Annotated in this window: 60 protein-coding genes, 4 tRNA genes, 2 rRNA genes and 1 pseudogene (2 of these 67 only partly in view); 2 read left to right on the top strand and 65 right to left on the bottom strand. The window is 59.2% G+C overall.

Features of this window, described 5'->3' with window-relative positions; translation table 11 throughout:
- Positions 1–3036, bottom strand: partial view of a formate dehydrogenase-N subunit alpha gene (gene fdnG, locus ACK3BK_RS02665; RefSeq protein ID WP_186670280.1) — the 5' portion only. 33 nt of this gene lie to the left of the window's left edge; only the first 3036 of its 3069 coding nucleotides appear in the window; its start codon is at positions 3034–3036; the stop codon falls past the left edge of the window.
- Between the two features lie 310 nt (positions 3037–3346).
- Here fdnG and ACK3BK_RS02660 point away from each other — a divergent pair, with 310 nt between their 5' ends.
- Positions 3347–3844 (top strand): GlcG/HbpS family heme-binding protein, encoded by a 498-nt coding sequence (locus ACK3BK_RS02660; protein ID WP_238348333.1) that lies wholly within the window; start codon positions 3347–3349, stop codon positions 3842–3844.
- A 68-nt stretch (positions 3845–3912) separates the two neighbouring features.
- On the opposite strand, the gene ACK3BK_RS02655 is transcribed toward ACK3BK_RS02660, so the two are convergent.
- The 12 genes and pseudogenes from ACK3BK_RS02655 to ACK3BK_RS02600 all read right to left on the bottom strand — a co-directional run bounded on the left by ACK3BK_RS02655 (position 3913) and on the right by ACK3BK_RS02600 (position 14182).
- Entirely contained in the window at positions 3913–4734 is an 822-nt protein-coding gene (locus ACK3BK_RS02655) for a hypothetical protein (protein ID WP_288377821.1), read from the bottom strand.
- Positions 4735–4922: 188 nt separating this feature from the next.
- A pseudogene (locus ACK3BK_RS02650) lies at positions 4923–5072 on the bottom strand (D-aminoacylase); the annotation flags it as partial.
- 255 nt (positions 5073–5327) lie between these two features.
- Positions 5328–6263, bottom strand: coding sequence for a sugar kinase (locus ACK3BK_RS02645; RefSeq protein ID WP_411383675.1), 936 nt, complete (start codon positions 6261–6263; stop codon positions 5328–5330).
- A 62-nt stretch (positions 6264–6325) separates the two neighbouring features.
- Positions 6326–7543, bottom strand: a complete 1218-nt coding sequence (locus ACK3BK_RS02640; protein WP_186709496.1) for an amino acid deaminase — start codon at positions 7541–7543, stop codon at positions 6326–6328.
- 37 nt (positions 7544–7580) lie between these two features.
- Complete coding sequence (locus tag ACK3BK_RS02635; RefSeq protein ID WP_186709495.1) at positions 7581–8345, bottom strand: IclR family transcriptional regulator; 765 nt, start codon at positions 8343–8345, stop codon at positions 7581–7583.
- 104 nt (positions 8346–8449) lie between these two features.
- On the bottom strand, positions 8450–8839 hold the full coding sequence (locus ACK3BK_RS02630) for a RidA family protein (RefSeq protein ID WP_186709494.1): 390 nt from the start codon (positions 8837–8839) through the stop codon (positions 8450–8452).
- 29 nt (positions 8840–8868) lie between these two features.
- Entirely contained in the window at positions 8869–9666 is a 798-nt protein-coding gene (locus tag ACK3BK_RS02625; protein WP_186670268.1) for an amino acid ABC transporter ATP-binding protein, read from the bottom strand.
- Positions 9663–10325 (bottom strand): amino acid ABC transporter permease, encoded by a 663-nt coding sequence (locus ACK3BK_RS02620; protein ID WP_186670266.1) that lies wholly within the window; start codon positions 10323–10325, stop codon positions 9663–9665. Before ACK3BK_RS02620 ends, ACK3BK_RS02625 begins: the two co-directional genes overlap by 4 nt.
- Before the next feature lie 10 nt (positions 10326–10335).
- Positions 10336–10998: an amino acid ABC transporter permease gene (locus tag ACK3BK_RS02615; protein WP_288377824.1), complete on the bottom strand. Its 663-nt coding sequence runs from the start codon at positions 10996–10998 to the stop codon at positions 10336–10338.
- Between the two features lie 52 nt (positions 10999–11050).
- Complete coding sequence (locus ACK3BK_RS02610) at positions 11051–11899, bottom strand: transporter substrate-binding domain-containing protein (protein ID WP_186670262.1); 849 nt, start codon at positions 11897–11899, stop codon at positions 11051–11053.
- A gap of 336 nt (positions 11900–12235) precedes the next feature.
- The gene (locus ACK3BK_RS02605; RefSeq protein WP_186670260.1) at positions 12236–12778 is read right to left on the bottom strand and encodes a single-stranded DNA-binding protein; all 543 of its coding nucleotides are present in this window, start codon (positions 12776–12778) and stop codon (positions 12236–12238) included.
- Between the two features lie 9 nt (positions 12779–12787).
- Positions 12788–14182, bottom strand: coding sequence for an MFS transporter (locus tag ACK3BK_RS02600; protein ID WP_186709491.1), 1395 nt, complete (start codon positions 14180–14182; stop codon positions 12788–12790).
- 129 nt (positions 14183–14311) lie between these two features.
- Between ACK3BK_RS02600 and uvrA the strand changes: the two genes are divergently transcribed.
- On the top strand, positions 14312–17146 hold the full coding sequence (gene uvrA, locus ACK3BK_RS02595; RefSeq protein WP_186670256.1) for an excinuclease ABC subunit UvrA: 2835 nt from the start codon (positions 14312–14314) through the stop codon (positions 17144–17146).
- A 66-nt stretch (positions 17147–17212) separates the two neighbouring features.
- On the opposite strand, the gene bfr is transcribed toward uvrA, so the two are convergent.
- From bfr to ACK3BK_RS02335, 52 genes are all read right to left on the bottom strand, one after another.
- Positions 17213–17677: a bacterioferritin gene (bfr, locus tag ACK3BK_RS02590; RefSeq protein ID WP_063542481.1), complete on the bottom strand. Its 465-nt coding sequence runs from the start codon at positions 17675–17677 to the stop codon at positions 17213–17215.
- 165 nt (positions 17678–17842) lie between these two features.
- Positions 17843–19282 carry a catalase gene (locus tag ACK3BK_RS02585; RefSeq protein WP_411383674.1) on the bottom strand — a complete coding sequence of 480 codons (1440 nt, stop codon included), beginning with the start codon at positions 19280–19282 and terminating at the stop codon, positions 17843–17845.
- Positions 19283–19454: 172 nt separating this feature from the next.
- Positions 19455–19841, bottom strand: a complete 387-nt coding sequence (rplQ, locus tag ACK3BK_RS02580) for a 50S ribosomal protein L17 (protein ID WP_003255451.1) — start codon at positions 19839–19841, stop codon at positions 19455–19457.
- Between the two features lie 42 nt (positions 19842–19883).
- On the bottom strand, positions 19884–20885 hold the full coding sequence (locus ACK3BK_RS02575; protein ID WP_196178294.1) for a DNA-directed RNA polymerase subunit alpha: 1002 nt from the start codon (positions 20883–20885) through the stop codon (positions 19884–19886).
- A gap of 22 nt (positions 20886–20907) precedes the next feature.
- Positions 20908–21528: a 30S ribosomal protein S4 gene (rpsD, locus tag ACK3BK_RS02570; protein ID WP_054893564.1), complete on the bottom strand. Its 621-nt coding sequence runs from the start codon at positions 21526–21528 to the stop codon at positions 20908–20910.
- A 15-nt stretch (positions 21529–21543) separates the two neighbouring features.
- Positions 21544–21933 carry a 30S ribosomal protein S11 gene (gene rpsK / locus ACK3BK_RS02565; protein ID WP_003255454.1) on the bottom strand — a complete coding sequence of 130 codons (390 nt, stop codon included), beginning with the start codon at positions 21931–21933 and terminating at the stop codon, positions 21544–21546.
- An 18-nt stretch (positions 21934–21951) separates the two neighbouring features.
- Positions 21952–22308, bottom strand: coding sequence for a 30S ribosomal protein S13 (gene rpsM / locus ACK3BK_RS02560; protein WP_003255457.1), 357 nt, complete (start codon positions 22306–22308; stop codon positions 21952–21954).
- 131 nt (positions 22309–22439) lie between these two features.
- Positions 22440–22556, bottom strand: a complete 117-nt coding sequence (gene rpmJ / locus ACK3BK_RS02555; RefSeq protein WP_011531897.1) for a 50S ribosomal protein L36 — start codon at positions 22554–22556, stop codon at positions 22440–22442.
- 28 nt (positions 22557–22584) lie between these two features.
- The gene (secY, locus tag ACK3BK_RS02550) at positions 22585–23916 is read right to left on the bottom strand and encodes a preprotein translocase subunit SecY (protein WP_003255459.1); all 1332 of its coding nucleotides are present in this window, start codon (positions 23914–23916) and stop codon (positions 22585–22587) included.
- Positions 23917–24351, bottom strand: a complete 435-nt coding sequence (gene rplO, locus ACK3BK_RS02545; RefSeq protein ID WP_054893563.1) for a 50S ribosomal protein L15 — start codon at positions 24349–24351, stop codon at positions 23917–23919.
- Positions 24352–24354: 3 nt separating this feature from the next.
- Positions 24355–24531, bottom strand: a complete 177-nt coding sequence (gene rpmD, locus ACK3BK_RS02540; RefSeq protein ID WP_029614570.1) for a 50S ribosomal protein L30 — start codon at positions 24529–24531, stop codon at positions 24355–24357.
- Between the two features lie 2 nt (positions 24532–24533).
- On the bottom strand, positions 24534–25034 hold the full coding sequence (rpsE, locus tag ACK3BK_RS02535; protein ID WP_003255465.1) for a 30S ribosomal protein S5: 501 nt from the start codon (positions 25032–25034) through the stop codon (positions 24534–24536).
- Positions 25035–25037: 3 nt separating this feature from the next.
- Positions 25038–25388, bottom strand: a complete 351-nt coding sequence (gene rplR / locus ACK3BK_RS02530; RefSeq protein WP_023629183.1) for a 50S ribosomal protein L18 — start codon at positions 25386–25388, stop codon at positions 25038–25040.
- Positions 25389–25398: 10 nt separating this feature from the next.
- A complete protein-coding gene (gene rplF, locus ACK3BK_RS02525; protein WP_027594874.1) occupies positions 25399–25932 on the bottom strand; it encodes a 50S ribosomal protein L6 in 534 nt (177 codons plus the stop codon).
- Between the two features lie 12 nt (positions 25933–25944).
- The gene (gene rpsH, locus ACK3BK_RS02520; RefSeq protein WP_023382627.1) at positions 25945–26337 is read right to left on the bottom strand and encodes a 30S ribosomal protein S8; all 393 of its coding nucleotides are present in this window, start codon (positions 26335–26337) and stop codon (positions 25945–25947) included.
- 209 nt (positions 26338–26546) lie between these two features.
- The gene (gene rpsN / locus ACK3BK_RS02515) at positions 26547–26852 is read right to left on the bottom strand and encodes a 30S ribosomal protein S14 (RefSeq protein WP_013970638.1); all 306 of its coding nucleotides are present in this window, start codon (positions 26850–26852) and stop codon (positions 26547–26549) included.
- Positions 26853–26865: 13 nt separating this feature from the next.
- A complete protein-coding gene (rplE, locus tag ACK3BK_RS02510; protein ID WP_400615751.1) occupies positions 26866–27387 on the bottom strand; it encodes a 50S ribosomal protein L5 in 522 nt (173 codons plus the stop codon).
- Between the two features lie 38 nt (positions 27388–27425).
- Complete coding sequence (gene rplX / locus ACK3BK_RS02505) at positions 27426–27740, bottom strand: 50S ribosomal protein L24 (RefSeq protein WP_003255476.1); 315 nt, start codon at positions 27738–27740, stop codon at positions 27426–27428.
- A gap of 11 nt (positions 27741–27751) precedes the next feature.
- Positions 27752–28120: a 50S ribosomal protein L14 gene (rplN, locus tag ACK3BK_RS02500; RefSeq protein ID WP_011063774.1), complete on the bottom strand. Its 369-nt coding sequence runs from the start codon at positions 28118–28120 to the stop codon at positions 27752–27754.
- A gap of 23 nt (positions 28121–28143) precedes the next feature.
- Positions 28144–28410, bottom strand: coding sequence for a 30S ribosomal protein S17 (gene rpsQ, locus ACK3BK_RS02495; RefSeq protein ID WP_023534981.1), 267 nt, complete (start codon positions 28408–28410; stop codon positions 28144–28146).
- Between the two features lie 2 nt (positions 28411–28412).
- A complete protein-coding gene (gene rpmC, locus ACK3BK_RS02490) occupies positions 28413–28604 on the bottom strand; it encodes a 50S ribosomal protein L29 (RefSeq protein ID WP_002555481.1) in 192 nt (63 codons plus the stop codon).
- Positions 28604–29017 carry a 50S ribosomal protein L16 gene (rplP, locus tag ACK3BK_RS02485; protein ID WP_009397508.1) on the bottom strand — a complete coding sequence of 138 codons (414 nt, stop codon included), beginning with the start codon at positions 29015–29017 and terminating at the stop codon, positions 28604–28606. Before rplP ends, rpmC begins: the two co-directional genes overlap by 1 nt.
- 12 nt (positions 29018–29029) lie before the next feature.
- Entirely contained in the window at positions 29030–29716 is a 687-nt protein-coding gene (gene rpsC, locus ACK3BK_RS02480) for a 30S ribosomal protein S3 (RefSeq protein ID WP_003255481.1), read from the bottom strand.
- Positions 29717–29729: 13 nt separating this feature from the next.
- Positions 29730–30062 (bottom strand): 50S ribosomal protein L22, encoded by a 333-nt coding sequence (gene rplV / locus ACK3BK_RS02475; RefSeq protein WP_003103908.1) that lies wholly within the window; start codon positions 30060–30062, stop codon positions 29730–29732.
- Positions 30063–30073: 11 nt separating this feature from the next.
- Positions 30074–30349 carry a 30S ribosomal protein S19 gene (gene rpsS, locus ACK3BK_RS02470; protein WP_003255482.1) on the bottom strand — a complete coding sequence of 92 codons (276 nt, stop codon included), beginning with the start codon at positions 30347–30349 and terminating at the stop codon, positions 30074–30076.
- 16 nt (positions 30350–30365) lie between these two features.
- Complete coding sequence (rplB, locus tag ACK3BK_RS02465) at positions 30366–31190, bottom strand: 50S ribosomal protein L2 (protein WP_186670248.1); 825 nt, start codon at positions 31188–31190, stop codon at positions 30366–30368.
- 14 nt (positions 31191–31204) lie between these two features.
- Entirely contained in the window at positions 31205–31504 is a 300-nt protein-coding gene (gene rplW, locus ACK3BK_RS02460; protein ID WP_003255484.1) for a 50S ribosomal protein L23, read from the bottom strand.
- The gene (gene rplD, locus ACK3BK_RS02455; protein WP_008089819.1) at positions 31501–32103 is read right to left on the bottom strand and encodes a 50S ribosomal protein L4; all 603 of its coding nucleotides are present in this window, start codon (positions 32101–32103) and stop codon (positions 31501–31503) included. Before rplD ends, rplW begins: the two co-directional genes overlap by 4 nt.
- 12 nt (positions 32104–32115) lie before the next feature.
- A complete protein-coding gene (gene rplC, locus ACK3BK_RS02450) occupies positions 32116–32751 on the bottom strand; it encodes a 50S ribosomal protein L3 (RefSeq protein ID WP_054893562.1) in 636 nt (211 codons plus the stop codon).
- A gap of 81 nt (positions 32752–32832) precedes the next feature.
- Positions 32833–33144 (bottom strand): 30S ribosomal protein S10, encoded by a 312-nt coding sequence (gene rpsJ, locus ACK3BK_RS02445; protein WP_003186070.1) that lies wholly within the window; start codon positions 33142–33144, stop codon positions 32833–32835.
- Between the two features lie 141 nt (positions 33145–33285).
- Positions 33286–34479: an elongation factor Tu gene (gene tuf / locus ACK3BK_RS02440; RefSeq protein WP_013970626.1), complete on the bottom strand. Its 1194-nt coding sequence runs from the start codon at positions 34477–34479 to the stop codon at positions 33286–33288.
- Positions 34480–34506: 27 nt separating this feature from the next.
- Positions 34507–36654, bottom strand: coding sequence for an elongation factor G (fusA, locus tag ACK3BK_RS02435; RefSeq protein ID WP_186670246.1), 2148 nt, complete (start codon positions 36652–36654; stop codon positions 34507–34509).
- A 30-nt stretch (positions 36655–36684) separates the two neighbouring features.
- Positions 36685–37155, bottom strand: coding sequence for a 30S ribosomal protein S7 (gene rpsG / locus ACK3BK_RS02430; protein WP_003246741.1), 471 nt, complete (start codon positions 37153–37155; stop codon positions 36685–36687).
- Positions 37156–37261: 106 nt separating this feature from the next.
- Entirely contained in the window at positions 37262–37633 is a 372-nt protein-coding gene (rpsL, locus tag ACK3BK_RS02425; RefSeq protein ID WP_003255492.1) for a 30S ribosomal protein S12, read from the bottom strand.
- Positions 37634–37843: 210 nt separating this feature from the next.
- Positions 37844–42043 carry a DNA-directed RNA polymerase subunit beta' gene (rpoC, locus tag ACK3BK_RS02420; RefSeq protein WP_065864810.1) on the bottom strand — a complete coding sequence of 1400 codons (4200 nt, stop codon included), beginning with the start codon at positions 42041–42043 and terminating at the stop codon, positions 37844–37846.
- 64 nt (positions 42044–42107) lie between these two features.
- Positions 42108–46181 carry a DNA-directed RNA polymerase subunit beta gene (gene rpoB / locus ACK3BK_RS02415; RefSeq protein ID WP_186670242.1) on the bottom strand — a complete coding sequence of 1358 codons (4074 nt, stop codon included), beginning with the start codon at positions 46179–46181 and terminating at the stop codon, positions 42108–42110.
- A 220-nt stretch (positions 46182–46401) separates the two neighbouring features.
- Positions 46402–46770: a 50S ribosomal protein L7/L12 gene (gene rplL / locus ACK3BK_RS02410; protein ID WP_054893558.1), complete on the bottom strand. Its 369-nt coding sequence runs from the start codon at positions 46768–46770 to the stop codon at positions 46402–46404.
- 80 nt (positions 46771–46850) lie between these two features.
- A complete protein-coding gene (gene rplJ, locus ACK3BK_RS02405; protein ID WP_411383673.1) occupies positions 46851–47351 on the bottom strand; it encodes a 50S ribosomal protein L10 in 501 nt (166 codons plus the stop codon).
- A gap of 203 nt (positions 47352–47554) precedes the next feature.
- Positions 47555–48250: a 50S ribosomal protein L1 gene (gene rplA / locus ACK3BK_RS02400; protein ID WP_028692260.1), complete on the bottom strand. Its 696-nt coding sequence runs from the start codon at positions 48248–48250 to the stop codon at positions 47555–47557.
- On the bottom strand, positions 48250–48681 hold the full coding sequence (gene rplK / locus ACK3BK_RS02395; protein ID WP_003255500.1) for a 50S ribosomal protein L11: 432 nt from the start codon (positions 48679–48681) through the stop codon (positions 48250–48252). The genes rplA and rplK overlap by 1 nt, the downstream gene beginning before the upstream one ends.
- Before the next feature lie 119 nt (positions 48682–48800).
- Positions 48801–49334: a transcription termination/antitermination protein NusG gene (gene nusG, locus ACK3BK_RS02390; protein WP_003255501.1), complete on the bottom strand. Its 534-nt coding sequence runs from the start codon at positions 49332–49334 to the stop codon at positions 48801–48803.
- A 9-nt stretch (positions 49335–49343) separates the two neighbouring features.
- Positions 49344–49712 carry a preprotein translocase subunit SecE gene (gene secE / locus ACK3BK_RS02385; RefSeq protein ID WP_186670240.1) on the bottom strand — a complete coding sequence of 123 codons (369 nt, stop codon included), beginning with the start codon at positions 49710–49712 and terminating at the stop codon, positions 49344–49346.
- Positions 49713–49756: 44 nt separating this feature from the next.
- Positions 49757–49832: transfer RNA gene (locus ACK3BK_RS02380), tRNA-Trp, on the bottom strand.
- Positions 49833–49887: 55 nt separating this feature from the next.
- Complete coding sequence (gene tuf / locus ACK3BK_RS02375) at positions 49888–51081, bottom strand: elongation factor Tu (protein ID WP_013970626.1); 1194 nt, start codon at positions 51079–51081, stop codon at positions 49888–49890.
- Between the two features lie 79 nt (positions 51082–51160).
- Positions 51161–51236: transfer RNA gene (locus tag ACK3BK_RS02370), tRNA-Thr, on the bottom strand.
- Positions 51237–51264: 28 nt separating this feature from the next.
- Positions 51265–51338 (bottom strand) — tRNA-Gly (locus ACK3BK_RS02365).
- Between the two features lie 24 nt (positions 51339–51362).
- Positions 51363–51446 (bottom strand) — tRNA-Tyr (locus ACK3BK_RS02360).
- A gap of 142 nt (positions 51447–51588) precedes the next feature.
- Positions 51589–52014, bottom strand: coding sequence for a hypothetical protein (locus ACK3BK_RS02355; RefSeq protein ID WP_411383672.1), 426 nt, complete (start codon positions 52012–52014; stop codon positions 51589–51591).
- Between the two features lie 7 nt (positions 52015–52021).
- Complete coding sequence (locus ACK3BK_RS02350; RefSeq protein ID WP_186670236.1) at positions 52022–52771, bottom strand: pantothenate kinase; 750 nt, start codon at positions 52769–52771, stop codon at positions 52022–52024.
- A complete protein-coding gene (gene birA, locus ACK3BK_RS02345) occupies positions 52761–53720 on the bottom strand; it encodes a bifunctional biotin--[acetyl-CoA-carboxylase] ligase/biotin operon repressor BirA (RefSeq protein WP_411384436.1) in 960 nt (319 codons plus the stop codon). The genes ACK3BK_RS02350 and birA overlap by 11 nt, the downstream gene beginning before the upstream one ends.
- 243 nt (positions 53721–53963) lie before the next feature.
- A 5S ribosomal RNA gene (gene rrf / locus ACK3BK_RS02340) occupies positions 53964–54079 on the bottom strand.
- Between the two features lie 133 nt (positions 54080–54212).
- Positions 54213–55520, bottom strand: a 23S ribosomal RNA gene (locus ACK3BK_RS02335); it runs 1585 nt beyond the window's last position.

The raw sequence follows: 55520 nt of genomic DNA, 5'->3' as shown, positions 1-55520 counted from the left end.
GGACTCCGGCGTCTGGGTGTTGCCATCACCGAGGAACGGCACCAGAGTGTTGGTCAGGTAGCCATGCCGGGTCGAACCGGTGAAACCCCAGTGCAGCGGGATGCCGATCTGGTGCACGGTCTGATTGTTGACCTGCAGCGGACGGATCCGCTTGGTCACCACCGCCACCGCCTCGATATGCCCGCGCTTGCTCGACACCCGTACCCGATCCCCCGCCTTGATGCCCTTCTCGCCGGCCAGCACTTCGCCGATCTCGACGAACTGCTCGGGTTGGATGATCGCGTTCAGGCGGCAGTGCTTGCTCCAGAAGTGGAAGTGCTCGGTCAGCCGGTAGGTGGTCGCTGCGTAGGGGAACTCCTCGTGCTTGCCGAGGGTGTCCCACACCGAATCGAAGATCCGGCCTGCCGGGTTGCTGGTTGCCTTCTTGTTGTTCGGGTGCAGCGGGTTGATCCCGATCGGCGTCTCGAACGGCTCGTAGTGCTCGGGGAACGGCCCTTCGGCCATCTTGTCGATGGCGAAGAAGCGCGCCACGCCCTCGGGGTTCATGATGAACGGGTTCATCCCCGCTTCAGGCGGTGAATCGACCTTGAAGTCCGGCACGTCGGTGCCGCCCCAGGCCTTGCCGTTCCACCACACCAGGCGCTTCTTGTGCGGATCCCAGGGCTTGCCCTGCGGGTCACTGGAGGCGCGGTTGTAGAGGATGCGGCGGTTGGCCGGCCAGGCCCAGGCCCAGTTCTGCACCTGATGCATGCCGTAGGGGTCGCTGTTGTCGCGCCGGGCCATCTGGTTGCCCTGCTCGGTCCAGCAACCGGCGAAGATCCAGCAGCCGGATGCTGTGCTGCCGTCATCTTTCAACTGACCGAAGCCCGACAACTGCTGGCCGCCCTTGATGGCCAGCCCACTGGCGTCGGTCATGTCGCTCACCGCCCAGCCGTTCATCTCCTTGGCGAGCTCTTCGGGGGAAGGCTCGTCGGGGATCTTGTACGGCCAGCTGATGTTGAGCATCGGGTCGGGGTAAGCGCCGCCTTCCGACTTGTAGCGCTCACGCAGACGCAGGAACAGCTCGCTCATGATCTGCACGTCGGTACGCGTCTCGCCGGGGCCGTCAGCGCCCTTCCAGTGCCACTGCAGCCAGCGGCTGCTGTTGACCAGCGAGCCGTCCTCCTCGGCAAAGCAGGTGGTGGGCAGGCGAATCACCTCGGTCTGGATATTGGCCGTGTCGACATCGTTGTAAGGCCCGGCGTTGCGCCAGAACTCGGATGTCTCGGTGGCCAGCGGGTCCATGACCACCAGCCACTTGAGCTTGCCCAGCGCCGCGGTGACGCGGTTCTTGTCCGGCAGCGCGGCGATCGGGTTGAAACCCTGGCACATGTAGCCGTTGACCTTGCCCTGCCCCATCATCTCGAACATGCGCAGCACGTCGTAGGCCGCCACATCGAGCTTGGGCAGCCAGTCGTAGCCCCAGTTGTTCTCGGCGGTGGCGTTGGCGCCATACCAGGCCTTCATCAGGCTGACATGGAACTTGCCATAGTTCTGCCAATACGAGAGCTGGCCCGGACGCAGCGGCTTGGAGGCGCGCTTGTCGATGAACGCGGCGTAGTCCTGCTCGGCGTCGCCGGCCAGCGTCAGGTAGCCTGGCAGCGAGTTCGACAGCAGCCCCAGGTCGGTCAGACCCTGGATGTTGGAATGCCCGCGCAGGGCGTTGACCCCACCGCCGGGCATGCCGACGTTGCCCAGCAACAACTGGACCATGGCCGCACTGCGGATGATCTGCGCACCGATCGAATGCTGGGTCCAGCCCAGGGCGTAGAGGATCGTCATGGTCTTGCCCGGCACGGCGCAGGTGGCGATCTCTTTCCAGACCTTCATCATCTGGTCCTGGGGCATGCCGCAGGTCATGCTGGCGATTTCCGGCGTGTAGCGGCTGTAGTGCTGCTTCATCAACTGGAACACGCAGCGCGGGTGCTGCAGCGTCGGGTCGACCTTGGCGAAACCGTCCTCGCCCAGCTCGTAGCCCCAGCCGGACTTGTCGGCATAGATCCGCTTGGCCGCGTCATAGCCACTGAACAGGCCGTCTTCGAAGCCATAGTTCTCTTTGACGATGAACGACACGTCGGTGTAGTTGCGCACGTATTCGTGCTGGATCTGGTCGGTCGTCAGCAGGTAGTTGATCAGCCCGCCCATGAAGGCGATGTCGCTGCCGGTGCGAATCGGCGCGTAGTAGTCGGCCACCGAAGCGGTCCGGGTGAAACGCGGATCGACCACGATCAGGCGCGCCTTGTTGTGCGCCTTGGCCTCGGTCACCCATTTGAACCCGCAGGGGTGAGCCTCGGCTGCGTTGCCGCCCATGACCAGCACCAGGTTTGCGTTGGCGATGTCAGACCAGTGATTGGTCATCGCGCCACGGCCGTACGTCGGGGCAAGACTTGCCACCGTCGGGCCGTGTCAGACACGCGCCTGGTTGTCGAACCCCAGCATGCCGAGTGAACGGATGACTTTATGAGTCAGGTAGCCTGCTTCGCTGGACGCTGCCGACGCCGCGAGGAAGCCCGTGGTCAGCCAGCGGTTGACCGTCTGGCCCTGGGCGTTCTTCTCGATGAAGTTGGCATCGCGGTCCTGCTTCATCAGCGTGGCGACGCGGTCGAGCGCCTCGTCCCAGCTGACCCGCACCCACTCCTGGCTGCCCGGCTTGCGCATCTCGGGGTATTGCAGGCGGCTGGGGCTGTGGATGAAGTCGAGCAGCCCGGCGCCTTTAGGGCACAGGGTGCCGCGGTTGACCGGATGATCAGCGTCGCCTTCGATGTGGATGATGTTCTGTTTGACGTTCTTGCCCGCATCGCCCTGGCTGTACAGGATCAGGCCGCAGCCGACCGAGCAGTAGGGACAGGTGTTGCGGGTTTCCTTGGTGTGCGCCAGCTTGAAGTGGCGCACCTGCTCGGCGAACGCGGCTGTCGGGGCCATGCCCAACGCCGCGAGACTCGAGCCTCCAAGGCCGACGGCGGCGACCTTGAAGAACTGCCGACGGTTCAGGTCCATCGTGCACTCCTGATCAGGTTTGGACGCACGGGACGTTGCCGGCGTCTCTCGGATATCACGGGCGGCGGTTTGTTGGCCGCCAACATGTAAGACTAGCCAAGAAACGAAAAGGTGCGATGACACATGTCAAACTTGCCCCAGGTTTTGGCCGCTGGCGCTACGAGCGGCACTCCGCACGCTCGCGCTTTGCGGTCAAGGCAAGGTCCCCTCGTAGCCCCGCTGTCCGTCCAGCGCTTTCGGAAATGGGCTACACCAAAGCCACTGAAAAGCCGCTAACTTGCCGGGTTTTCCGAAAAACGGATCACTCGCAATGGGTATCAAAAATCTGCTTCTCGCCATGCTCATCGCCAGCTCAGGCGCTGCTCTCCCAAGCTTCGCGGCGGCCTCGGAGGCGACACCTGGCCAAGACGCGCCCCTGCCTCTCACTTCACAACAGGCACGAGAAATAACGGCGGCCGCTGAACGTGCAGCCATCGCCCGAGGCTACGCGATCGTGATCAGCATCATCGACAACCACGGTAACCTGAAGCACTTCCACCGCATGGACGGCACCAGCAGCGGCAGCATCCAGGTGGCACAACTCAAAGCGGCGACATCTGCCCGCTTTCCCTTGTCGACACGCGCGTTGAGCGAGCGCAGCAGCGCACACCCGGCCAACCCCTACGCATCCTTGCCGGGTTTCACCTTGCTGGAGGGCGGGCTGCCGATCCTGGACAGGAACGGCAAGCATATCGGCGGTATCGGCATCAGCGGTGCAACCCCAGAACTGGATGCGTACTTTGCCCAGGCCGCGCTCGACGGGCTGTAGCGATAAAGCGCCGGTGTAGTGCAGCGCAGGAAGATGCCCGCGCCACCTGCGCGGGCATCGGCGATGCATCAGCGGCTGAGCTGCTTGAGCCGCCGGGTCCAGCTGTAATCGGTAGGTTGCAGGTTATCGTCGCCCTCCGTGACGCCATCACGGTCGACGGCGTAGGAGAAAATCCCTGCCTTGTTACCTTGGGTCGGAACCCACTCCGCGTACTGGCGCGCCCTGCTGCCGTCGAAATCAGCAGCGGTATCGCCCCAGCGGGTTCCACGCTCCTCGTAGAACGAGAAGCCGACCATGAATTTCTCCGGTGCGAGGAAGCCGCAGAACAGTCTGTCGAAGTGTGCTTGCACTCGCTCCGGGCTCTGTCCGTAAGCCTGGAAAAGCAGGTAGTCCAACGACGGCGCCAAGGCGCTCAGCAGCTCCATGTCACCCAATTCACTGGTGTCGTAGATGAACAGTTTGCCGCTCTGCTTCAAGCGCTCGGCCAGCAGCAGCGAGACGGCCTGCGCCTTGGCACGCTGGGTGGGCGTCAGTTTTTTTTCAAGGTCGATGTCCAGTCCGTCCAGTCCGGGGACGCAGAGGAAACGTTGCTGCAGATGGTTCGCGAGGTCCTGGTAACCTTGCGGCGAATCCGCAAAGTCCGGGTTGATCAGTTCATCGATGAACAACGTGCGCACGACCTTGATCTGCTTGGCGTGCAGGGCGGGAATCAAGTCGCTCTCCAGCTTTTCCCAGAACAGCGGCGACTCTTCGCCATTGGGAAACACGAAGGCGATATCCACCTCCTCGGGTAGATCCGCCATGGAACAGCAGTTGCCCTCCACCCCATTTACAGTGTCGCGCCAGGATCGGAAGTAGCAGCCCATCAAAGGTTGGTGATTTTGCGTCATGACCAGCTCCGTTCAGTACGGGTAAAGAGCCGCCATTCAAACGACCCCGCACGCGCCTGACAAAACTGAAGGGTTTCCACATTCATCCATGCCCCTTTCCAGGAGCACCCCGCGACAAAAGATGGATCACGTATGAATGAGTGCCTCCAGGCACCTGGCAACCTCAACGCATTGCGCTGGTCTGCGCGTTACCTGAAGCCCTCGCGCAAATCGCCCTCGCGCGCGAGGAAGCGCCCTTCCCTTCTGCCGTTGGCCTGGCCGTCGCGGTAACTCAACACACCGTTGACCCACACCCCGTCGATCCCTTCCGCCGCGCGCTGCGGGATCGCCACGTCGGCCGGATAGCCGGGGGACAGGGTCATGCGGTACTCCTCGAAAGGGTCACGTCGAATGTTTTGTGAAAGTCATAAAACATTTCCGCTAAGCCTTTTCAAATGACGTGAAACTAATTTTCGTCATGAGGTAAGGGTTGTCGCACAGAGACATGGCGGGTCGTTATTTTTGAAATTAGCCCTGGCGGATTTTCATCCTCGACGCGTTGCGCGCGGCCATGGCAGGTTCAAACCGGGCCAGTCATCTGGCCCGGAGGCCATTCAGCCTCGGGGAATCAGCGCCCCCGGTTGTTGAATCACCCGGCTCGCCAGGCGGTGCCCCGCTTCTGCCGCTTGTTCCGGGCTGGCGCCACGCAGCCGACTGGCCAGATACGCCGCGCTGAACGAATCCCCGGCCGCCGTGGTGTCCACGACGCGCTCGACGCGCTGCGCCGGGACCTCGAACGAGGCACCGTCACAGCGAATCAGGCACGGCTCAGCGCCGCGCTTGAGGACCACTTCAGGCGTGCCGATTTGCGCATAGGCCGCGAACACCGCTGCGCAATCGGCAAACCCGAACAGGGCCTGCTCATCGTCCACCGTCAACAGTGCCAAATCGACATAGGGCAGCACCTCGCGGTACGCCGCCCGGGCCTGCTCCACCGTGCTCCACAAGCGCGGCCGGTAGTTGTTGTCGAAGACCACCCGCGCGCCCCGTTGTCGCGCCGCGATCAGCGTTTCAATGAGTTTGGTGCGCCCTGCCTCACCCAGCACCGCCAGGGTGATGCCGCTGAAATACAGCACGTCGTAAGCCACCAGTTCCGCCAGAATCGGGGCCGCCGCTGGCGTGGTGAAGCAATCGCGCACGGCGGCTTCGTTACGCCAATAGAGAAAACGACGCTCTCCCGATGCATCGGTCTGGATGCAGTACAAACCGGGCAAGCGACCCGGTAAGCGCTGGACCATGCCCAGGCCGATGCCTTCGTCGGACCAGCGCTGGCACATGGCATCGCTGAAACTGTCATCGCCCAGAGCGGTGACGTAATCCACTCTGGCGCCATCGCCTATTTCCCGCGACAGATAGACGGCCGTGTTCAGGGTATCGCCGCCAAAGCCCTGTTGCAGGCTGCCGTCAGCGCGCTGCTGCAACTCGATCATGCACTCGCCGATCAACGCGATACGCGCGGTACCGGGGCCGAGCCTGCTGATGCTGTTCATGGTTGTGGATTCTCGATGGTTCTGCTGTTTCACAGGTGATGGACGGGCTGCGGCCTCAGACCTCAGAAGCAGGTTTCCAGGCTTTCGATGACGTTCAACTGCTCATCCACCAGGCACCCTGTGCGCCACTTGTCGAAGGTCAGGCACGGGTGGGAGGTGCCGAACGAGATGATGTCGCCGACCCGTAATTGCACCCCGGGCGCTACCGTCATGAATGCGTGCTGATCCATCACGGCCGTTACCGTGCAGGCACTGACATCGTCGCCAACCGCCGGCACCACACCGGCCCGGTAGCGCAGCAATGGCATCGGCAGCCCGGCGTCATACGCCACGTCGCGCTTGCCCAGGGCGATCACCGCGAAGCCCGGCTCCGGCAAGGACTGCACATGGGCCCAGACCTCCAGCGCCGGACGCAGGCCCTCGTGCAGGTCGCTGCGGCGATCGAGCACACAGCATTGTGCTTGCTTGTAGATACCATGGTCATGCGCCACGTAGCTGCCAGGGCGCAGCACACTGAGGAAGCGCCCCGTGGCGTTCTGCGCTTCGAAGGACTCGGCGATCAGGTCATACCAGGCCGACCCCGACGCCGTGATGATCGGCTGGTCGAGGGCGAACGCCGCGCTGTCCTGCAGTTGCACGGCCAACTGCACCAGCGACGCGGCGAACGCACGAATGCCGCTGACCGCGTGGTCGCCGTGAATCACCCCTTCGTAGCCTTCGATGCCGGTCAAGGCCAGGCCCGGCTGGGCCTTGATCGCCTCGGCCAGCGCCAGCACTTCGGCTTCGCTGCGGCAACCGCAACGGCCACCGACCACGCCATACTCGATCATGACGTTCAAGCGCAGGCCGCGTGCGGCGAAGAATGCCCCAAGGTCGGCGACGTTGTCAGGGTGATCGACCATGCAGTGGAAGTCGAATGCAGGGTCGGCCAGCAACTCGGCGATCAGCGCCATGTTCGGCGCCCCCACCAATTGGTTGGCCATCAACACCCGGCGCACGCCATGGGCGTAGGCGGCGCGAGTCTGTACCGCGGTGGCCAGGGTGATGCCCCAGGCACCGGCGTCCAGTTGGCGACGGAACAACGCTGGCGTCATGCTGGTTTTGCCATGCGGCGCCAGCTCTGCGCCGCTGTCGCTGACGAACGACTGCATCCAACGGATATTGTGCTCCAGCGCTTCGCGGTGCAGCACCAGCGCCGGCAGGCTTACGTCGCGCACCAGGCTGGCGCCGGGTTGGCCTGCACCCTTTTCCACGGCGGCGATGTTCAAGGCAGAAGACATGCTCTCACTCCTCACGCGCAGCCGCTAACGGCCACGGTCATTCATTGATGCGACGGGCCAGGCTGTTGGCGCTTTCGATCAACACCCGGCGATAGTCGTTGTAGTTGTTCTTGGCATCAGCCCGCGGGGCGACGATGCACAGGGTCGCGATGGCCACGCCGTCACGGTCTTTGACCGGCGCGGCAAAGCAATGGGTAAAGGTGTCGGCAACACTGTCGAAGGAAAAGAAGCCGTCGATGCCAGCCTGGCGGATCTCCTTGAGGAATTGCTCCAGCGGCAGGCGCTCGCCATCGGGCAGGATGAAGTCGTCGTGGTCGATCAGGTCGACGATCGCCTGGTCGCTCAGGTGCGCCAGCAACAGCCGCCCGGAGGCGGTCCAGGGGATGGGGGCGTCTTCACCGATGTCCGAGGAAATGCGGAAGTGCCGCTCCCCTTCGCGCATCAGCGCAACGGTGTATTTGCGCCCGTTGAGCAGGCACATCTGTGCGGTTTCACGGGTTTGGCTGACGATTTCCTGCAGCGCGTGATCGGCCTCGCGCGTCAGGTCGAAATGCCGCAGGTGGGCCTGCCCGAGAAAATACAGCTGACGACCGAGGTAGACATGGCCGTCCTTGCCCACTTGCTCCAGGATCCGGCGCTCGAGCAACGAGGCGACCAGTTCGTAGACCGTGGACTTCGGGCTGCCGATACCATTGGCGATGTCATTCGGCCGCAGGGGCTGGCCGACTTCCTTGAGGTAATCGAGGATATCGAACGCCCGGTCCAAGCCACGAGCCCGGCGTTTGATAGTGTCTTCGGTCATTTCAGTGTTCCCATGCTAGTTCGTAGGCGCTGGCGCAGGCTGCGCGTGCTTGCGATCGGCAAAAGATTGCAGCCTTCGACGGCGCCTACAAGCGCCGCCGCGCGTCAGCCCTTTTTCTTGTAGGCGATGCAATCGATCTCGACCTTGCAGTCGACCATCATGCTTGCCTGCACACAGGCCCGGGCCGGTGCATGCTCGGGCTTGAAGTACTCGGAAAAGACTTTGTTGAAGCTCCAGAAGTCCCGCGGATCTTCCAGCCATACGCCGGCGCGCACCACATCTTCGAGGCCATAGCCAGCTTCTTCGAGGATGGCGATCAAGTTGCGCATGGTCTGGTGGGTCTGCTCGACGATGCCGCCGACGATGATTTCGCCATCCACTGCAGGCACCTGGCCTGACACGTGCAGCCAGCCATCGGCCTCGACCGCGCGGGCGAAAGGACGGGGCTGGCCGCCACCGGCGGTGCTACCCGTGCCATAACGAGTAATGCTCATGGGTGTTTCTCCTGGTTGCAAATTGACTGTTAAAAGCGGGTGCTTTTGAGAAATTCCGCCAAGCGCGGAGACTGCGGGCGCTCGAAAAGGTCTTTGGGAGGCCCCTGCTCTTCGATACGCCCCTGGTTCATGAAAACGATGGTGTCCGAGACTTCAAAGGCAAAGCGCATCTCGTGGGTCACCAGCAACATGGTCATGCCGTCCTCGGCCAGCCCTTTGATGACGCTCAACACTTCGCCCACCAGCTCCGGGTCGAGGGCCGAGGTGACTTCGTCGAACAGCATCAGGCTCGGCTTCATCGCAATCGCCCGGGCGATCGCCACGCGCTGTTGCTGCCCGCCAGAGAGCTGGCCGGGAAAATGATCGCGGCGCGCCAGCAGGCCTACGCGCTCCAGCCATTTTTCCGCCAGCACCACGGCCTCGTCCTTGTGCAGCTTTTTCACCTTGAGCAGCCCCAGGGTGACGTTCTGCAAAGCGGTCAGGTGCGGAAACAGGTTGAACTGCTGGAACGCCATGCCGGTCATGGCCCGATGCCGGGCGATGACGTTTTCCGAGTGGCGCACGCGCTTGCCGTTGACCTCGTGGTATCCGATGGACTCACCCTCGAGCAGGATCCGCCCGCCCTGGAACTCTTCGAGCATGTTCACGCAGCGCAACAGCGTGGTCTTGCCCGAGCCGCTGGAGCCAATCAGCGTGACCACGTTGCCGCGCTGCATCGTCAGGTCGACGCCCTTGAGCACTTCGAGCTGACCGTACTGTTTGTGCAGGCCGCGAATCTCGAGCAGGGCCTGGCTGGTGTTCTGGGTAGAAGCTGCAACGTGAGTCATGGCAAGGCCACCCGCTTTTCAATATGCCGGCCGAGTAATTCGATGGCGTAGTTGATGATGAAAAAGAGAAAACCGGCGAACAGGTAGAACTCCAGGGTCATGAAGGTCCGGGCGATGATCTGCTGGGTACTCAGCAGCAACTCGGCCACACCGATCACCGAGAGCAAGGTCGAGGCCTTGACGATTTCGGTCGATGAGTTGACCCAGGTCGGCAACATCTGCCGCATGGCCTGAGGCAACAACACGTAGCCCAGCGCCTGATAGAACGTCAGACCGATGGCCTTGCTCGCTTCCATCTGCCCACGTGGCAGCGCTTGCAACGCACCGCGCACGATCTCGGCGACGTGAGAGCCGCAGAACAGCGTCAGCCCCAGCACCCCGGCCTGGAACGCGTTGATCTGCCAACCCAGCGCCGGCGCCATGTAGAAACAGGCCAGCACCAGCACGAACACTGGCGTGCCGCGAATCAGGTCGACGTAGAAACGAAACGGCGCGCGTGCCCAGAACCTGCCGTAGGTCAGCACCAGCCCGGCAACGACACCGATCAGGGTGCCGAGCAAAATCGCCAGGATGGAACACTGCACACTGGTCAGAAAGCCTGACCACAGGGCTTCGCGGGCGCTCCACAATTCATGCAACCAGCTTGGGGACTCGTACATGAGGGCCCTCCTATCGACGAATCGCCAGACGCTGCTCGAGGTAACGCAGCAGCAGGGCGATGAGGTAGCAGGCCGCGACATAGAGCGCTGTGGTCACCAGCCAGGTTTCAATCACCCGGTAGCTCTCGACATTGATCTTGCGCGCGTAATAGGTCAGCTCAGGCACGGCGATCGCCGCCGCCAGCGAGGTGTCCTTGAACAGCGAAATGAAGTTGTTCGACAAGGCGGGCAGCACGTTGCGCAACATCACCGGCACCGTGATGTACGCCTTGATCTGCCACTCGCCGAGGCCAATGGCCAACCCCGCCTCGCGCAGGCCCTTGGGAATGCTCAGCAGACCGCCACGAAACACTTCGGTCAGGTACGCCCCGGCATACAGCGACAGGGTGATGATGAACGAGGGAATCTTGTCCAGGCGGATCCCCAACCCTGGCAGCGCAAAGTAGATCAACAGGATCAGCACGAGAATCGGCGTGTTGCGGATCACCGTCACGTACACCGATGCCAACACCCGCAATGCGCGGTGCTTCGAGAGCAAGGCAAACGCCATCAACAGGCCGATCACGCAGCCGATGGCGATCGACACCAGCGCCAGCTCGAGCCCCAGACCGAGCCCCGCCAGCAAGGTGTCGAAATCGCGCCACACGGCAGCAAAGTTCAACTGATAGTTCATGGTCAGCAGTACCTGGAGCGGGGTGCAACAGAGGCGCCCCGCTCTTGCGGAGTCATTTGAATTCGACGGGGAAACCAATGGCCGGGCTAGGCAGCTCGACACCAAACCACTGCTTGAACGACGCTGCGTAGGTCGGGAATTCGACACCGGTCATGGCTTCGTGCAGGACGGTATTGACGAAATTCAGCCAGTCCTGGTCGCCGCGCTTGACTGCACAGGCGTAGGTCTGCGGGCTCCAGGCATAGGCCGGGCTGCGATAGCGACCGGGGTTCTGCACCATCAGGTACTTGACCGACGACTGGTCGGTGGCAGCGGTGTCGGCCCGACCGGAGTTCACGGCCTGGTACATCAGGTCAACGCTGTCGTATTGGTCGACCTTGGCCTTGGGCAGCGCCTGGTGCACCAGCTCCTCGGCGTAGACGTTCTGCAGCACCGCCACGGTGACGCTGTCACCCGCCGCCTTCAGATCTTCGATCTCCTTGTACTTGCTGTTGGCCGGCAGCAGCAGGCCGACGCCTTCGCGGTAGTACGGCAGGGTGAATGCCACTTGCTGCGCGCGGCTGGCGGTGACGGTGATGAACTGGCAGCTCATGTCGACCTTGTCGGTCAACAGATTGGGAATCCGGGCGTCAGACGACTGCACCACGAACTCGACCTTCTCCGGGTCATTGAACAGCCCCTTGGCGACCATCCGCCCGATGTCGATATCGAAACCCTGCAACTTGCCATCCGCGCCCTGGAAGTGCCATGGCGCGTTGGTGCTGCCTGTGCCCACGATGAGGTGGCCACGCTTCAACACGCTGTCGAGCTTGCTGTCCGCCGCCTGGGCAATGCCCGCGAGCGAAGCTGAAGCCGCAAAGAGAAAAGCACACGCTGTAAACAAGGAAAGTCGACGCTGCATGACGGGCACTCCCAGATATTGTTTATTCCGCTATACCGGAACGTTGTTTGCAACAACGGAATAGACGGCAGAAAGTGTGCCACAGCCGAGAAGGGAAATCCCACAGCCATTCGAATATGAGTTGAATCAACAGGATGCGTGCTGGCGCGAGCGCAGCATCAAGACGAGCACAGCGAGGGCAGTGCTACCAATGACCACATTGGGTGCGTAACGCCCCACATGAGGGCAGCAGAAGAGTGGGCAAAGGAAACCAGGCGCATGCCGCGCGAAAATGAAAAACCCCCGCAAGGCGGGGGTTTCAGGTGACAGCTTTACACGTAAAGGCTCAGGTAACTCCTAGAACGGAATATCGTCATCGAAGCTGTCGAAATCAGCGGCAGGCTGCGGAGCTGGCTGCTGCGGCGCTGGACGCTGTTGCGCCTGCTGCGGACGCGGCGCCTGCTGGCGTGGTGCCTGGTTGTACTGTTGCTGCTGGCCACCACCCTGGTTGTAGTTGCCGCCACCCTGGTTGTACTGATCACCGCCCTGCCCCTGCGGACGACCGCCGAGCAGCTGCATGGTGCCCTGCATGTCGACGATGATCTCGGTGGTGTAGCGCTTGATGCCGTCCTTTTCCCACTCGCGGGTCTGCAGCTTGCCCTCGATGTAGCACTGCGAACCCTTGCGCAGGTACTCGCCAGCGATCTCGGCAACCTTGCCGAACAGCGAGACACGGTGCCATTCGGTGCGCTCGACCTTTTGCCCCGACTGCTTGTCGGTCCACTGCTCGCTGGTGGCCAGGCTCAGGTTGGTCACGGCGTTACCGTTGGGCAGGTAGCGGACTTCGGGATCCTGGCCGCAAGTACCAACCAGAATGACTTTGTTAACCCCACGGGCCATAACGTTCTCCTAGGCTTCGCACGCCGTCGGGGCTGGGTTCACCAGACGCTCGAGGGTCGCACGGTCCAAAATTTTCGTATCCAGTTTGATATAGATGGCGGCTTCTTCTGCCACCACCACGGCGTCGGTCACACCCGGCACAGCCATCAGGCGCTCGGTCAATCCGGCTTCCCGAACCGCCTCCGGTGTCAGCGGCATGCGCAGGCTGGTGACGTACGGCGGTTCGTTCATGCCCAGGGCAGATACCAGCCAGATACCACACAGTACAGCACATCCCAGGAACACCATGCCCAGGCCACCGTGCTGGTACAACCAGCCACCGATGATTCCTCCCAGCGCGGCACCCAGGAACTGGCTCGTGGAGTAGACCCCCATGGCCGTTCCCTTGCCGCCGGCGGGCGACACCTTGCTGACCAGCGAAGGCAAGGATGCCTCCAGCAGGTTGAAGGCAGTAAAGAATATCACGGTGCCGGTCACCAGTCCGCGCAAGTTGTCAGCCCATTGCCAGAAGAACACCTCGATCAGCAGCAGCACAATGACCGCACCAACCAACACGCGTTTCATCTTGCGCTTCTTTTCGCCGTAGATGATGAACGGCACCATTGCAAAAAATGAGATGAGCAACGCGGTCAGGTATACCCACCAGTGCTCTTCCTTGGGCAGGCCGCCACGCTCGACGAACGCCAGCGGCAATGCCACGAAGCTCGCCATGAGGATCGCATGGAGGATGAAAATGCTCAGGTCCAGGCGCAGAAGGTCCGGATTACGCAGGGTCGGGCCGAGCGCCTGGCGTGCGACACCAGACTCGCGGTGCTGCAGCGCACTGTGCGCACTGGGCACGACGAAGGCGATCAGGGCGATGCCGACCACGGCAAGTCCTGCAGTGGCGAGGAACAATCCCGACAACCCGAAGGCGCTTGTCAGCAGCGGCCCTATCACCATCGCCACCGCGAACGACAGGCCGATGCTCATGCCGATCATGGCCATGGCCTTGGTGCGATGCTGCTCACGGGTGAGGTCGGAGAGCAAGGCCATGACCGCTGCGGAAATCGCCCCCGCGCCCTGCAGGATGCGTCCGGCGATCACGCCCCAGATCGAATCGGCCTGGGCCGCCAGCAAGCTGCCAAGGGCGAAGATCACCAGGCCCAGGTAGATCACCGGACGGCGACCGATGCGGTCGGAAATCACCCCGAACGGAATCTGCAGCACGGCTTGCGTCAGGCCGTAGGCGCCGATGGCCAGGCCGATCAGCGCGGGCGTGGCACCGGCGAGGTCCATGCCATAGGTGGCCAGCACGGGCAGGACCATGAACATGCCCAGCATACGAAAGGCAAAGACCAGGGCAAGGCCGCCTGCGGCGCGGGTTTCGCTGCCACTCATGCGCTCGTTGTGGGTGTCGTGCATGGATAAACCTCGTGTGAACCGGCGGCGATTCTATCAGTCCGACGGCTAGACGGCATCTACGCGACGCTTTGCCGCGTAGTGGCAGCGCGCCGTATACTTCCTTGTTTATGCCCGCCAAGCGAGGCCGTAGTGGACAAGATCCTGATCCGTGGGGCACGTACCCACAACCTGAAGAACATCGACCTGACCCTGCCCCGGGACAAACTGATCGTGATCACCGGTCTGTCCGGTTCCGGCAAGTCGTCCCTGGCCTTCGACACACTCTACGCCGAAGGCCAACGCCGCTATGTGGAGTCGCTGTCGGCCTATGCCCGGCAATTTTTGTCGATGATGGAAAAGCCCGATGTCGACACCATCGAAGGCCTGTCACCGGCGATCTCCATCGAGCAGAAGTCGACCTCGCACAACCCGCGTTCGACCGTTGGCACCATCACCGAAATCTACGATTACCTGCGCCTGCTCTATGCCCGCGTCGGTACGCCACGCTGCCCGGACCACGACATTCCGCTGGAAGCGCAAACGATCAGCCAGATGGTCGACCTGGTGCTCGAGCAACCCGAAGGCAGCAAGCTGATGCTGCTGGCACCCGTGGTGCGCGAGCGCAAGGGTGAGCACCTGGCGGTGTTCGATGAGCTGCGCGCCCAGGGCTTCGTTCGTGCGCGGGTCAACGGCAAGTTGTACGAACTCGACGAGTTGCCCAAGCTCGACAAGCAGAAGAAGCACAGCATCGATGTGGTGGTCGACCGCTTCAAGGTGCGCAACGACCTGCAGCAGCGCCTGGCCGAGTCCTTCGAGACCGCCCTCAAGCTGGCCGACGGTATCGCCCTGGTGGCGCAGATGGATGACGAAAGCGCCGAGGACATGATCTTCTCCGCGCGCTTCGCCTGCCCAGTCTGCGGCCATGCGATCAGCGAGCTCGAACCCAAGCTGTTCTCCTTCAACAACCCGGCTGGCGCCTGTCCGACCTGCGACGGCCTGGGCGTGAAGCAGTACTTCGACACCAAGCGCCTGGTCAACAACGAGCTGACCCTGGCCGAAGGCGCGATCCGTGGCTGGGACCGACGCAACGTCTACTACTTCCAGATGCTCGGCTCGCTGGCGGCGCATTACGGCTTCAGCCTCGACGAGCCGTTCGGCCAGCTCTCGGCCGATCACCAGAAGGTGATCCTGCAGGGCAGCGGCAAGCAAAGCGTCGACTTCAAGTACCTCAACGACCGCGGCGACATCGTCAAGCGCTCGCACCCCTTCGAAGGCATCGTGCCGAACCTGGAGCGGCGCTACCGCGAGACGGAGTCGGCGACTGTGCGCGAGGAGCTGGCCAAGTTCCTTGGCACCCAGCCGTGCCCGGACTGCCGCGGCACCCGCCTGCGCCGCGAAGCACGCCATGTATGGGTGGGCGAAAAAACCCTGCCGGCCGTGACCAACCTGCCGATCGGCGATGCCAGCGAGTACTTTGCCACCCTGACGCTGAGCGGTCGGCGCGGAGAGATTGCAGCGAAGATCCTCAAGGAAATCTGCGAGCGCCTGCAGTTCCTGGTCAACGTCGGCCTGGACTACCTCACCCTCGACCGCAGCGCCGAAACCCTTTCGGGCGGCGAGGCCCAGCGGATCCGTCTGGCCAGCCAGATTGGCGCCGGCCTGGTGGGGGTGATGTACATCCTCGACGAGCCGTCGATCGGCCTGCACCAACGTGACAACGACCGCCTGCTGGCCACCCTCAACCACCTGCGCGACCTGGGCAACACGGTGATCGTGGTAGAGCACGACGAGGATGCCATTCGCCTGGCCGACTATGTCGTCGACATCGGCCCGGGCGCCGGGGTGCATGGCGGACAGATCGTCGCCGAAGGCTCGCCGCAGGAAGTCATGGCGCACCCCGACTCGGTGACCGGCATGTACCTGTCAGGCCGCAAGAAGATCGCCGTGCCGGCCAAACGCACGCCTCGCAACAAGAAGCTGTCGCTCAAGCTCAAGGGCGCGCGCGGCAACAACCTGCAGAACGTCGACCTTGAAGTGCCGATCGGCCTGCTGACCTGCGTCACCGGTGTGTCCGGCTCGGGCAAATCGACACTGATCAACAACACCCTGTTCCCCTTGGCCGCCACCGCGCTCAATGGTGCCAGCAGCCTGGAAGCAGCAGCGCACACCAGCATGGACGGCCTGCAACACCTGGACAAGGTAGTCGACATCGACCAGAGCCCGATCGGCCGCACACCGCGCTCGAACCCGGCCACCTATACCGGGATCTTCACTCCGATCCGCGAACTGTTCGCTGGCGTGCCCGAGTCGCGCTCGCGAGGTTATGGCCCGGGGCGCTTCTCGTTCAACGTCAAGGGCGGGCGCTGCGAAGCGTGCCAGGGCGATGGCCTGATCAAGGTGGAAATGCACTTCCTGCCGGATATCTACGTGCCGTGTGATGTGTGCAAGAGCAAGCGCTACAACCGCGAAACCCTGGAGATCAAGTACAAGGGCAAGAACATCCACGAGGTCCTGGAAATGACCATCGAGGACGCCCGCGAGTTCTTCGACGCGGTCCCGGCGTTGGCGCGCAAGCTGCAGACGCTGATGGACGTGGGCCTTTCGTACATCAAGCTGGGGCAATCGGCGACGACGCTTTCGGGCGGCGAGGCGCAGCGGGTGAAGCTGTCGCGCGAGCTGTCCAAGCGCGATACCGGCAAGACCCTCTACATCCTGGATGAGCCAACCACCGGCCTGCACTTCGCCGACATCCAGCAACTGCTGGACGTGCTGCATCGCCTGCGCGACCACGGCAACACGGTGGTGGTGATCGAGCACAACCTGGACGTGATCAAGACCGCCGACTGGCTGGTGGACCTGGGGCCGGAAGGTGGCTCGAAGGGAGGCCAGATCATTGCCAGCGGCACGCCCGAGGAACTGGCCAAGATGAAGCAGTCGTATACCGGGCATTACCTCAAGCCCTTGCTGGAACGCGATCGGGCCTGACGAAAAAAGCCCCTGACATGCAAATGCCAGGGGCTTTTCTCTATATGCGTGCCCTCTGCAGGGACGTTACATCTGCGATTGCAGGTAGTTCTGCAGCCCGATGGATTTGATCAGGCCCTGCTGCTTCTCCAGCCAGTAGGTGTGATCTTCCTCGGTGTCGGCCAGTTGCGCGCGCAGGATATCGCGGCTGATGTAGTCCTTGTGCAGCTCGCACAACTCGATGCCTTTGCACAATGCGGCGCGGACCTTGTACTCAAGGCGCAGGTCGGCAGCGATCATGTCCGGCACGGTGGTGCCCACGTCGAGGTCATCCGGGCGCATGCGCGGGGTGCCTTCGAGCATGAGAATGCGGCGAATCAGGGCATCGGCGTGCTGCGCCTCTTCTTCCATCTCGTGGTTGATACGTTCGTAGAGCTTGGCCAGGCCCCAGTCTTCGTACATGCGCGAGTGGATGAAGTATTGGTCACGTGCCGCCAGTTCGCCCGTCAGCAACGTGTTGAGGTAATCGATTACGTCCGGGTGACCTTGCATCGCCCTGATTCTCCCTGAGTGAAAGCTTGATAGGGATATAGTGTGAACCATGATTTCTTCAAGGTCACTGAAAAATGCGCAATTTGTGTGAAAAAAGCGGGCAAACCGTAGTGATTTTCATTGAAAAACCGCCCAAATGAGGGCGGTTCTCCTTATCACTTCGACTTAGGCGAGCTTGATGCCCAAGGCCTTGGCAATCCCCTCGCCGTAAGCGGGATCTGCCTTGAAGAAGTGCTGCAACTGACGCTGCACTACATCGTCGCTGACGCCTTTCAGGGTGCCGGCAATGTTGTCGATCAACAGCGCTTGCTGCTCGGCGTTCATCAGGCGGAACAGCGCACCAGCGTGGCTGTAGTAGTCATTGTCTTCGCGGTGGTCGTAACGATCCGCCGCCCCCTTGAGGGCCAGCGCAGGCTCGGCGTGACGGGGCGACTGCTTGGGCGCATCGGCGTAGCTGTTCGGCTCGTAGTTCGGAGCGCTGCCGTAGCTGCCCATGGTCATCGCACCATCGCGTTGGTAGCTGTGCACCGGGCTACGTGGCGCGTTCACCGGCAAATGCTGGTGGTTGGTGCCAATGCGGTAGCGGTGAGCATCGGCGTAGGCAAATACGCGCCCCTGCAGCATGCGGTCTGGAGACAGGCCAACACCTGGCACCATATTGCTCGGCCCGAACGCGGCCTGCTCGACTTCGGCGAAGTAGTTGAGCGGGTTGCGATTGAGTTCAAGCACACCCACCTCGATCAGCGGGTAGTCCTTCTGCGACCAGGTCTTGGTGACGTCGAAGGGGTTTTCGGCGCGGGTGGCTGCCTCTTCTTCACTCATCACCTGGATGCAGACGGTCCAGCGTGGGTAGTCGCCGCGATCGATCGCTTCGAACAGGTCACGTTGTGCGTAATCCGGATCGGTACCGGCGATACGTGCCGCATCGGCCGGGGCCAGGTTCTTGATGCCTTGCTGGGTCTTGAAGTGCCACTTGACCCAGGTACGCCGGCCATCCGCACTCAGCAGACTGTAGGTATGGCTGCCGAAACCGTGCATGTGGCGGTAGCCGTCCGGAATACCACGGTCAGAGAACAGGATGGTGACCTGGTGCAGCGCCTCGGGCGAATGCGACCAGAAGTCCCACATCATCTGGGCGTTCTTCAGGTTGGTCTGCGGGTGACGCTTCTGGGTATGGATAAAGTCCGGGAATTTCAGCGGATCGCGAATGAAGAACACGGGGGTATTGTTGCCGACGATGTCCCAGTTACCTTCCTCGGTGTAAAACTTGACGGCAAAACCGCGCGGGTCACGCTCGGTGTCGGCCGAACCACGCTCGCCGCCGACCGTGGAGAAGCGCAGGAAGGTTTCGGTCTGCTTGCCAATGCTCTCGAACAGGCGGGCGCTGGTGTATTGGGTGATGTCTCGAGTAACGGTGAAGGTGCCGTAAGCGCCCGAACCCTTGGCGTGCACGCGGCGCTCAGGGATGTTCTCGCGGTTGAAGTGGGCCAGCTTCTCGATCAGATGGAAGTCGTCGAGCAGCAACGGGCCGCGCGGGCCTGCCGAACGGGAATTCTGGTTATCGGCTACAGGTGCACCGCTGGCGGTAGTAAGAATCTTGCTCATGGGCTCTCCTTATCGGTCTCGAAACGCCGGCTAATCGGCTTGAGAGCAAGTATGGATGGGCAACATGACAAGATCTAATTTATAGATATGCTTATATCGATAGTTTTTTACAATTCATGTAAACACAAAAAACCGGGCACTAGGCCCGGTTTCTTGCAGCAGACGGAACGTCTTACTCGGCAGCTTCTACAGCACCACCGACCGGACGATCAACCAGCTCGACGTACGCCATAGGCGCGTTGTCGCCAGCGCGGAAACCGCACTTCAGGATGCGCAGGTAGCCGCCCTGACGGGTGGCGTAACGCTTGCCCAGGTCGTTGAACAGCTTGCCAACAGCGGATTTCGAACGGGTACGGTCGAAAGCCAGACGACGGTTGGCGACGCTATCTTCCTTGGCCAGGGTGATCAGCGGCTCGGCAACGCGGCGCAGTTCCTTGGCTTTCGGCAGGGTGGTTTTGATCAGCTCGTGCTCGATCAACGACACTGCCATGTTCTGGAACATAGCCTTGCGGTGAGAGCTGGTACGGCTCAGGTGACGTCCACTTTTACGATGACGCATGATTCATTCCTTACCAAACACTACGTTCGGTGATTACGACGATCAGGCAGTCGCCTTGTCGTCTTTCTTAAGACTTGCAGGCGGCCAGTTGTCGAGGCGCATGCCGAGAGACAGACCACGGGAGGCCAGGACGTCCTTGATTTCAGTCAGGGACTTCTTGCCCAGGTTAGGAGTCTTCAACAGCTCTACTTCGGTACGCTGAATCAGGTCGCCGATGTAGTAGATGTTCTCCGCCTTGAGGCAGTTGGCCGAACGTACAGTCAGTTCCAGGTCGTCAACCGGGCGCAGCAGGATCGGATCGATCTCGTCTTCCTGCTCGACCACGACCGGCTCGCTGTCACCTTTGAGGTCGACGAACGCGGCCAGCTGCTGTTGCAGGATGGTCGCGGCACGACGAATGGCCTCTTCAGGGTCCAGGGTGCCGTTGGTTTCCAGATCGAGGACCAGCTTGTCCAGGTTGGTACGCTGTTCAACACGGGCGTTCTCGACCACGTAGGCGATACGACGCACCGGGCTGAACGAAGCGTCCAGCTGAAGACGGCCAATGCTGCGGCTTTCATCTTCGTCAGTCTGACGGGAATCGGCCGGCTCGTAACCGCGACCACGAGCTACGGTGAGCTTCATGTTCAGGGCGCCGTTGGACGCCAGGTTCGCGATTACGTGATCGGGATTGACGATCTCGACATCGTGATCCAGCTGAATATCGGCAGCGGTAACCACCCCCGAACCCTTTTTCGACAAGGTCAGCGTAACTTCGTCACGACCGTGCAGCTTGATCGCCAGGCCTTTGAGGTTCAACAGGATTTCAATGACGTCTTCCTGTACACCTTCGATCGCGGAGTACTCATGGAGTACGCCATCGATCTCGGCCTCGACTACTGCACAGCCAGGCATGGAGGACAACAGGATGCGACGCAGCGCGTTGCCCAGGGTATGGCCGAAACCACGCTCGAGAGGCTCGAGCGTGATCTTGGCGCGGGTTGGACTGACTACCTGCACGTCGATGTGACGGGGAGTCAGGAACTCATTTACCGAAATCTGCATGGATGCACCTATTTTCTAGCCCTTACTTGGAGTAGAGCTCGACAATCAGGTTTTCGTTGATGTCGGCGGACAGATCGCTGCGAGCAGGAACGTTCTTGAAAACGCCCGACTTTTTAGCGGAATCAACGTCTACCCACTCAACGCGGCCACGCTGGGCGCACAGTTCAAGGGCTTGAACAATGCGCAGCTGGTTCAGCGACTTCTCACGAACCGCGACCACGTCACCCGGACGAACTTGGTAGGATGGAATGTTTACGGTCTTGCCGTTGACGCTGATCGCTTTGTGCGAAACCAGCTGACGGGATTCGGAACGAGTCGAACCGAAGCCCATACGGTAAACGACGTTGTCCAGGCGGCATTCCAGCAGTTGCAGCAGGTTCTCACCAGTAGCGCCTTTTTTCGAGGCTGCGACTTGGTAGTAACCGCGGAACTGGCGCTCCAGGACACCGTAGATACGGCGGACTTTTTGTTTCTCGCGCAGCTGGGTACCGTAGTCGGACTGACGGCCACGGCGCTGGCCGTGGATACCTGGGGCTGCTTCGATGTTGCACTTCGATTCCAGAGCGCGAACGCCGCTCTTCAGGAACAGGTCAGTGCCTTCACGGCGAGACAGTTTGCATTTTGGACCAATGTAACGTGCCATTTATCTGTCTCCTGATTACACGCGACGCTTCTTCGGCGGACGGCACCCGTTATGCGGGATTGGCGTCACGTCGGTGATGCTGGCGATCTTGTAGCCGCAGCTGTTCAGTGCACGAACGGCGGACTCACGACCTGGACCTGGACCCTTGACGTTGACGTCGAGGTTCTTCAGACCGTATTCCAGCGCAGCTTGACCAGCACGCTCAGCAGCGATCTGGGCTGCGAACGGGGTGGATTTGCGCGAACCACGGAAACCCGAACCACCGGAGGTCGCCCAGGACAAAGCATTGCCCTGACGGTCGGTGATGGTCACGATGGTGTTGTTGAAAGACGCATGGATGTGGGCGATGCCATCAACCACTGTCTTTTTGACTTTTTTACGAGGACGAGCAGCAGGTTTTGCCATGTCTATATTCCTGGGCGATTACTTGCGGATCGGCTTACGCGGGCCCTTACGGGTGCGTGCGTTGGTCTTGGTGCGCTGACCGCGAACCGGCAGACCTTTACGATGACGCAGGCCGCGGTAGCAACCCAGGTCCATCAAGCGCTTGATCTTCATGTTGATGTCACGACGCAGGTCACCTTCGGTGGTGAACTTCGCAACTTCGCCACGCAGGGTTTCGATTTGCTCGTCGCTCAGATCCTTGATCTTAGCGGCTGGATTTACACCAGCGTCTGCACAGATTTTCTGTGCAGTTGTGCGACCGACACCATAGATGTAGGTCAGCGAGATAACAGTATGCTTGTTATCTGGAATGTTGACGCCTGCAATACGGGCCATTCAGTGGGACTCCAATTGACAGCTACCTACGCCCCGGAAGCCAAGAAATAGGGCGCGAGATAATATCGCTGTAGAAACGAATAATCAACCCAGCAGCACACTAGCTGCTGGGTTTGAAGCGCAGATCACACTCAGCCTTGGCGCTGCTTGTGACGCGGTTCCGCGCTGCAGATCACGCGCACGATACCTTCGCGACGAATGATCTTGCAGTTGCGGCACAGCTTTTTCACCGATGCACGAACTTTCATTACCGACTCCTCGAACCTTAGGGGTCTATCAGCGCAGCAGGCCGCTGCCACCGTAGCCTTTCAGGTTGGCTTTCTTCATCAGGGATTCGTACTGGTGCGAAACGAGGTGCGATTGTACTTGGGACATGAAGTCCATCACAACCACTACCACAATCAGCAACGAGGTCCCGCCAAGGTAGAACGGCACGTTTGCTGCCACCACCAGGAACTGGGGCAGAAGGCAGACGGCCATCATGTAAAGAGCACCGAACATGGTCAGACGAGTCAGAACGCCATCAATGTAGCGCGCCGACTGCTCACCAGGACGGATACCCGGAATAAAGGCACCGGACTTCTTCAGGTTTTCCGCTACGTCTTTCGGGTTGAACATCAACGCTGTGTAGAAGAAGCAGAAGAAGATGATCCCTGCACTAAACAGCAGAATGTTCAACGGCTGACCAGGAGCGATCGACTGCGAGATGTCCTGCAGCCAGCCCATACCTTCGGACTGACCGAACCAGGCACCCAGCGAAGCCGGGAACAGCAAGATGCTGCTCGCGAAAATGGCAGGAATGACGCCCGCCATGTTCACTTTCAGCGGCAAGTGGCTGGTCTGCGCAGCGAAGACCTTGCGGCCCTGCTGACGCTTGGCGTAGTGAACGGCGATACGACGCTGACCACGCTCAATGAACACCACGAAACCGATAATCGCTACTGCAAGCAAACCGATAGCGACCAGGGCGAAGATGTTGATATCGCCTGTGCGCGCAGACTCGAAAGACTGCCCGATTGCTCTCGGAAGACCGGCAACGATACCTGCGAAGATCAACATCGAGATACCGTTGCCCACACCGCGCTCGGTGATCTGCTCGCCGAGCCACATCATGAACATTGCGCCAGCCACGAAAGTGGAGACGGCAACGACATGGAAGCCCAGGCCTGCAGAAAACGCCACGCCCTGGTTGGCCAGGCCAATGGACATGCCAATGGCTTGAACCAGCGCCAGGATAACGGTGCCGTAGCGGGTGTACTGGCTGATCTTGCGACGGCCAGCTTCACCTTCCTTCTTCAACTGCTCCAGTTGAGGGCTGACTGCGGTCATGAGCTGCATGATGATCGATGCCGAGATGTACGGCATGATCCCCAGTGCAAAGATGCTCATGCGCTCCAGCGCACCACCGGAAAACATGTTGAACAAGCTAAGAATGGTCCCCTCATTCTGTCGAAACAGATCCGCCAGACGGTCTGGATTGATGCCAGGCACCGGGATATGTGCGCCGATCCGATAGACGATGATCGCCATGAACAGAAAGCGCAGACGAGCCCAGAGTTCCGACATCCCGCCCTTACCGAGCGAAGAGAGAGCACCTTGCTTAGCCATTTATTCCTCGAACTTGCCGCCAGCTGCTTCGATAGCCGCACGCGCACCTTTGGTGACGGCGATGCCCTTGATAGTGACTGCGCGAGTGACTTCGCCGGACAGCATGATTTTCACACGCTGTACATGCTGGCCAATCACGTTGGCGTCTTTCAGGGACTGTACGGAGATCACGTCGCCTTCCACCTTGGCCAGCTCGGACAGACGCACTTCAGCGCGGTCCATGGCTTTCAGGGAAACGAAGCCGAACTTCGGCAGACGACGGTGCAGCGGCTGTTGACCGCCTTCGAAGCCCGGAGCGATGGTGCCACCGGAACGGGAGGTCTGACCTTTGTGACCGCGGCCACCAGTCTTGCCCAAACCGCTACCGATACCACGACCCGGACGATGCTTCTCGCGACGGGAACCCGGCGCTGGACTCAGATCATTGAGTTTCATCGATTAACCCTCGACGCGCAGCATGTAGTAAGCCTTGTTGATCATCCCGCGATTCTCGGGAGTATCCTGGACTTCTACAGTGTGACCGATGCGACGCAGACCCAGGCCTTTAACGCACAGGATGTGGTTAGGCAGACGGCCGGCGGTGCTCTTGATCAGCGTTACTTTTACGGTTGCCATGATCAGAAGATCTCCTCAACACTCTTGCCGCGCTTGGCAGCAATGGACTCAGGAGATTGCATGGCTTTCAGACCCTTGAAGGTGGCGTAAACCACGTTCACTGGGTTGGTCGAACCGTAGCACTTGGCCAGAACGTTCTGGACACCAGCAACTTCCAGGACAGCACGCATTGCGCCGCCGGCGATGATACCGGTACCTTCCGAAGCAGGCTGCATGTAAACCTTCGAGGCGCCGTGGGCAGCCTTGGTGGCGTACTGCAGGGTGGTGCCCTTCAGGTCAACCTGGATCATGTTGCGACGGGCAGCTTCCATGGCTTTCTGGATCGCGGCAGGTACTTCGCGCGATTTGCCACGGCCGAAGCCGACGCGACCTTTGCCATCACCTACCACGGTCAGCGCGGTGAAGGTGAAGATACGGCCGCCTTTAACGGTTTTAGCAACGCGGTTAACTTGAACCAGCTTCTCGATGTAGCCTTCGTCGCGCTTTTGATCGTTATTTGCCATAACTTAGAACTCCAGTCCGCCTTCACGAGCAGCATCGGCCAGCGCCTTGACGCGACCATGGTACTTGAAGCCGGAACGGTCAAAGGCAACTTGAGATACACCGGCGGCTTTCGCACGCTCAGCTACCAGCTTGCCAACCTTAGTGGCCGCGTCGATGTTGCCGGTGGCGCCATCACGCAGTTCTTTGTCCAAGGTCGAGGCGCTTGCCAGAACCTTGCTGCCGTCGGCCGAAATGACCTGGGCATAGATGTGCTGCGAGGAGCGGAACACGCACAGACGCACGGCTTCGAGCTCGTGCATTTTCAGGCGTGCTTTGCGAGCGCGACGCAGTCGAATAACTTTTTTGTCGGTCATTTGCTAGGCCCTACTTCTTCTTGGCTTCTTTACGACGGACTACTTCGTCCGCGTAACGCACACCCTTGCCTTTGTAAGGCTCTGGCGGACGGAAATCGCGGATTTCAGCGGCCACCTGACCCACCAGCTGCTTGTCGATACCCTTGATCAGGATGTCGGTCTGGCTTGGGGTTTCAGCGGTGATACCGGCTGGCAGTTCGTAGTCCACTGGATGCGAGAAGCCCAGAGCCAGGTTCAGGATGGTGCCCTTGGCCTGTGCCTTGTAACCAACACCGACCAGCTGGAGCTTGCGCTCGAAGCCTTGGCTTACGCCCTGGACCATGTTGTTCACCAGAGCACGGGTGGTACCGGCCATGGCGCGAGCTTGCTGGTCACCGTTGCGAGCGACGAAGCGCAGCTCGCCAGACTCTTCGGTAACTTCAACAGACGAGTGAACGTTCAGTTCGAGAGTGCCCTTGGCACCCTTCACCGAAAGCTGCTGGCCGGCGAATTTGACTTCGACACCGGATGGCAGCTTAACGGGGTTCTTAGCGACGCGAGACATGCCTATCTCCCCTTAGAACACTGTGCACAGAACTTCGCCACCGACACCGGCAGCGCGCGCAGCGCGATCAGTCATCACACCTTTGTTGGTGGAGACGATAGACACGCCCAGACCGCCACGTACTTTCGGCAGGTCAGAGACGGACTTGTACTGGCGCAGGCCTGGACGGCTGGAGCGCTTCAGTTCTTCGATGACCGGACGGCCTTCGAAGTACTTCAGTTCGATCGACAGGGAAGGCTTGGCTTCGCCACTGACCTGGTAGCCAGCGATGTAACCTTCGTCCTTCAGAACTTTGGCAACCGCGACCTTCAGAGTGGAGGAAGGCATGCTTACGACGGACTTTTCAGCCATCTGGGCATTACGGATGCGAGTTAGCATGTCCGCTAACGGGTCCTGCATACTCATGGGCTAGATGCTCCTGATACAAGAATTATTAGCCTTGCGGCTATCACAACCACCTGACCGCCCCGGGCAAAAAACCCAGGCTCAGGTGAGCCGGTCATTCTAGACACAAGACAGAAACGAAACAAGCCCCACGAGGGGGCTTGTTTGTTGGCGATGTCACCGGCGGTCGGAAGATTGCTCCCCCTACGCCGGGATCACACCTGCAGCTATTACCAGGAGGCCTTGACCAGACCTGGTACGTCACCGCGCATTGCAGCTTGACGCAGCATGTTACGGCCCAGGCCGAACTTACGGTAAACACCGTGAGGACGACCGGTCAGGCGGCAACGGTTGCGCAGGCGCGAGGCGCTGGCATCACGAGGCTGCTTCTGCAGAGCGACAACGGCAGCGAAACGCTCTTCTGGAGAGGCGTTCAGGTTGACGATGGTCGCTTTCAGCTCGGCACGCTTTTTGGCGTACTTGGCTACCGTGAGCTGACGCTTCAGCTCGCGGTTTTTCATGCTCTTCTTGGCCATTTTCCTACTCCAATCAGTTGCGGAACGGGAACTTGAATGCACGCAGCAGAGCGCGGCCTTCGTCGTCCGAACGAGCAGTGGTGGTCAGGGTGATGTCCAAACCGCGCAGAGCATCGATCTTGTCGTAGTCGATTTCCGGGAAGATGATCTGCTCTTTCACGCCCATGCTGTAGTTGCCACGGCCATCGAAGGACTTGGCATTCAGGCCGCGGAAGTCGCGAACCCGAGGCAGGGAGATCGCCAGCAGGCGGTCCAGGAATTCGTACATCTTGTCGCTACGCAGGGTCACCTTGACGCCGATCGGCCAGCCTTCACGGACTTTGAAGCCCGCGATGGATTTACGAGCGAAAGTCACGACCGGCTTTTGACCGGTGATCTTTTCCAGGTCGGCAACTGCGTGCTCGATGACTTTCTTGTCGCCGATCGCTTCGCCCAGACCCATGTTCAGGGTGATCTTGGTAACGCGCGGAACTTCCATCACGTTCGACAGCTTAAGTTCTTCCTTAAGCTTGGGAGCGATTTCGTTCCGGTACATCTCTTTCAGTCGTGCCATGGTCTTCTACCTAGCAGTGTTCAAGCATCAACCGCTTTTTGGGTCGACTTGAAGACACGAATTTTCTTACCGTCTTCTACTTTGAAACCAACGCGGTCAGCCTTGTTGGTTTCGCCATTGAAGATGGCAACGTTGGAAGCGTGCAGAGGCGCTTCTTTCTCGACGATACCGCCCTGAACGCCTGCCATCGGGTTCGGCTTGGTATGACGCTTGACCAGGTTGACACCACCGATGACCAGACGGTCATCAGCGAGAACCTTCAGCACCTTACCGCGCTTACCCTTGTCTTTGCCGGCGATCACGATGATCTCGTCGTCACGACGAATCTTTTGCATGTCGGATCTCCTTACAGCACTTCAGGGGCGAGCGAGACGATCTTCATGAACTTCTCGTTACGAAGTTCACGGGTCACTGGCCCGAAGATGCGGGTACCGATCGGCTCTTGCTTGTTGTTCAGCAGAACAGCAGCGTTGCCGTCGAAACGAATGATGGAACCGTCAGCGCGACGTACACCGTGACGGGTACGGACGACAACAGCGGTCATCACCTGGCCTTTCTTGACCTTACCGCGAGGAATCGCTTCCTTGACGGTAACTTTGATGATGTCACCGATGCCAGCGTAACGGCGGTGCGAACCGCCGAGCACCTTGATGCACATGACGCGACGAGCGCCGCTGTTATCGGCCACATCGAGCATGGATTGAGTCTGAATCATAAAATTTCTCCGACCCCTAGCCCTTAGACTTCAACAGCGCGTTCGAGGACTTCAACCAGTGCCCAGGACTTGGTCTTGGCCAGCGGACGAGTTTCGGTGATCGAAACCTTGTCGCCGATCTTGCACTGATTGGTTTCGTCGTGCGCGTGCAGCTTAGTCGAACGCTTAACGTATTTACCGTAGATCGGGTGCTTTACGCGACGCTCGATCAGAACGGTGATGGTCTTGTCCATTTTGTCGCTGACGACACGGCCAGTCAGCGTACGGACGGTTTTTTCAGCTTCAGCCATGATCACTTACCTGCCTGCTGGTTGAGCACAGTTTTCACGCGAGCGATGTCACGCTTAACTTGCGAGAGCAGGTGCGACTGCCCCAACTGGCCAGTTGCTTTCTGCATACGCAGATTGAACTGGTCGCGCAGCAAGCCGAGCAGTTGCTCATTCAGTTGCTGTGCCGATTTTTCACGAAGTTCATTCGCTTTCATCACATCACCGTCCGCTTAACAAAGGAGGTGGCGAGAGGCAGCTTTGCAGCAGCCAGGGCGAAAGCTTCGCGCGCCAGCTCTTCAGAAACACCCTCGATCTCGTACAGGACTTTGCCTGGCTGGATCTGGGCAACCCAGTACTCCACGGAACCCTTACCTTTACCCATACGAACCTCGAGAGGCTTCTTGGTAACCGGCTTGTCCGGGAATACACGGATCCAGATCTTGCCGCCACGTTTTACGTGACGGGTCAGGGCACGACGTGCCGACTCGATCTGGCGAGCGGTGAGGCGACCGCGAGCGACAGCTTTCAGAGCGAACTCGCCGAAGCTGACCTTGCTACCGCGCAGTGCCAGACCACGGTTGTGGCCGGTCATCTGCTTGCGGAATTTTGTACGCTTTGGTTGCAACATTTGGCGTACCCCTTACTTAGCAGCTTTTTTACGAGGCGCTGGTGCTTGCGGCTTCAGCTCTTCCTGGCGACCACCAATCACTTCGCCTTTGAAGATCCAAACCTTGACACCGATCACACCGTAGGTGGTGTGAGCTTCGTAGGTGTTGTAGTCGATATCGGCACGCAGGGTGTGCAGAGGCACACGACCTTCGCGATACCACTCGGTACGGGCGATCTCGGCACCGCCAAGACGACCGCTCACCTGGATCTTGATGCCCTTGGCACCAATACGCATGGCGTTCTGTACGGCGCGCTTCATGGCGCGACGGAACATAACGCGGCGCTCCAGCTGCTGGGCAACGCTTTGCGCAACCAGCATGGCGTCGAGTTCCGGCTTGCGGATCTCTTCGATGTTGATGTGCACAGGCACACCCATCTGCTTGGTCAGGTCCTGACGCAGCTTCTCGACATCCTCACCCTTCTTGCCGATAACGATACCGGGACGAGCGGTGTGGATGGTGATGCGTGCAGTTTGAGCCGGACGATGAATATCGATACGGCTTACGGACGCGCTTTTTAGTTTGTCTTGGAGGTACTCACGCGTTTTCAGATCCTTCAACAGGTAATCTGCGTAAGTAGCACCGTCTGCGTACCAGACGGAGGTGTGCTCCTTGACGATTCCCAGGCGAATGCCAGTGGGATGTACTTTCTGACCCATCTGATCGACTCCGTTACTTGTCCGCAACCTTGACAGTGATATGGCAAGACCGCTTGACGATGCGATCAGCGCGGCCTTTGGCACGCGGCATGATGCGCTTCAGCGAACGCCCTTCGTTGACGAAAACGGTGCTGACCTTCAGGTCATCAACGTCTGCGCCTTCGTTGTGTTCGGCGTTGGCAACGGCCGACTCGAGGACTTTCTTCATGATTTCAGCGGCTTTTTTGCTGCTGAAGGCCAACAGGTTGAGCGCTTCGCCCACCTTCTTCCCGCGGATCTGGTCGGCGACCAAGCGGGCTTTCTGGGCGGAGATTCGAGCGCCCGACAACTTAGCGGCTACTTCCATTTCCTTACCCCTTAACGCTTGGCTTTCTTGTCAGCCACGTGCCCGCGATAGGTGCGGGTACCGGCGAACTCGCCCAGTTTGTGGCCGACCATGTCTTCGTTCACAAGAACTGGGACGTGTTGGCGACCGTTGTGTACCGCGATGGTCAGACCGACCATTTGTGGCAGGATCATCGAACGGCGCGACCAGGTTTTCACTGGCTTGCGATCATTCTTCTCCACCGCCACTTCGACCTTCTTCAGCAGGTGAAGATCGATAAAAGGACCTTTTTTCAGAGAACGTGGCACTGTCGTATCCCTCTAGTTACTTGCGACGACGGACGATCATGTTGTCGGTACGCTTATTACCACGGGTCTTCGCACCCTTGGTTGGGAAGCCCCATGGCGATACCGGATGACGACCACCGGAGGTACGACCTTCACCACCACCATGTGGGTGGTCAACCGGGTTCATGGCAACACCACGAACGGTCGGGCGAACGCCGCGCCAGCGTTTAGCACCTGCTTTACCCAGCGAACGCAGGCTGTGCTCGGAGTTCGAGACTTCGCCCAGGGTCGCACGGCACTCAGCCAGTACTTTACGCATCTCACCAGAGCGCAGACGCAGAGTCACGTATGCACCTTCACGCGCGATCAGCTGAGCCGAAGCACCAGCGGAACGAGCAATTTGCGCACCTTTACCCGGCTTCAGTTCGATGCCGTGAACGGTGCTACCTACTGGGATGTTGCGCAGTTGCAGGGAGTTACCGGCCTTGATTGGGGCCAGGGCACCTGCGATCAGCTGGTCGCCAGCACTCACGCCTTTAGGGGCGATGATGTAGCGACGCTCACCGTCTGCGTAGCACAGCAGGGCGATGTGAGCAGTACGGTTCGGGTCGTATTCGACGCGCTCGACAGTGGCTGGAATGCCATCTTTGTCGTTGCGACGGAAGTCGACCAGACGGTAATGCTGCTTGTGACCACCACCAACGTGACGAGTGGTAATGCGGCCATTGTTGTTACGACCACCAGACTTCGATTTCTTCTCGAGCAGCGGTGCGTGAGGAGCGCCTTTGTGCAGCTCCTTGTTGACCACCTTGACCACGAAACGGCGGCCAGGGGAAGTCGGTTTGCATTTAACGATTGCCATGATGCACCCCTTCCTTACTCAGCACTGCTGCTGAAATCGAGATCTTGGCCTGGCTGAAGGGAGACGATCGCCTTCTTCCAGTCATTACGCTTGCCCAGACCACGTGCGGTACGCTTGGTTTTACCCAGAACGTTGACAGTCGACACGTTTTCAACCTTTACGTTGAACAGGCCTTCGACAGCTTTCTTGATTTCCAGCTTGGTTGCATCGGTAGCAACCTTGAATACGAACTGGCCTTTCTTCTCAGCCAGAACGGTAGCCTTCTCGGAAACGTGCGGGCCAAGGAGGACTTTGAATACGCGTTCCTGGTTCATCCCAGCAGCTCCTCGAATTTCTTCACGGCCGAGACAGTGATCAACACTTTCTCGTAGGCGATCAGGCTGACCGGGTCGGAACCTTGAACGTCACGTACGTCGACGTGCGGCAGGTTACGAGCAGCCAGGTACAGATTCTGATCAACTGCGTCCGAAACGATCAGTACGTCGTTCAGGCCCATGCCGTTCAGCTTGTTCAGCAGGTCTTTGGTTTTCGGCGCTTCAACAGCGAAGTCCTGAACCACAACCAGACGATCGCTACGCACCAGCTCGGCGAGGATGGAGCGCAGGGCTGCGCGATACATCTTCTTGTTGAGCTTCTGCGAGTGATCCTGAGGGCGAGCTGCGAAGGTTACACCACCGCCACGCCAGATCGGACCACGAGTGGTACCGGCACGAGCACGGCCAGTACCCTTCTGACGCCATGGGCGCTTACCGCCACCGGCCACGTCAGAGCGGGTCTTCTGCTGCTTGGTGCCCTGACGGCCGCCGGCCATGTAGGCCACGACTGCTTGGTGTACCAGCGTCTCGTTGAATTCGCCACCGAAAGTCAGTTCGGAAACTTCGATCGCCTGAGCGTCATTTACATTGAGTTGCATGTCAGTTTCCCCTTAACCGCGAGCCTTGACAGCCGGACGCACAACCACGTCGCCGCCAGTAGCGCCTGGAACGGCACCCTTGATCAGCAGCAGGTTGCGTTCAGCGTCTACGCGTACTACTTCCAGGGACTGTACAGTCACGCGCTCAGCGCCCATGTGACCGGACATCTTCTTGCCCTTGAATACACGACCAGGAGTCTGGCACTGGCCGATGGAGCCAGGGACACGGTGCGATACGGAGTTACCGTGGGTGTTATCCTGACCACGGAAGTTCCAACGCTTGATGGTACCGGCGAAGCCTTTACCTTTGGACTGACCGGTTACGTCTACCAGCTGGCCTGCAGTGAAGAGTTCAGCTTTGATCAGATCGCCAGCCTGGAAATCGCCTTCTTCAAGACGGAACTCCCAAACACCGCGACCAGCGGCAACGTTAGCCTTGGCGAAGTGACCTGCCTGAGCGGCAGTCACACGCGAAGCACGACGCTCGCCGACAGTGACTTGCACTGCACGGTAGCCATCGGTTTCTTCAGTTTTGAACTGGGTGACGCGATTCGGCTCGATCTCAATGACCGTGACCGGAATGGAGACACCTTCTTCGGTGAAAATGCGGGTCATACCGCACTTGCGACCGACTACACCAATAGTCATGTTGTAAACCTCATGAGTGTACGGGGCTTTCACCCGCTATGGCCGCCCATTTCAGAGCGTTACACGACTCAGACCGAAGTCTTAGCCGAGGCTGATCTGCACTTCCACACCTGCCGCGAGATCAAGCTTCATCAGCGCATCAACGGTTTTATCCGTTGGCTGGACGATGTCCAGAACGCGCTTATGAGTGCGAATCTCGTACTGGTCACGCGCGTCTTTGTTGACGTGCGGGGAGACCAGAACGGTGAAACGCTCTTTGCGGGTAGGCAGTGGAATTGGACCACGCACTTGTGCACCAGTACGTTTCGCGGTTTCCACGATTTCCTGGGTGGATTGGTCGATCAGGCGATGGTCGAAAGCCTTCAACCTGATACGGATTTGCTGATTTTGCATTGGATTTCAGACTCCAGGCTGTTCCCAACGGACGCACTACGCCCGCTAAAAGGAGGCGTGATTCTATAGACGCCCCTATTTAGTGTCAACCCAATAAAAAAAACCCCCGCTAAGCGGGGGTTTTTTCAATCGACCGAGTGATTACTCGATGATTTTGGCTACGACGCCGGCGCCGACGGTACGACCGCCTTCACGGATGGCGAAGCGCAGACCGTCTTCCATTGCGATGGTCTTGATCAGGGTGACAGTCATCTGAATGTTGTCACCTGGCATTACCATCTCAACGCCTTCCGGCAGTTCGCAGTTACCGGTCACGTCAGTGGTACGGAAGTAGAACTGAGGACGGTAGCCTTTGAAGAACGGAGTGTGACGACCGCCTTCTTCCTTCGACAGAACGTAGACTTCTGCGGTGAACTTGGTGTGCGGCTTGACCGAACCTGGCTTGACCAGAACCTGGCCACGCTCAACGTCGTCACGCTTGGTACCACGCAGCAGAACGCCGCAGTTCTCGCCAGCACGACCTTCGTCCAGCAGCTTGCGGAACATCTCAACGCCGGTGCAGGTGGTGGTGGTGGTGTCACGCAGACCAACGATTTCCAGCGGATCCTGAACGCGGACGATACCACGCTCGATACGGCCGGTCACAACGGTACCACGACCCGAGATCGAGAATACGTCTTCGATCGGCATCAGGAACGGCTGGTCGACCGCACGAACTGGCTCAGGGATGTAGGCATCCAGAGTCTCTACCAGCTTCTTGACAGCGGTAGTGCCCATTTCGTTGTCGTCTTTGCCTTCCAGCGCCATACGAGCCGAACCGATGATGATCGGGGTGTCGTCGCCTGGGAAGTCGTAGGTGGACAGCAGGTCGCGAACTTCCATCTCGACCAGTTCCAGCAGCTCAGCGTCGTCTACCAGGTCAGCCTTGTTCAGGAAGACCACGATGTACGGAACGCCTACCTGACGGGACAGCAGGATGTGCTCACGGGTTTGTGGCATCGGACCATCGGCGGCCGAGCAAACCAGGATCGCGCCGTCCATCTGGGCAGCACCGGTGATCATGTTCTTCACGTAGTCAGCGTGACCTGGGCAGTCAACGTGAGCGTAGTGACGAATGTTCGAGTTGTACTCGACGTGAGCGGTGTTGATGGTGATACCGCGCGCTTTTTCTTCCGGAGCCGAGTCGATCTTGTCGAACTCAACGACTGCCGAACCGAAAACTTCGGAGCAGACGCGAGTCAGAGCTGCGGTCAGAGTGGTCTTACCGTGGTCAACGTGGCCGATAGTGCCGACGTTAACGTGGGGAAGGGAACGATCAAATTTTTCTTTAGCCACGACAGTGAACCTCTTGCCTAAAGGGGATTAGCCTTGTTTTTTAACGAGTGCTTCGACGATGTTCGACGGAGCTTCGGCGTATTTGGAGAATTCCATGGAGTAGCTTGCGCGACCCTGAGACATGGAACGAACGTCGGTCGCGTAACCGAACATCTCTCCGAGCGGTACCTCAGCAGTGATTACCTTGCCGGACACCGAGTCTTCATTACCCTGGATCATCCCGCGACGACGGCTCAGGTCACCCATCACGTCACCCAGGTAGTCTTCCGGGGTTACAACTTCGACCTTCATGATCGGCTCAAGCACCACGCCACCGCCCTTCTGGGCCAGCTGCTTGGTCGCCATCGAAGCGGCGATCTTGAACGCCATTTCGTTGGAGTCGACGTCGTGGTACGAACCGTCGAATACCGTAGCCTTCAGGCCGAGCAGCGGATAGCCGGCAACAACGCCGTTTTTCATCTGCTCTTCGATACCCTTCTGGATCGGGGCGATGAATTCCTTAGGAATCACACCACCAACGACTTCGTTGGTGAACACCAGACCTTCGGTGATGTTGCCTTTGTCGTCCACGTCCGGCTCCGAGAAACGGATCCAGCAGTGACCGAACTGACCACGACCACCCGACTGACGAACGAACTTGCCTTCGATCTCGACGTTGGACTTGGTGATCTTCTCGCGGTACGAAACCTGCGGCTTGCCGACGTTGCACTCGACGTTGAACTCGCGCTTCATGCGGTCAACGAGGATGTCCAGGTGCAGCTCACCCATACCGGAGATGATGGTCTGGCCGGTTTCTTCGTCGGTCTTGACGCGGAACGACGGGTCTTCCTGGGCCAGCTTGCCCAGAGCGATACCCATCTTCTCCTGGTCAGCCTTGGTTTTCGGCTCTACGGAGAGCGAAATTACCGGCTCAGGGAAGTCCATACGCTCGAGGATGATCGGCTTGTCGGCGTTGCACAGGGTGTCACCGGTGGTGACGTCCTTCATGCCGATCAGAGCAGCGATGTCGCCAGCGCGTACTTCTTTGATCTCTTCACGCTGGTTGGCGTGCATCTGCACCATACGACCAACGCGCTCTTTCTTGCCCTTGACCGAGTTGATGACGGAGTCACCGGAGGTCAGGAAGCCCGAGTAGACGCGAACGAAGGTCAGAGTACCCACGAACGGGTCGGTGGCAATCTTGAACGCCAGGGCCGAGAACGGCTCGTTGTCGTCAGCAGGACGCTCATCGTACTGCTCTGGAGTGACTTCATCCTTCGGCACGTCGATCAGATCAGGGTGGATACCCTTGATCGCAGGGATCTCGGTGGGCGCAGGCAGGAAGTCAATGACGGCGTCGAGAACCAGGGGAACGCCCTTGTTCTTGAACGAGGAGCCGCAGACAGCAGGAACGATCTCGCTCGCCAGGGTACGGGCGCGCAGACCAGCCTTGATGTCTTCGACGGACAGGTCACCTTCTTCAAGGTACTTGTTCATCAGCTCTTCGTTGGCCTCGGCAGCAGCCTCGACCATGTTGTTGCGCCATTCGTTGGCCAGGTCCACCAGCTCGGCAGGAATCTCTTCCTCGCGATAGGTGGTGCCTTTGTCGTCATCGTTCCAGTAGATGGCCTTCATCTTGATCAGGTCAACCTGACCCTGGAAGTCGTCTTCTGCACCGATAGCCAGCTGGACCGGAACCGGGGTGTGACCCAGGCGGTTCTTGATCTGGCCGACAACGCGCAGGAAGTTGGCACCGGCACGGTCCATCTTGTTCACGTAGACAACACGCGGAACGCCGTACTTGTTGGCCTGACGCCATACGGTTTCGGACTGAGGCTCAACGCCGGAGGTGCCGCAGAACACGACGACCGCGCCGTCGAGTACACGCAGCGAACGTTCTACTTCAATGGTGAAGTCAACGTGGCCGGGGGTATCGATGACGTTTACGCGGTAGTTGTCGTACTGACCACGGGAGCCTTTCCAGAAGGTGGTAACGGCAGCGGAGGTAATGGTGATACCGCGCTCCTGCTCCTGCACCATCCAGTCGGTGGTCGCGGCGCCATCATGCACCTCGCCCATCTTGTGGCTCAGACCTGTGTAGAACAGGATCCGCTCGGTAGTGGTGGTCTTGCCCGCGTCAACGTGAGCACAGATACCGATGTTACGGTAGCGGTTAATTGCTGTAGTACGAGCCATAAAGCCCTCGCAAAATGATTGATGCTTGAATTAGAAGCGGTAGTGCGAGAACGCTTTGTTGGCTTCGGCCATACGGTGCACGTCTTCACGCTTCTTGACTGCAGCACCCTTGCCTTCGGCAGCATCCAGCAGTTCGCCGGCCAGACGCAGGGCCATCGACTTCTCGCCGCGCTTGCGGGCGTAGTCTACGAGCCAGCGCATTGCCAGAGCGTTACGACGGGATGGACGAACTTCAACCGGAACCTGGTAAGTGGCACCGCCGACACGACGGGACTTTACTTCGACCAGCGGAGCGATGGCGTCGAGAGCTTTCTCGAAGATTTCCAGGGGGTCGCTGTTCTTGCGTGCTTTGACGGTATCCAGGGCACCGTAAACGATGCGCTCGGCTACGGCCTTCTTGCCGCTTTCCATCACGTGGTTCATGAACTTGGCGAGGATCTGAGATCCGTATTTCGGATCGTCAAGGATCTCACGTTTTGCTGCTACACGACGTCTTGGCATGATAAGCCCTCAAACGGTCTTCAGGTTAGCCCGGGACGCGGGTCTTCGACCCCTGCCCGACCTTACTCTTATCGACTCAAATAAATGGATGTCTGCAAACGCCCGATTACTTCGGACGCTTGGTACCGTACTTCGAACGACCCTGGTTACGGCCTTTGACGCCCGAAGTATCCAGAGAGCCGCGAACGGTGTGGTAACGAACACCTGGCAAGTCTTTTACACGGCCGCCACGGATCAGGACGACGCTGTGCTCTTGCAGGTTGTGGCCTTCACCACCGATGTACGAGGAAACCTCGAAACCGTTGGTCAGACGCACACGGCATACTTTACGCAGTGCCGAGTTAGGTTTTTTCGGCGTGGTGGTGTACACACGGGTGCACACGCCACGACGCTGCGGGCAGTTCTGCAGCGCAGGAACGTCGGACTTCTCGACCGAACGCTTGCGCGGCTGACGTACCAGCTGGTTGATAGTTGCCATCTACTAGCTCCACTGATTGTCTTGCGACTCTATTGTCTTGCAAGAAAGCCAAAAATTGGCGAGACGGAGCCTCACCAAATTTAAGGGTACAAAAGTCTAAAGAGGATCTTGCACCCAGTCAAGACAAGGCCCCGACCCTTCCTGCCCGATCATCGGCAACAAATCATGTCACCGAGGCTCGGGAGGAAGGGGCCGGGGCCCCGCCTCTTCTTAGTTGCCGCTGGAGTTCAGCGCTTCGGTCAGTGCGGCTTCCACCTCACTGGCGCTCACACGCAGCGGCTTGTCGGCATCACGGCGACGCTTGCGCTCGCTGTGGTAGGCCAGACCGGTACCGGCCGGGATCAGACGACCCACGACCACGTTCTCTTTCAGGCCGCGCAGGTAGTCGCGCTTGCCGGTTACCGCCGCTTCGGTCAGTACGCGGGTGGTTTCCTGGAAGGAAGCCGCGGAGATGAACGACTCGGTCGACAGCGAGGCCTTGGTGATACCCAGCAGAACACGGGTGAACTTGGAGATGAACTTGTCTTCACCCGCCAGACGCTCGTTCTCTACCAGTACCTGGGTCAACTCCATCTGGTCGCCCTTGATGAAGCTGGAATCGCCGGACTCGGAGATCTCAACTTTACGCAGCATCTGACGCAGGATGGTCTCGATGTGCTTGTCGTTGATCTTCACGCCCTGCAGGCGGTAAACGTCCTGAATCTCGTTGACGATGTACTTGGCCAGCGCGCTGACACCCAGCAGACGCAGGATGTCGTGCGGATCGCTCGGACCGTCGGAGATGACTTCGCCGCGGTTTACCTGTTCGCCTTCGAAGACGTTCAGGTGGCGCCACTTCGGAATCAGCTCTTCGTACGGATCGCTGCCATCGGTCGGCGTGATGACCAGGCGACGCTTGCCCTTGGTCTCTTTACCGAACGCGATGGTGCCGCTGACTTCAGCCAGGATCGACGCTTCTTTCGGACGACGCGCTTCGAACAGGTCGGCAACGCGTGGCAGACCACCGGTGATGTCACGAGTCTTCGACGTTTCTTGCGGGATACGCGCAATAACGTCACCGACACCGATCTGGGCACCGTCAGCCACACCGACGAGGGCGTTGGCCGGCAGGAAGTACTGAGCCGGTACGTCGGTACCTGGCAGGTACAGGTCCTTGCCGTTGGCATCGACCATCTTGATGGCCGGACGGATTTCCTTGCCAGCGGCAGGGCGATCCTTGACGTCCAGGACTTCAATGTTGGTCAGACCGGTCAGTTCGTCGGTCTGGCGCTTGATGGTGATGTTTTCTTCCATGCCCACGAAGGTCACGGTACCTTTCAGTTCGGTAACGATCGGGTGGGTGTGCGGGTCCCACTTGGCGACGATGGCGCCAGCTTCGACCTTGTCACCTTCCTTGACCGAAATCACCGCACCGTAAGGCAGCTTGTAACGCTCACGTTCACGACCGAATTCGTCGGCAATGGCCAGCTCGCCGGAACGCGATACCGCGACCAGGTTGCCATCGGCACGCTCGACCTGCTTCAGGTTGTGCAGACGCACCATGCCGCCATTCTTCACCTGGACGCTGTCGGCAGCCGAGGTACGGCTTGCAGCACCACCGATGTGGAAGGTACGCATGGTCAGCTGGGTACCCGGCTCACCGATCGACTGTGCAGCGATGACGCCGACAGCTTCACCGATGTTCACCTGGTGACCACGAGCCAGGTCACGACCGTAGCACTTGGCGCAGATGCCGTAGCGGGTTTCGCAGCTGATCGGCGAACGCACGACCACTTCGTCGATGCTGTTCAGCTCGATGAACTCGACCCACTTCTCGTCGACCAGGGTGCCGGCAGGAACGATGACGTCCTCGGTACCTGGCTTGAACACGTCGCGGGCGATGACACGACCCAGTACACGCTCACCCAGCGGCTCTACAACGTCGCCACCTTCGATGTGCGGCGTCATCAGCAGGCCCTGGTCGGTGCCGCAGTCGATCTCGGTCACGACCAGATCCTGCGCCACGTCTACCAGACGGCGAGTCAGGTAACCGGAGTTCGCAGTCTTCAGTGCGGTATCCGCCAGACCTTTACGAGCACCGTGGGTCGAGATGAAGTACTGCAGTACGCTCAGACCTTCACGGAAGTTCGCGGTGATCGGCGTCTCGATGATCGAGCCGTCCGGCTTGGCCATCAGACCACGCATACCGGCCAGCTGACGGATCTGTGCAGCGGAACCCCGCGCACCCGAGTCAGCCATCATGTACATCGAGTTGAAGGACTCTTGCTCGACTTCCTTGCCCTCGCGGTCGATGACCTTCTCTTTCGAGAGGTTGGCCATCATCGCCTTGGACACTTCGTCGTTCGCCTTCGACCACAAGTCGATGACCTTGTTGTACTTCTCGCCCTGGGTAACCAGGCCCGAGGCGTACTGGCTTTCGATTTCCTTCACCTCATCGGTAGCAGTACCGATGATGCGGGCTTTTTCGTCCGGGATAACGAAGTCGTTAACACCGATCGAGACGCCGGAAATGGTCGAGTAAGCGAAACCGGTGTACATCAGCTGGTCAGCGAAGATCACGGTCTCTTTCAGACCAACCACGCGATAGCACTGGTTGATCAGCTTGGAGATCGCCTTCTTCTTCATAGGCTGGTTGACCACGTCGTACGGCAGACCTGCCGGAACAACCTGGAACAGCAGCGCACGGCCGACGGTGGTGTCGACGATACGGGTGTTCTTGACCACCGAGCCATCACGCTCTTTCACGGTCTCGTTGATACGGACCTTGATTTTCGCGTGCAGGGCAGCCTCGCCGGCGCGGAATACGCGGTCGACTTCCTGCAGGTCAGCGAACACGCGACCTTCGCCCTTGGCGTTGATGGCTTCACGGGTCATGTAGTACAGACCCAGTACAACGTCCTGCGAAGGAACGATGATTGGCTCACCGTTGGCTGGCGACAGGATGTTGTTGGTCGACATCATCAGCGCGCGCGCTTCGAGCTGGGCTTCCAGGGTCAGCGGCACGTGAACGGCCATCTGGTCACCGTCGAAGTCGGCGTTGTACGCGGCACAGACCAGCGGGTGCAGCTGAATCGCCTTGCCTTCGATCAGCACCGGCTCGAACGCCTGGATACCCAGACGGTGCAGCGTCGGTGCACGGTTCAGCAGGACGGGGTGTTCGCGGATGACTTCGGCGAGAACGTCCCAGACCTCTGGCAGCTCGCGCTCGACCATCTTCTTGGCGGCCTTGATGGTGGTCGCCAGACCACGCATTTCCAGCTTGCCGAAAATGAACGGCTTGAACAGCTCGAGGGCCATCTTCTTCGGCAGACCGCACTGGTGCAGGCGCAGGGTCGGGCCTACGGTAATTACCGAACGACCGGAGTAGTCCACGCGCTTACCGAGCAAGTTCTGACGGAAGCGACCTTGCTTACCTTTGATCATGTCGGCCAGCGACTTCAGCGGACGCTTGTTCGAGCCAGTGATGGCACGACCGCGACGGCCGTTGTCGAGCAGGGCGTCGACCGCTTCCTGCAGCATGCGCTTTTCGTTGCGCACGATGATGTCCGGCGCCGACAGATCGAGCAGGCGCTTCAGACGGTTGTTACGGTTGATCACCCGACGATACAGATCGTTCAGGTCGGAGGTCGCGAAGCGGCCGCCATCCAGCGGAACCAGCGGACGCAGGTCCGGCGGCAGCACTGGCAGGACGGTCAGGACCATCCACTCAGGCAGGTTGCCCGAGCCCTGGAAAGCTTCCATCAGCTTCAGGCGCTTGGACAGCTTCTTGATCTTGGTTTCGGAGTTGGTCTGTGGAATCTCTTCGCGCAGACGACCGATCTCGTGCTCCAGGTCGATCGCGTGCAGCAGTTCGCGGACAGCCTCGGCACCCATGCGGGCGTCGAAGTCGTCACCGAACTCTTCCAGCGCTTCGAAGTACTGCTCGTCGTTCAGCAGCTGACCCTTCTCGAGGGTAGTCATGCCCGGATCGATCACCACGTAGCTCTCGAAGTAGAGCACGCGCTCGATGTCACGCAGGGTCATGTCCATCAGCAGGCCGATACGGGACGGCAGCGACTTCAGGAACCAGATGTGGGCGACCGGCGAGGCCAGCTCGATGTGCGCCATGCGCTCACGACGAACCTTGGCCAGGGCAACTTCAACGCCGCACTTCTCGCAGATCACACCGCGGTGCTTGAGGCGCTTGTACTTGCCGCACAGGCACTCGTAGTCCTTGACTGGGCCAAAGATCTTGGCGCAGAACAGGCCGTCACGCTCAGGCTTGAACGTACGGTAGTTGATGGTTTCCGGCTTCTTAACTTCACCGAACGACCACGAACGGATCATTTCAGGCGACGCCAGACCGATGCGGATGGCGTCGAACTCTTCGACTTGACCCTGGTTTTTCAGCAAATTCAGTAGGTCTTTCAAGGCCTTTCCTCCTGGCGGAGCAGGAAGCGGGCTGTACCAGCCCCGCTCCCCTTCGCGTCACGTGTTATTCGGTTTCCAGATCGATATCGATACCGAGCGAACGGATCTCTTTGATCAACACGTTGAAGGACTCGGGCATGCCCGGCTCCATACGGTGATCGCCATCCACGATGTTCTTGTACATCTTGGTACGGCCGTTCACGTCGTCCGACTTCACTGTGAGCATTTCTTGCAGGGTGTATGCCGCGCCGTATGCTTCCAGCGCCCACACTTCCATCTCCCCGAAACGCTGACCACCGAACTGCGCCTTACCACCCAGCGGCTGCTGGGTAACCAGGCTGTAGGAACCAGTGGAACGCGCGTGCATCTTGTCGTCCACCAAGTGGTTCAGCTTGAGCATGTACATGTAACCAACGGTCACAGGACGCTCGAACTTGTTGCCGGTACGGCCGTCGAACAGCACCATCTGGCCGCTCTCTGGCAGGTCGGCCAGCTTCAGCATGGCCTTGATCTCACGCTCCTTGGCACCGTCGAAGACAGGCGTCGCCATCGGCACACCTTTCTTGAGGTTGTTGGCCAGGGCGAAGATCTCTGCGTCGGAGAACTCGTCGAGGTTTTCCTGACGACCACCGATCTCGTTGTAGATCTCGGTCAGGAAGGTGCGCAGCTCGGCTGCCTTGCGCTGCTCTTCGAGCATGCGGTCGATCTTCTCGCCCAGACCTTTGGCCGCCAGGCCCAGGTGGGTTTCGAGAATCTGACCGACGTTCATACGCGAAGGTACGCCCAGCGGGTTCAGTACGACGTCGACCGGAGTACCGTTGGCGTCGTGCGGCATGTCTTCTACCGGCATGATCACCGAGACGACACCCTTGTTACCGTGACGACCGGCCATCTTGTCACCCGGCTGGATGCGACGGCGGATTGCCAGGTAGACCTTGACGATCTTCAGTACGCCTGGAGCCAGGTCATCGCCCTGCTGTAGCTTGCGCTTCTTGTCTTCGAACTTGTCGTCCAGCAGACGGCGACGATCGACGATGTACTGCTGAGCCTTTTCCAGCTGCTCGTTCAGTGCATCTTCGGCCATGCGCAGTTTGAACCACTGGCCGTGCTCCAGACCGTTCAGTACGTCGTCAGTGATCACGGTGCCTTTCTTCAGGCCCGCACCACCGTCGACCACCTGGCCGTTCAGAGCAGAACGCAGACGCTCGAAGGTCGCGCCTTCGACGATGCGGAACTCTTCGTTGAGGTCCTTGCGGATCTCGTCCAGCTGCATCTTCTCGATGGCCAGGGCGCGGCTGTCGCGCTCGACGCCATCACGGGTGAAGACCTGTACGTCGATGACGGTGCCCTTGGTGCCGGTCGGCACGCGCAGGGAGGTGTCTTTGACGTCGCTGGCCTTCTCACCGAAGATCGCACGCAGCAGTTTCTCTTCCGGCGTCAGCTGGGTCTCGCCTTTCGGAGTGACCTTGCCGACCAGGATGTCGCCGGCGCCGACTTCGGCACCTACGTAGACGATACCGGCTTCGTCCAGCTTGTTCAGCGCAGCCTCACCCACGTTCGGGATGTCCGCGGTGATTTCCTCTGGGCCAAGCTTGGTGTCACGGGCCACACAGGTCAGTTCCTGGATGTGGATCGTGGTGAAGCGATCTTCCTGGACCACACGCTCGGACAGGCAGATGGAGTCTTCGAAGTTGAAGCCGTTCCACGCCATGAACGCGATGCGCATGTTCTGGCCCAGCGCCAGTTCACCCATGTCGGTGGACGGGCCGTCCGCCATGATGTCGCCACGCGCGACCACATCACCCTTGCTCACCAGCGGACGCTGGTTGATGCAGGTGTTCTGGTTCGAACGGGTGTACTTGGTCAGGTTGTAGATATCCACACCTGCTTCACCGGTCTCGACTTCGTCGTCGGCCACACGCACGACGATACGGCTGGCGTCGACCGAGTCGATCACACCACCGCGGCGAGCCACGACGCAGACGCCGGAGTCACGGGCGACGTTGCGCTCCATGCCAGTACCTACCAGCGGCTTGTCGGCACGCAGGGTCGGTACAGCCTGACGCTGCATGTTCGAACCCATCAACGCACGGTTGGCGTCGTCGTGCTCGAGGAACGGAATCAGAGAGGCAGCAACGGAAACAACCTGCTTCGGCGAAACGTCCATCAGGGTGACGTCTTCTGGCGCCTTGACGGTGAATTCGTTCAGGTGACGGACCGCTACCAGCTCGTCGATCAGGTGCTTCTGCTCGTTCATCGCAGCCGAAGCCTGGGCGATGACGTGATCAGCTTCTTCGATCGCCGACAGGAACACGATGTCGTCGGTGACCACACCCTCTTTCACCACACGGTACGGGCTTTCCAGGAAGCCGTACTGGTTGGTGCGGGCGTAGGCCGCCAGGGAGTTGATCAGACCGATGTTCGGACCTTCCGGCGTCTCGATCGGGCACACGCGGCCGTAGTGGGTCGGGTGTACGTCACGAACTTCGAAGCCTGCGCGCTCACGGGTCAGACCGCCCGGGCCGAGTGCAGAGACACGACGCTTGTGGGTGATCTCGGAGAGCGGGTTGTTCTGGTCCATGAACTGCGAGAGCTGGCTGGAGCCGAAGAACTCTTTCACCGCCGCCGCAACCGGCTTGGCGTTGATCAGGTCCTGCGGCATCAGGCCTTCGCTTTCAGCCATCGACAGACGCTCTTTGACCGCACGCTCGACGCGCACCAGGCCAACGCGGAACTGGTTCTCGGCCATCTCGCCGACGCAACGCACACGACGGTTACCCAGGTGGTCGATGTCGTCGACGATGCCCTTGCCGTTACGGATGTCGACCAGGGTCTTCAGTACATCGACGATGTCTTCCTTGCTCAGCACGCCCGAACCTTCGATCTCGGTACGACCGATACGACGGTTGAACTTCATGCGGCCGACTGCGGACAGGTCGTAACGCTCGGCGCTGAAGAACAGGTTGTTGAACAGGGTCTCGGCGGCGTCCTTGGTTGGCGGCTCGCCTGGGCGCATCATGCGATAGATTTCGACCAACGCTTCCAGCTGGTTGCTGGTGGTATCGATCTTCAGCGTATCGGCGATGAACGGACCGCAGTCGATATCGTTGGTGTACAGGGTCTCGATGCGAACGACCTGGGCCTTGGCGATCTTGACCAGCAGATCGGTGGTCAGCTCGGTGTTGCACTCGGCCAGGATTTCACCAGTTGCCGGGTGCACGATGGCCTTGGCAGTGGTACGGCCAATCATGTACTCGAGCGGAACGTCCAGCTGCTTGACGCCAGCTTTCTCGATCTGGTTGATGTGGCGCGCAGTGATACGGCGGCCTTGCTCGACGATGACCTTGCCGGTGTCGTCGGTGATGTCCATGACCGCAACTTCACCGCGCAGGCGCTGGGCAACCAGCTCCAGGCTCAGCTTCTCACCGGAAACGTGGAACACGTTGGTGGTGTAGAAGGTGTCCAGGATCTCTTCGGTGCTGTAGCCCAGGGCGCGCAGCAGTACGGAGGCCGGCAGCTTGCGGCGACGGTCGATACGGACGAACACGCAGTCCTTCGGATCGAACTCGAAGTCGAGCCAGGAGCCGCGGTAAGGAATGATGCGAGCGGAGTACAGCAGCTTGCCGGAGCTGTGAGTCTTGCCACGGTCGTGGTCGAAGAACACACCAGGCGAACGGTGCAGCTGGGAAACGATCACACGCTCGGTACCGTTGATAACGAAGGTACCGTTCTCAGTCATCAGGGGGATTTCACCCATGTAGACTTCTTGCTCTTTGATGTCCTTGATCGCTTTGTTCGACGATTCCTTGTCGAAGATGATCAGGCGCACCTTGACCCGCAGTGGGACCGCGAAGGTCACGCCACGCAGGACACATTCCTTCACATCGAAGGCAGGCTCGCCCAGGCGATAGCCTACGTACTCCAGGGCAGCATTGCCGGAGTAGCTGATGATCGGGAATACCGATTTGAAGGCCGCATGCAGACCGACGTCGCGGAACTGATCCTTGGATGCTCCCGCCTGCAGGAATTCGCGATACGAATCCAGCTGGATGGCCAGGAGGTACGGCACATCCATGACGTCCGGCAACTTGCTAAAGTCCTTGCGGATACGTTTTTTCTCAGTGTATGAGTAAGCCATCAGCGTTCCCCAGCTTGGTCACCTGCTTGTTTGGCTTCTCCCGGCGGGAGCAGCCAGAAAATCGTGCAAACCCCTTGGTTTGCGCCACCCACATGGGTGTCTTGCAGCTCGTTATCGGGGCCGACCTGATCGGCCACCAATAACGGAAAAAGGCCGGTGGCACAGGCCACCAGCCATCAGCCCTACGCTTGACGCTCAGGCTGCAGTCGCAAAGTCGAAATTACTTCAGCTCGACTTTAGCGCCAGCTTCTTCCAGCTTCTTCTTAGCGTCTTCAGCGGCTTCTTTCGAAACGCCTTCAGCTACAACCTGAGGAGCGCCATCGACTTTCTCTTTGGCTTCTTTCAGGCCCAGACCGGTCAGTTCGCGAACGGCTTTGATGACGTTCACTTTCTTGTCGCCGGCTTCAACCAGGACAACGTTGAACTCGGTCTGCTCTTCAACAACGGCAGCGGCAGCAGCTGGGCCAGCGGCAACAGCGGCAGCAGCGGTAACGCCGAAGGTTTCTTCCATTGCTTTGATCAGTTCAACAATTTCCAGAACGGTTTTCTGGCCGATTGCTTCGATGATTTGCTCGTTAGTCAGAGACATGACTATGAATTCCTGTATTGGGGGACAGCCTTACACGGCCATCAAATTAAACGTTTGATTTCGAGAGAAGCTACGCCGCCTTAGGCAGCAGCGGCTTCTTTCTGGTCGCGCAGAGCTGCCAGGGTACGAGCCAGCTTGCTGGTTGCACCTTGGATTACGCTCATCAGCTGTGCGATAGCCTCGTCGCGAGTTGGCAGGGTTGCCAGCACGTCGATCTGGTTAGCGGCAAGGAACTTGCCGTCGAACGCAGCTGCCTTGATCTCGAACTTGTCCTGACCCTTGGCGAATTCCTTGAACAGACGGGCAGCAGCGCCCGGGTGTTCGTTGGAGAACGCAATCAGGGTAGGGCCGGTGAAGGCGTCGTTGAGGACACTGAAATCAGTGTCAGCAACAGCGCGCTTGAGCAGGGTGTTACGTACGACACGTACGTATACGCCAGCTTCACGAGCCTCTTTACGGAGTCCGGTCATTGCGCCTACAGTCACACCACGGGCATCGGCCACGACAGCGGACAGAGCGACTTTGGCAGCCTCGTTGACTTCAGCGACGATGGCCTTCTTGTCTTCGAGTTTAATTGCCACGGGTTTACTCCTGGTTTCTACCGTTTCATCTGGCCGAGGCCGGATGTCGTTTTGGTGTCTGATTCGCGAGCGAATCGGGAGCACCATCTGCGTAGGCTTGTGTTTTAAGACTTGCGTCGCCTACGGTCTTGGATAGCCCCCGCCAGGCAGGGACCCCAATCTTGTTGCAGCCGGCGCGCTCGAAAGACCGCGCCGACTTTGCATTACACGTTCAGCGAGCTCTGATCGATGATCAGACCTGGGCCCATGGTGGTGCTCAGGGTAACGCGCTTGACGTAGATACCTTTCGAAGAAGCTGGCTTGATACGCTTCAGATCAGCGATCAGGGCTTCAACGTTTTCCTTCAGCTTGCCAGCTTCAAAGCCGATCTTGCCAACGGAGGTGTGGATGATACCGTTCTTGTCGGTACGGTAGCGAACCTGACCAGCCTTGGCGTTCTTGACGGCAGTGGCTACGTCCGGGGTCACGGTACCGACTTTCGGGTTAGGCATCAGGCCGCGAGGACCCAGAACCTGACCCAGCTGACCGACAACGCGCATGGCATCAGGGGATGCGATGACGACGTCATAGTTCAGGTCGCCGCCTTTCATTTCGGCAGCCAGATCGTCCATACCTACGCGGTCAGCGCCGGCAGCCAGAGCGGCCTCGGCAGCTGGGCCCTGGGTGAAGACGGCAACGCGTACGGTCTTGCCAGTGCCGTGCGGCAGCACAGTAGCGCTACGAACGACCTGGTCGGATTTACGCGGGTCAACACCGAGGTTTACGGCGATGTCGTACGACTCGACGAATTTGGCAGCCGGCAGCGAAGCCAGCAGGGTAGCGGCCTCTTCGAAGTTGTAGGCCTTGCCTGCTTCGATTTTCTCGGCGATTGCCTTTTGACGCTTAGTCAGCTTAGCCATTACACACCCTCCACGTTCAGGCCCATGCTGCGGGCAGAGCCAGCGATGGTGCGTACAGCTGCATCCAGGTCAGCGGCGGTCAGATCAGCCTGCTTTGCCTTGGCGATATCTTCCAGCTGAGCGCGGGTGACGGTACCGACCTTGACGGTGTTCGGACGAGCCGAACCGCTGGTCAGGCCAGCAGCTTTCTTCAGCAGAACCGAGGCAGGGGTGCTCTTGGTTTCGAAGGTGAAGCTACGGTCACTGTAGACAGTGATGATCACAGGAGTCGGCAGGCCGGCTTCTTGACCCTGAGTACGGGCGTTGAAGGCCTTGCAGAATTCCATGATGTTCACACCGTGTTGACCCAGTGCTGGACCAACGGGTGGGCTTGGGTTGGCCTGGCCGGCCTTTACTTGCAGCTTGATATAAGCCTGAATCTTCTTAGCCATGAGCTACTCCAAAATCGGGTTCGAACGCCTGGTGGCTCCCCGGATGACTTGCGTTTTATCCCAGTGACGACAAAACCCCGCAGCACATAGGGCTGCGGGGTATGGGATGCATCGTTCAGTTAGACCTTCTCGACCTGACTGAACTCGAGCTCTACCGGAGTAGAGCGACCGAAAATGAGCACTGCAACCTGCAGACGGCTCTTCTCGTAGTTAACTTCTTCGACGCTACCGTTGAAATCAGCGAATGGACCGTCAATGACGCGAACCACTTCGCCCGGCTCGAACAGCGTCTTCGGCTTGGGCTTGTCACTGCCATCGGCAACGCGACGCAGGATAGCCTCAGCCTCTTTATCGGTGATCGGCGCGGGCTTGTCCGCGGTACCACCAATGAAACCCATGACGCGAGGGGTGTCCTTGACCAAGTGCCAAGTCCCTTCGTTCATTTCCATCTGCACCAGGACGTAGCCCGGGAAGAATTTACGCTCACTCTTGCGCTTCTGGCCGTTGCGCATTTCGACGACTTCTTCGGTCGGGACGAGAATCTCGCCAAACCCGTCTTCCATGCCTGCCAGCTTTACGCGCTCGATGAGGGAGCGCATTACATGCTTCTCGTAACCCGAGTAAGCATGCACAACATACCAACGCTTAGCCACGAGACACCCTTAGCCAACAATCAAGGAAACCAACCAACCGAGCAGGGAATCGAGACCCCACAACAGCAGCGCCATAACGAGCACCACAGCCACAACGATCAAAGTGGTCTGAGTAGTCTCCTGGCGGGTTGGCCATACGACTTTACGAATTTCGGTACGAGCTTCCTTCGCCAGCGCAAAGAACGACTTACCCTTCGCAGTCTGCAGAGCAACAAAGCCTGCGACAGCTGCCAGGGCGAGCAGCGCGAGAACGCGGTACAGGATAGGAGCAGCGGAGTAATACTGATTACCCACGACACCTACGACAACCAATGCAACTACAGCCAGCCACTTGAACAGATCAAAACGCGATTCTTGGGCTTCAGTTTTGGGAGTCATCGGGGAGGATCCTGTAAGAAGAAAGCCAATCACACCGAGGTGAATGGCAGGTCAGGAGGGAATCGAACCCCCAACCTACGGTTTTGGAGACCGTCGCTCTGCCAATTGAGCTACTGACCTGTAACGCTGTATCAGGCCGGCCATTATGCCGGCCTGATTTAGATAAATCAACTACTTATTCAATAATCTTCGCTACGACGCCGGCGCCGACGGTACGACCGCCTTCACGGATGGCGAAGCGCAGACCGTCTTCCATTGCGATGGTCTTGATCAGGGTGACAGTCATCTGAATGTTGTCACCTGGCATTACCATCTCAACGCCTTCCGGCAGTTCGCAGTTACCGGTCACGTCAGTGGTACGGAAGTAGAACTGAGGACGGTAGCCTTTGAAGAACGGAGTGTGACGACCGCCTTCTTCCTTCGACAGAACGTAGACTTCTGCGGTGAACTTGGTGTGCGGCTTGACCGAACCTGGCTTGACCAGAACCTGGCCACGCTCAACGTCGTCACGCTTGGTACCACGCAGCAGAACGCCGCAGTTCTCGCCAGCACGACCTTCGTCCAGCAGCTTGCGGAACATCTCAACGCCGGTGCAGGTGGTGGTGGTGGTGTCACGCAGACCAACGATTTCCAGCGGATCCTGAACGCGGACGATACCACGCTCGATACGGCCGGTCACAACGGTACCACGACCCGAGATCGAGAATACGTCTTCGATCGGCATCAGGAACGGCTGGTCGACCGCACGAACTGGCTCAGGGATGTAGGCATCCAGAGTCTCTACCAGCTTCTTGACAGCGGTAGTGCCCATTTCGTTGTCGTCTTTGCCTTCCAGCGCCATACGAGCCGAACCGATGATGATCGGGGTGTCGTCGCCTGGGAAGTCGTAGGTGGACAGCAGGTCGCGAACTTCCATCTCGACCAGTTCCAGCAGCTCAGCGTCGTCTACCAGGTCAGCCTTGTTCAGGAAGACCACGATGTACGGAACGCCTACCTGACGGGACAGCAGGATGTGCTCACGGGTTTGTGGCATCGGACCATCGGCGGCCGAGCAAACCAGGATCGCGCCGTCCATCTGGGCAGCACCGGTGATCATGTTCTTCACGTAGTCAGCGTGACCTGGGCAGTCAACGTGAGCGTAGTGACGAATGTTCGAGTTGTACTCGACGTGAGCGGTGTTGATGGTGATACCGCGCGCTTTTTCTTCCGGAGCCGAGTCGATCTTGTCGAACTCAACGACTGCCGAACCGAAAACTTCGGAGCAGACGCGAGTCAGAGCTGCGGTCAGAGTGGTCTTACCGTGGTCAACGTGGCCGATAGTGCCGACGTTAACGTGGGGAAGGGAACGATCAAACTTTTCCTTAGCCATCGATACAGTCCTCCGCAGAAGAAATAGTTACTACCCTGATAAAACAAAGGCAGATATTTTCATATCTGCCTTGTTTATATGGAGCTCTTGAGCGGACTTGAACCGCTGACCTCACCCTTACCAAGGGTGTGCTCTACCAACTGAGCTACAAGAGCAAAACTCTTTGTGCCAAAACAGCAAACTTGGAGCGGGTAGCGGGAATCGAACCCGCATCATCAGCTTGGAAGGCTGAGGTTCTACCACTAAACTATACCCGCGGAGCTTGCGGCTCTCGCTAAAACTGGTGGAGGGAGAAGGATTCGAACCTTCGAAGCTCTCGCAACGGATTTACAGTCCGTCCCCTTTGGCCGCTCGGGAATCCCTCCAGATGTGGCGGGCATTCTATTTACCTGCCGGCCTGTAGTCAAGCATTTTTTCAATTAAATCTGAAAGTTAGCTGCTTTGACTACGCTTCCGGTACCACCACCTGAGCGGTGTTCCCTGCGAAGCGGGCGCCATTCTATCAAGCTATTCGCCAGTTGCAATACCCTGGCAGAAAATAATTTTATGTTTTAAGTCTTTGAAATCACTGGAAAGACTGGCGAGGACCGCCTCATCCAGCAAACGCTCGCTGTCAGGGCTTACCTTGAGCCAGAAGCCGTCCGCGCCAGCCAACTGCCCCTGCACCGGCTGAGCGGCGATATCGAGGCTCAGCAACCGTTGACGCAACGCTACCAGCTCATCCTGCCCGGCAAATCCCCCCACCACCAGGCACTCATCTCTGCGCCTGGCGGGAGCTGCCGCCCCCGCCTCCCGAAGCAGACGGATCTCCTGCTGACTTCCCTTGTAGAGGGAAAGGGGTGCAACCTCCTTGACCCGTACCGGCGCCTCCTGCTGGCGCCACACGTAATAGACGGCATTTAGCACTACCAACAGCAGAAACAACCAACGCATAGGCACCTCAACTCAAGGGGCAGGCCATCGCCAGGCCAACAAAGACCAGGTCCGGTACAACCCGCGCACCAGGTGCAGACACCTGGACCAGGGGCGCATCACCTCCCGTGAGGAAGACGCTGAACTCACTACCCCAGAGGGCGCGCGCCTGATCGATCTGCGTGCGGGCGAAACCCTGCAGCATCAGGACGCATCCGCGCTCGACCGCCTCGACCGTAGAGCGCCCAGGCTCAAGGCTGCTCAACGCACGCTCGGCCGAGGCATCGTCATAACGAATACGGCGGGTGTGCGTCCGCAGCTGGCTACGCATCAACGGCATCCCCGGACAGATGTATCCACCCAGATGCTGACCATCGGCCGCTACGAAATCCGCCTTGGCGGCTGTGCCGAAATCCATCACCAGGCAAGCCCCTTTGGCCAGGTGGAATGCACCGAGGGCGGCAAGCCAGCGGTCCATGCCCAGGCGCTCATGATCTTCATAGCCATTGCGCACACCCGCCATTTCGACAACAGGACGCGCAACCCGCACTTCGACCGCGAAGGCTTGCCTGATCGCCTCGCACAGCGCATCGGTTTCTTCCTCGCTGCGCACACTGACCATTCGTGCGCCCGCCAGGCGTGCCGCAGCCAGCCCACTGACGGCAGCCAACAGCGCCTGATCCGAATCAACGATGCCGCCCCCCACGATGGTGGCATCTGCAGCATGAATCACACGCCACTTGATAAAGCTGTTACCGCAATCGAGCTCAAGAATCATCGCGCAACCTCAACCCGAGCTCTCCACCACTGAAGCTCTTCTCCACACCCTCGACATCCATGCGCAGACCGCCCTGCCCGTCCACACCCAGCACAATGCCATCGACCGTCTGATTGCCGGCGATCAGCGAGACCTTGCGCCCCTGCCACAGATGCGCCTGCTCCCATTCTTCCTGGAAAGCAGCGAAGCCATAGCGACGATGGCGCGAAAGCTCATGCTGCAATTGCTGGTTCAACTGCGCAACCAGACGATTGCGATCGATGAGCTCGCCAGTCTCCCGACGCATCGACGTCCACTGCTGGTCGACCTGATCATTGCTCTGCATGTTCACATTGATGCCGATACCCAGCACAACGTGACAGACATCCGCGGGGTCGCCAACCAGCTCCAGGAGAATGCCGACAATCTTCTTGTTACCAACAAGAACGTCATTCGGCCACTTCAGCCCCGCACCTTTTACACCGAGGGCATGCAGCGTACGCATCACCGCCAGACCAACGACCAGACTCAGCCCCTCGAGCTGGCGCATGCCCCCCTCCACCCGAAGCACCAGGCTGTAATAGAGATTTTCGGCGAATGGGCTGACCCAGTGTCGGCCACGCCGACCACGGCCAGCACTCTGGCGCTCGGCAAGCACCAGGAAGGGCGCTGCCTGGCCCTGCCCGATCAGACGCAGGGCCTCAGCATTGGTCGAATCTATCGAGTCATGAACAAGAACAGGCCACTGCTCACCCTGAGTGAATGCAGCAATCGCCGAAGCCTCGAGCAGGCTCAATGGCGTAGCAAGCTGGTATCCGCGACCACGCACCTTGTGAATGGTGAGGTTCAGCTCGCTTTCCAGGTGCTGCAGCTGCTTCCACACGGCGCTGCGGCTCACCCCCATGGCTTCCCCCAGGGCCTGACCAGAATGAAACCGGCCATCCTTGAGGAGATTCAACAACTTCAGCATGCCAGTCTCGACTTGGAATAAGGCTGGCATGATAGCCACGGGCTGCTGGATTGCATAGGAAAAGGGCGGGGATATCCCTGCGAGAACGGGTGCGCAGACCGAACCATACCCCTGTAGAGGCAGGCTTGTCCTGTGGCGTGCGCGGTGTCGGCGTGCAGGAGCGCTCTGGTCCGGTCTGGCTTCAGAACACCAGAAAGACAAAACCCCTACCTGCTCGCGCAGATAGGGGTTTTGCGAAATGAATCTTGACGATGACCTACTCTCACATGGGGAAACCCCACACTACCATCGGCGATGCATCGTTTCACTGCTGAGTTCGGGATGGGATCAGGTGGTTCCAATGCTCTATGGTCGTCAAGAAATTCGGTTGCCAGTGCGTCTTTGCAGACACGCCAGCCAATTCGGATATGTGATCTTTGTGAGTCGCTTCGAACTTTCGGTTCGTTTCGTCTTCACCACCGCAATCTGCACAGCAAATTGCTTGGGTGTTATATGGTCAAGCCTCACGGGCAATTAGTATTGGTTAGCTCAACGCCTCACAGCGCTTACACACCCAACCTATCAACGTCGTAGTCTTCGACGGCCCTTCAGGGGATTCAAGATCCCAGTGAGATCTCATCTTGAGGCAAGTTTCCCGCTTAGATGCTTTCAGCGGTTATCTCTTCCGAACATAGCTACCCGGCAATGCCACTGGCGTGACAACCGGAACACCAGAGGTTCGTCCACTCCGGTCCTCTCGTACTAGGAGCAGCCCCTCTCAAATCTCAAACGTCCACGGCAGATAGGGACCGAACTGTCTCACGACGTTCTAAACCCAGCTCGCGTACCACTTTAAATGGCGAACAGCCATACCCTTGGGACCGGCTTCAGCCCCAGGATGTGATGAGCCGACATCGAGGTGCCAAACACCGCCGTCGATATGAACTCTTGGGCGGTATCAGCCTGTTATCCCCGGAGTACCTTTTATCCGTTGAGCGATGGCCCTTCCATACAGAACCACCGGATCACTAAGACCTACTTTCGTACCTGCTCGACGTGTGTGTCTCGCAGTCAAGCGCGCTTTTGCCTTTATACTCTACGACCGATTTCCGACCGGTCTGAGCGCACCTTCGTACTCCTCCGTTACTCTTTGGGAGGAGACCGCCCCAGTCAAACTACCCACCATACACTGTCCTCGATCCGGATCACGGACCTGAGTTAGAACCTCAAGGTTGCCAGGGTGGTATTTCAAGGATGGCTCCATGAGAACTGGCGTCCCCACTTCAAAGCCTCCCACCTATCCTACACAAGCAAGCTCAAAGTCCAGTGCAAAGCTATAGTAAAGGTTCACGGGGTCTTTCCGTCTAGCCGCGGATACACTGCATCTTCACAGCGATTTCAATTTCACTGAGTCTCGGGTGGAGACAGCGCCGCCATCGTTACGCCATTCGTGCAGGTCGGAACTTACCCGACAAGGAATTTCGCTACCTTAGGACCGTTATAGTTACGGCCGCCGTTTACCGGGGCTTCGATCAAGAGCTTCGCTTGCGCTAACCCCATCAATTAACCTTCCGGCACCGGGCAGGCGTCACACCCTATACGTCCACTTTCGTGTTTGCAGAGTGCTGTGTTTTTAATAAACAGTCGCAGCGGCCTGGTATCTTCGACCGGCATGAGCTTACGGAGCAAGTCCTTCACCCTCGCCGGCGCACCTTCTCCCGAAGTTACGGTGCCATTTTGCCTAGTTCCTTCACCCGAGTTCTCTCAAGCGCCTTGGTATTCTCTACCTAACCACCTGTGTCGGTTTGGGGTACGGTTCCC

This window comes from Pseudomonas sp. L7, from assembly GCF_046605565.1.
Classification (GTDB): domain Bacteria; phylum Pseudomonadota; class Gammaproteobacteria; order Pseudomonadales; family Pseudomonadaceae; genus Aquipseudomonas; species Aquipseudomonas wayambapalatensis.
Note: the sequence above shows the minus strand (reverse complement) of the source record. Positions and strands in the feature narration are given on the sequence as shown.

What these genes read in the sequence shown, in the direction of transcription:
- rpsG (WP_003246741.1), bottom strand. Translation starts at nt 37,155, where the DNA reads ATGCCAAGACGTCGTGTAGCAGCAAAACGTGAGATCCTTGACGATCCG.
- rplW (WP_003255484.1), bottom strand. Translation starts at nt 31,504, where the DNA reads ATGAACCAGGAACGCGTATTCAAAGTCCTCCTTGGCCCGCACGTTTCC.
- ACK3BK_RS02620 (WP_186670266.1), bottom strand. Translation starts at nt 10,325, where the DNA reads ATGTACGAGTCCCCAAGCTGGTTGCATGAATTGTGGAGCGCCCGCGAA.
- ACK3BK_RS02660 (WP_238348333.1), top strand. Translation starts at nt 3,347, where the DNA reads ATGGGTATCAAAAATCTGCTTCTCGCCATGCTCATCGCCAGCTCAGGC.
- rplA (WP_028692260.1), bottom strand. Translation starts at nt 48,250, where the DNA reads ATGGCTAAGCTGACTAAGCGTCAAAAGGCAATCGCCGAGAAAATCGAA.
- rpsL (WP_003255492.1), bottom strand. Translation starts at nt 37,633, where the DNA reads ATGGCAACTATCAACCAGCTGGTACGTCAGCCGCGCAAGCGTTCGGTC.
- birA (WP_411384436.1), bottom strand. Translation starts at nt 53,720, where the DNA reads ATGCTGAAGTTGTTGAATCTCCTCAAGGATGGCCGGTTTCATTCTGGT.
- ACK3BK_RS02585 (WP_411383674.1), bottom strand. Translation starts at nt 19,282, where the DNA reads ATGAGCAAGATTCTTACTACCGCCAGCGGTGCACCTGTAGCCGATAAC.
- rpmC (WP_002555481.1), bottom strand. Translation starts at nt 28,604, where the DNA reads ATGAAAGCGAATGAACTTCGTGAAAAATCGGCACAGCAACTGAATGAG.
- ACK3BK_RS02575 (WP_196178294.1), bottom strand. Translation starts at nt 20,885, where the DNA reads ATGCAGATTTCGGTAAATGAGTTCCTGACTCCCCGTCACATCGACGTG.
- fusA (WP_186670246.1), bottom strand. Translation starts at nt 36,654, where the DNA reads ATGGCTCGTACTACAGCAATTAACCGCTACCGTAACATCGGTATCTGT.
- ACK3BK_RS02605 (WP_186670260.1), bottom strand. Translation starts at nt 12,778, where the DNA reads ATGGCCCGTGGGGTTAACAAAGTCATTCTGGTTGGTACTTGCGGCCAG.
- rpsH (WP_023382627.1), bottom strand. Translation starts at nt 26,337, where the DNA reads ATGAGTATGCAGGACCCGTTAGCGGACATGCTAACTCGCATCCGTAAT.
- rpsN (WP_013970638.1), bottom strand. Translation starts at nt 26,852, where the DNA reads ATGGCCAAGAAGAGCATGAAAAACCGCGAGCTGAAGCGTCAGCTCACG.
- rplO (WP_054893563.1), bottom strand. Translation starts at nt 24,351, where the DNA reads ATGAAACTCAATGATCTGAGTCCAGCGCCGGGTTCCCGTCGCGAGAAG.
- ACK3BK_RS02615 (WP_288377824.1), bottom strand. Translation starts at nt 10,998, where the DNA reads ATGAACTATCAGTTGAACTTTGCTGCCGTGTGGCGCGATTTCGACACC.
- ACK3BK_RS02355 (WP_411383672.1), bottom strand. Translation starts at nt 52,014, where the DNA reads ATGCGTTGGTTGTTTCTGCTGTTGGTAGTGCTAAATGCCGTCTATTAC.
- rpoB (WP_186670242.1), bottom strand. Translation starts at nt 46,181, where the DNA reads ATGGCTTACTCATACACTGAGAAAAAACGTATCCGCAAGGACTTTAGC.
- secY (WP_003255459.1), bottom strand. Translation starts at nt 23,916, where the DNA reads ATGGCTAAGCAAGGTGCTCTCTCTTCGCTCGGTAAGGGCGGGATGTCG.
- rpsC (WP_003255481.1), bottom strand. Translation starts at nt 29,716, where the DNA reads ATGGGTCAGAAAGTACATCCCACTGGCATTCGCCTGGGAATCGTCAAG.
- ACK3BK_RS02600 (WP_186709491.1), bottom strand. Translation starts at nt 14,182, where the DNA reads ATGCACGACACCCACAACGAGCGCATGAGTGGCAGCGAAACCCGCGCC.
- rplF (WP_027594874.1), bottom strand. Translation starts at nt 25,932, where the DNA reads ATGTCTCGCGTCGCTAAGAACCCCGTTAAGCTGCCATCCGGTGTCGAA.
- ACK3BK_RS02655 (WP_288377821.1), bottom strand. Translation starts at nt 4,734, where the DNA reads ATGACGCAAAATCACCAACCTTTGATGGGCTGCTACTTCCGATCCTGG.
- ACK3BK_RS02610 (WP_186670262.1), bottom strand. Translation starts at nt 11,899, where the DNA reads ATGCAGCGTCGACTTTCCTTGTTTACAGCGTGTGCTTTTCTCTTTGCG.
- rpsQ (WP_023534981.1), bottom strand. Translation starts at nt 28,410, where the DNA reads ATGGCTGAAGCTGAAAAAACCGTCCGTACGCTGACTGGCCGTGTCGTC.
- ACK3BK_RS02625 (WP_186670268.1), bottom strand. Translation starts at nt 9,666, where the DNA reads ATGACTCACGTTGCAGCTTCTACCCAGAACACCAGCCAGGCCCTGCTC.
- rplK (WP_003255500.1), bottom strand. Translation starts at nt 48,681, where the DNA reads ATGGCTAAGAAGATTCAGGCTTATATCAAGCTGCAAGTAAAGGCCGGC.
- rplE (WP_400615751.1), bottom strand. Translation starts at nt 27,387, where the DNA reads ATGTACCGGAACGAAATCGCTCCCAAGCTTAAGGAAGAACTTAAGCTG.
- rpsD (WP_054893564.1), bottom strand. Translation starts at nt 21,528, where the DNA reads ATGGCACGTTACATTGGTCCAAAATGCAAACTGTCTCGCCGTGAAGGC.
- rplR (WP_023629183.1), bottom strand. Translation starts at nt 25,388, where the DNA reads ATGACCGACAAAAAAGTTATTCGACTGCGTCGCGCTCGCAAAGCACGC.
- ACK3BK_RS02635 (WP_186709495.1), bottom strand. Translation starts at nt 8,345, where the DNA reads ATGACCGAAGACACTATCAAACGCCGGGCTCGTGGCTTGGACCGGGCG.
- ACK3BK_RS02350 (WP_186670236.1), bottom strand. Translation starts at nt 52,771, where the DNA reads ATGATTCTTGAGCTCGATTGCGGTAACAGCTTTATCAAGTGGCGTGTG.
- bfr (WP_063542481.1), bottom strand. Translation starts at nt 17,677, where the DNA reads ATGCAAGGTCACCCGGACGTAATCGATTACCTCAACACGTTGCTGACG.
- rplV (WP_003103908.1), bottom strand. Translation starts at nt 30,062, where the DNA reads ATGGAAGTAGCCGCTAAGTTGTCGGGCGCTCGAATCTCCGCCCAGAAA.
- ACK3BK_RS02630 (WP_186709494.1), bottom strand. Translation starts at nt 8,839, where the DNA reads ATGAGCATTACTCGTTATGGCACGGGTAGCACCGCCGGTGGCGGCCAG.
- rpsE (WP_003255465.1), bottom strand. Translation starts at nt 25,034, where the DNA reads ATGGCAAATAACGATCAAAAGCGCGACGAAGGCTACATCGAGAAGCTG.
- rplQ (WP_003255451.1), bottom strand. Translation starts at nt 19,841, where the DNA reads ATGCGTCATCGTAAAAGTGGACGTCACCTGAGCCGTACCAGCTCTCAC.
- rplN (WP_011063774.1), bottom strand. Translation starts at nt 28,120, where the DNA reads ATGATTCAGACTCAATCCATGCTCGATGTGGCCGATAACAGCGGCGCT.
- rplC (WP_054893562.1), bottom strand. Translation starts at nt 32,751, where the DNA reads ATGACTATTGGTGTAGTCGGTCGCAAGTGCGGTATGACCCGCATTTTC.
- ACK3BK_RS02645 (WP_411383675.1), bottom strand. Translation starts at nt 6,263, where the DNA reads ATGAACAGCATCAGCAGGCTCGGCCCCGGTACCGCGCGTATCGCGTTG.
- secE (WP_186670240.1), bottom strand. Translation starts at nt 49,712, where the DNA reads ATGACTCCCAAAACTGAAGCCCAAGAATCGCGTTTTGATCTGTTCAAG.
- rpmD (WP_029614570.1), bottom strand. Translation starts at nt 24,531, where the DNA reads ATGGCAACCGTAAAAGTAACGCTGATCAAGAGCACCGCCGGCCGTCTG.
- rplD (WP_008089819.1), bottom strand. Translation starts at nt 32,103, where the DNA reads ATGCAACTCAATGTAAATGACGCTCAGGCGATCGAAGTTTCCGAACTG.
- rpmJ (WP_011531897.1), bottom strand. Translation starts at nt 22,556, where the DNA reads ATGAAAGTTCGTGCATCGGTGAAAAAGCTGTGCCGCAACTGCAAGATC.
- rplB (WP_186670248.1), bottom strand. Translation starts at nt 31,190, where the DNA reads ATGGCAATCGTTAAATGCAAACCGACTTCCCCTGGCCGCCGTTTCGTG.
- ACK3BK_RS02640 (WP_186709496.1), bottom strand. Translation starts at nt 7,543, where the DNA reads ATGTCTTCTGCCTTGAACATCGCCGCCGTGGAAAAGGGTGCAGGCCAA.
- rplX (WP_003255476.1), bottom strand. Translation starts at nt 27,740, where the DNA reads ATGCAAAAGATTCGTCGTGACGACGAGATCATCGTGATCGCCGGCAAA.
- rplL (WP_054893558.1), bottom strand. Translation starts at nt 46,770, where the DNA reads ATGTCTCTGACTAACGAGCAAATCATCGAAGCAATCGGCCAGAAAACC.
- rpsJ (WP_003186070.1), bottom strand. Translation starts at nt 33,144, where the DNA reads ATGCAAAATCAGCAAATCCGTATCAGGTTGAAGGCTTTCGACCATCGC.
- rplP (WP_009397508.1), bottom strand. Translation starts at nt 29,017, where the DNA reads ATGTTGCAACCAAAGCGTACAAAATTCCGCAAGCAGATGACCGGCCAC.
- rpsM (WP_003255457.1), bottom strand. Translation starts at nt 22,308, where the DNA reads ATGGCCCGTATTGCAGGCGTCAACATTCCAGATAACAAGCATACTGTT.
- tuf (WP_013970626.1), bottom strand. Translation starts at nt 51,081, where the DNA reads ATGGCTAAGGAAAAGTTTGATCGTTCCCTTCCCCACGTTAACGTCGGC.
- rpsK (WP_003255454.1), bottom strand. Translation starts at nt 21,933, where the DNA reads ATGGCAAAACCTGCTGCTCGTCCTCGTAAAAAAGTCAAAAAGACAGTG.